Here is a 56,179-nt window from a genome sequence, read left to right as displayed (position 1 = left end):
CAGCGAGAAGATGATGGGCCAGCGCGGCACGCCGCATGCCGACATTTTCTTCGACAACGTGCGCGTGCCGGTGGACAACCGCATGGGCGAGGAAGGCCGCGGCTTCATCTCGTGCATGCACATCCTCGACCTGAACCGCCCCACGGTGGCGGCCAGCGCGGTGGGCGTGGCGCAGGGCGCGTTCGACATCGCGGTGGCCTACGCCAAGGAGCGCAAGGCCTTCGGCCGCGCCATCGGCGAGTTCCAGGGCCTGCAGTTCATGCTGGCCGACATGCACATCCAGATCGAGGCGGCGCGCGCCCTGCTCTACAAGTGCACCCGCGCCATCGACGCCGGCCAGCACGACCGCCTGACCGAAATGGCTTCCATGGTGAAGTGCTTCTGCACCGACATGGCCATGAAGGTGACCACCGACGCGGTGCAGATCCTGGGCGGGCACGGCTACATCCGCGGCAACCATGTGGAGCGCATGATGCGCGACGCCAAGGTGCTGCAGATCTACGAAGGCACCAACCAGATCCAGCGCATGGTCATCGCGCGCCGCGCGCTCGGCTTCCGTTGAGCACCCCCATGGCAACCGTTCCCGCCGGCACGCCCGGCGCGCTCACCGGCATTCGCGTGCTCGACTTCACCTTCGTGATGTCGGGCCCCTACTGCACGCGGCTCATGGCCGACCTCGGCGCCGAGGTCATCAAGATCGAATCGAAGAACGGCGACCTCACGCGCAGCCGGCCGCCGTTTCGCGACGGGCGCAGCAGCTACTACGCGTCTCTGAACTGCGGCAAGCGCAGCATCGTGCTCGACCTGAAGAGCCCCGAGGCGCGCGACATCGTGCACGACATGGTCAAGCAGGCCGACGTGGTGGTGGAAAACTTCCGACCCGGCGTGATGAAGCGCCTGGGCCTGGGCTACGAGGCGCTCAGCGAGATCAACCCGCGACTGGTGTACTGCTCGATCTCCGGCTTCGGCCAGGGCAAGTCGGGCGACGGCAAGGGTGCCTACGCGCCCACGCTGCACGCGCTCTCGGGCTTCGACGACGCCATGCGCGGCTACCAGGACGACGCCAGCCGCCCGCCCAACACCGGCATCTTCGTGGCCGACGTGCTCGGCGGCTCGCTGGCCTTCGGCGGCATCCAGGCCGCGCTGGTGCAGCGCCAGCGCACCGGCAAGGGCGACCTGGTCGACCTGTCGCTGCTCGACGCGATGGTGAGCCTGCTGGTGTGCGAGGTGGGCGAGGCGCAGTTCCCAGAGCAGCCGCTGCACTTCGTCTACAAGCCCACGCCCGCGCGCGACGGCCACCTGGTGGTGGCGCCCACCACGCAAGACAACTTCGTGGCGCTGTGCAAGGCCACCGGCCACCCCGAATGGCTGGAGGACGAACGCTTCGCCACCGGGCGCGGGCGGCAGGTGCACTGGGACGCCTTCCTGGCGGAACTGGCCAAGTGGGCCCTGCAGCACACCGCCGAGGAGTGCGAACGCATCCTCGACGCGCACCAGGTGCCCTGCTCGCGCTACCTGAACATCGGCGAGACGATGCAGCTGCCGGTGGTGAAGGAGCGCGGGACCATGTGCGAGATCGACGATGGCGCCGGCCCCTTCATGGTGGCGGGCACGCCGTTTCGCATGGCGCACGGCAACGCCGGGCCGCGCGCGCATGTGCCGGTGCTCGGCGCCGACGGCCCCGCGATCCTCGGCGAGCTGCTGGGCAAGGACACGGCCGGCATCGCGCGCTTGCGCGAGGCGGGCGTGCTGGGCGGATAGCTCCTCTCACGGCACGCGAGCGAACAGACAAGAAGACAAGAAAAGGTCACAAGGCCATGGAGACAAGACGCAATGAACACCACGACGATCGCGTGGCTGGCCGGCACCGGGGCGATGGCCCTGGCGCTGGTTCAGGCCACGCCGGCGGCAGCCCAGCCCGCATTTCCTGAAAAGCCCGTTCGCATCGTCGTGCCCTTCGCGGCCGGCGGCGTGACCGACGCCATGCTGCGCCTGCTGCAGGAGCCCGTGGGCCGCAGCCTGGGGCAGCCCGTCATCATCGACAACCGGCCCGGCGCGGCCGGCATGATCGCCGCGCGCCTGGTGGCCGACGCGCCGGCCGACGGCTACACGGTGCTGGTGGTGAACACCGGGCTGATCGCCATCACGCCCTTCGTTCAGAAAAGCGCGGGCATCGACCCGCAGCGGCGCTTCGCGCCCGTGGCGGGGCTGTCGAGCGCGCCGTCGGTGCTGCTGGTGCACCCGTCGGTGCCCGTGGCCGACCTGCGCCAGTTCCTGGACTACGCCAAGGCCAACCCCGGCAAGCTCGAATACGCCGTGGTCGGCAAGGGCGCCTATGGCGACGTGGCGACCTCGCTGTTCCAGCGGCAGGCCGGCGTGCGCATGCTGCCCGTGCCCTACCAGGGCAATGCGCAGACGACCACCGCGCTGCTCTCGGGCGAGGTGAAGGTGCAGCTCACCATCCTCTCCGGGCCGATGAACGACTACCTGAAGAACGGCCGCATCAAGGCGCTGGGCGTGGCCACCGCCGGGCCCAGCGCACTGGTGCCGGGCGTGCCGCCCATCGCGTCGGCGCTGCCGGGTTTCGATGCCGTGGTCTACACCGGCCTGGTCGCGCCGGCGCGCACGCCACCGGCGGTGGTCGAGAAGATCGGCCATGCCTTCACCACCGCGCTGTCGGACCCGGCCCTGCGGCAACAGCTGGCCACCATGGGCATGGAGGCCGCGCCGCTCGACGGCAAGGCCTACAGCGAACGCATCGCCCGCGAGATCGGCGCCTTTGCGCCGGTCATCAAGGAACTGGGCACCGAATGAACACGAACTTCCTTTTCAAACTGTGAGGCCATCACCATGAAGATTCTTGTGCCCGTGAAGCGGGTCGTCGACTACAACGTGAAGGTGCGCGTGAAGAGCGACGGCACCGGGGTGGACATTACCAACGTGAAGATGAGCATGAACCCCTTCGACGAGATCGCTGTCGAAGAAGCGGTTCGCCTGAAGGAAAAGGGCGTGGTCACGGAAGTGATCGCGGTTTCCTGCGGCGATGCGAAGTGCCAGGAAACGCTGCGCACCGCGATGGCCATCGGTGCCGATCGCGGCATCCTGGTCGAGACGACCGAAGAGCTGCAGCCCCTGGCCGTCGCCAAGCTGCTCAAGGCGCTGGTCGACAAGGAACAACCCTCGCTGGTCATCCTGGGCAAGCAAGCCATCGATGATGACGCCAACCAGACCGGCCAGATGCTGGCTGCGCTGGCCGACCTGCCCCAGGCCACCTTCGCCTCCAAGGTCGAATTCGCTGGCGACAAGGTCACCGTCTCTCGCGAAGTCGACGGCGGCATGGAAACGTTGTCGCTGACTCTTCCGGCCGTCATCACGACCGACCTGCGCCTGAACGAGCCGCGCTACGTGACGCTGCCCAACATCATGAAGGCCAAGAAGAAGCAGCTGGATGTCTTCAAGCCCGAAGACCTCGGTGTGGACGTCAAGCCCCGCCTGAAGACGCTGAAGGTGGCAGAACCTCCGAAGCGCGGTGCCGGCATCAAGGTGCCCGACGTTGCAGCGCTGGTGGACAAACTGAAGAACGAAGCGAAGGTGATCTGAACATGACCGCACTTGTATCCCTCGTCGTGGCCGAACACGACCACGCCAGCATCAAGCCGGCTACCTTGAACACCGTGACCGCTGCCCTGGCGTGCGGTGGCGAAGTGCATGTGCTGGTTGCAGGCGCCAACGCAGCAGAAGCTGCGAAGGCTGCAGCGCAGATCGCAGGCGTGACCAAGGTCATCGCTGCTGACAGCCCGAGCCTGGCTGAAAACCTCGCCGAGAACGTCGCGGCCCAAGTGCTGGCGATTGCGTCGAACTACAGCCACATCCTGTTCCCCTCGACCGCCAACGGCAAGAACGTGGCCCCCCGCGTGGCCGCCAAGCTGGACGTGGCCCAGATCAGCGACATCACCAAGGTCGACAGCCCCGACACCTTCGAGCGCCCGATCTACGCCGGCAACGCCATCGCCACCGTGCAGAGCAGCGACGCCACCAAGGTGATCACGGTCCGCACGACCGGCTTCGATGCCGCAGCCGCCACCGGTGGTAGCGCAACGGTCGAAACGGCTGAAGGCGTGGCGGACAGCGGCAAGAGCGCCTTCGTCGGCCGTGAAGTCACGAAGAGCGAACGCCCTGAACTGACGGCCGCCAAGATCATCGTCTCCGGTGGCCGTGCCCTGGGCAGCGCAGAGAAGTTCCAGGAGGTCATGGCCCCGCTGGCCGACAAGCTCAACGCCGGCCTGGGTGCCAGCCGCGCAGCCGTCGACGCAGGCTACGCCCCCAACGACTGGCAAGTGGGCCAGACGGGCAAGATCGTCGCCCCCCAGCTCTACATCGCAGCGGGCATCTCCGGCGCCATCCAGCACTTGGCCGGCATGAAGGACTCGAAGGTCATCGTGGCGATCAACAAGGACGAAGAAGCACCGATCTTCTCGGTGGCCGACTACGGCCTCGTGGCCGACCTGTTCACCGCCGTGCCGGAACTCGCGCAGCAGCTCGGCTGACCCGCGACAGACATTCAAAGACATCGGAGACAGACAACAATGACCCCCACCTTCCGCGCATGGAGCCTGCTCGCCGCGGCCGCCATGCCCCTCGCGGCCACGGCCGCGTTTCCCGACAAGCCGATACGCCTCGTGGTCCCGTACGCGGCCGGCGGCCCGACCGACGCGATGGCGCGCATCCTGCAAGCCCCGCTGCAGCAGGCGCTGGGCGGTGCCACCGTGATCGTCGACAACGTGCCCGGCGTGGGCGGCGCGCTGGGTGCGCAGCAGGTGCTGCGCGCACCGGCCGACGGCTACACGCTCTTCCTGGGCAACAACGGCCCCAGCGCCGTGACGCCGCTGCTGCAGAAGAACGCCGGCTTCGACCCCGTGAAAGACTTCGTGCCGATCTCGATGGTCGCCAAGTCGACCATGGTGCTGGCCGTGGGCGCCGGCGTGCCGGCCACCAACATGAGCACCTTCCTCGACTGGGCGAAGAAGACCAACGGCAAGGCCAACTACGCCAGTGCCGGCGTGGGCTCGCTCGGCCACCTGGGCACCGAGCTGCTCATCAAGCAGGCCGGCATCAAGATGACCCACGTGCCCTACAAGGGCCAGGCGCCCACGCTCAACGCGCTGCTCGGCGGCGAGGTGCAGGTGCTGCTCACCACGCCCACCGAAGCCATGCGCGGCCAGATTGCCGCCGGCAAGCTGAAGCTGGTGGGCGTCACGTCGGAGACCACCTCACCGCACGACCCGAAGGCCGACGTGATCGGCAAGTCCGTGCCCGGCTACTCGCTGTACTCGTGGTTCGCGCTGCTCGCCAAGGCCGGCACGCCGCCGGCCGTTGTCGAGCAACTGCATGCCGCCGTCGTCAAGGCCGTGGCGTCCGAAGATGTGAAGAAGCGCTTCGACTCCCTGGGCGTCGATGCCGAGAGCAGCGAGCCCGCGAAGGTGATGGACTACGTGAAGCAGGACGTGGCGCGCTGGAGCGTGATCATCCGCGAGCAGAACATCCAGCCCGAATAAGGAAAGGACGCACCGATGGACTTCACTCCCGAAGAAATCGCCTTTCGCGACGGCGTGCGCCGCATGGCCGAGCGCCACGTTGCGCCCATTGCCGCGGAGATCGACGAGAACGACCGCTTTCCCACCGAGCTGATTCCCGTGTACGGCGACATGGGCCTGCTGCAGCTGTGGGTGCCCGAGGCCTACGGCGGCCCCGGCGCCAACCTGACGATGGTGTGCCTGGCGCGCGAAGAAATCTCGCGCCACTCCGAGGCCTGCGGCCTGCTGGCCGGCGAGACCACCATGTTCGTGCTGCCGCTGATGCACTTCGGCACCGAGGAACAGAAGCAGCGCTTCCTGCCCATCGTGGCGCAGGGCCGCACGCTCACCGCCATTGCGCTGTCGGAGCCCGGCGCCGGCTCCGACGTGAGCGCCATCCGCACGCGCGCCGTGCGCGACGGCGACAGCTACGTCATCAACGGCCAGAAGCAGTGGTGCTCCTTCGGCAGCGTGGCCGACTACATCATGGTGTTCGCCAAGACCAGCGACGCGGGCGGCGTCGACAACATCAGCCCCTTCATCGTCGACGTGAAGAACATGCCCGGCGTCACCTTCGGCAAGAAGGAACGCAAGATGGGCATGCGCGGCGCCGTGAACGTGCCGGTGTACCTGGACAACGTGCGCGTGCCGGCGGAAAACATGCTCGGCGAAGAGGGCAAGGGGTTTCGCGCCGCCATGCGCGCGCTCGACCTGAACCGCCCCGCCATCGCGGCCGCGTCGGTCGGGCTGGCGCAGGGCGCGCTCGACGCCGCGGTGGCCTATGCGCAGCAGCGCAAGCAGTTCAAGCGCTTCATCTCCGAGTTCCAGGGCGTGCAGTTCATGCTGGCCGACATGGCCATGCAGATCGAGGCCGCGCGCTGCCTGCTGTACGAATGCACCCGCGCGGGCGACCGCGGCGAGTGGAGCCGACTGCCCATGCTCGCGAGCATGGCCAAGTGCTTTGCCAGCGACGTGGCCATGAAGGTGACGACCGACGCGGTGCAGATCCTGGGTGGCTACGGCTACGTGAAGGACTACCCCGTCGAACGGATGATGCGCGACGCCAAGCTCAACCAGATCTTCGAGGGCACCAACCAGATCCAGCGCGTGGTGATCGCGCGCGAGCTGCTGCGCAACGCCGCCGCAGCATGACCTTCCCCGGAAACCGAACCCCATGACCCTCCCCACCTACGAGAGCCTGCTCTACACGCGCGACGGCCAGGTCGCCGTGCTCACCTTCAACCGCCCGCACCGCATGAACGCCATCGGCGGCACGCTGAAGCAGGACATTGCCGCGGCCATGCGCGAGGCCGGCCGCGACGAGGCGGTGCGCGCCATCGTGCTGGCCGGCGCGGGCGCCGCCTTCTGCGCCGGCGGCGACGTGAAGGAAATGAGCGCCGGCCCCGGCGGCGCGCGCCCGCTACAGGAAAAGATCAACCCCGCGCGCGACGAGATGCTGCTGGCCATCCACGAAGCGGCCAAGCCGGTGATTGCGGCGGTGCACGGCGCGGCCGTGGGCGCGGGCATGAACATGGCGCTGGCCGCGGACATCCGCATTGCGGCGAGCAATGCGAAATTCGCACAGGCCTTCGTCAAGCGCGGCCTGCCGCCCGACACCGGCGCCACCTACCTGCTGCCGCGCGTGGTCGGCATGGCCAAGGCCTGCGAGCTGGCTTTCACGGGCGACGTGATCGATGCGCAAGAGGCACTGCAGCTGGGCATCGTCTCGCGCGTGGTGCCGCCCGAGGCATTGATGACCACGGCGATGGCACTGGCGGCACGCATCGCGGCCGGCCCGCCCATTGCCATCCAGCTGGCCAAGCGCTCGCTGTATCGCGGGCAGGAAGGCAGCCTGCGCGACGCGCTGGCGCGGGAGGCGGCGGCGTTCAATGTGTGCATGGAGACCGAAGACGCGGCCGAGGGGGTGGCTGCGTTTCTGGAGAAGCGGGCGGCGGTGTTCACGGGGCGCTGAGGGCGCGTTTGGGCGGCGCGTCGAAATACGACAGCAGCTTGATGCCGGCCGCCCACTCCCGCGCCATGCCTGCGCCGATGGGCTTGAACGCCGGATGCGCGCGCGAGTGCACCGCCATCTCGGCACTCGCCTCCTCCAGGCCGGCCGCCACGCGCTGCGCCATCTCCCGCAGGCGCGCCTGCGTCAAGCCGGCCCGCTCCTGCGCGAACCGCACAAAGGTCTTGTCCGGTGCCTGGAGCTTCTTGCCTGCCACCGAGATCGCGGGAATGTCGTTTTTGTACTGCGGGTACACCTTGGTAGTGACCATGTCGAACATGGGCGCGAGCCGCACATCCGACGCATCGGCATAGACCAGCCCGAAGTTCTTCAAGTGCGCGTCGGTGTTCCCCGCCGCCATGCAGAACAGGTGCGCCGCCACCAGCGTCTCCTTGGCCTCGAGACGCCGCGGCCCGTCCGCGTAGGCGTCGATCGCCTTGAAGATCCGCTCCATCGTGCCGCCGTACTTGCGCTCCGGCGGCATCGCGAGCAGTGCGCAGAAGTCCTCGAAGCCCAGGGCGTTGCCCAGCGCGTCGTGATCGAAGCGCTTGACCGCCAGGAGCGTGCCGTTTTCCGCGAGCTTGAACTGAGGCACCGGCAGGCCCGCGCATTGCGCCGCGCGCATCGTGAAGAACTCGTTGACGGCCAGCCCCGGAAGCTTGTCGTCGCCCGCCTTGAGGATCCAGTGCTCGTCGTGAATCGTTGCGCGGCCCTGCACAAGCACCTTGGGCAACGCGCCCGACACGCCGAAGCCGATGTACCGGTCCAGCAACTCGGCGAAGAGCGAGCCCGCCTTGCTGTCGCCCATCAGTGCATCGATGTCGACCTGCAGCGGCCCGGCCCAGTTCCGCGCGAACCCGGAAGGCACCACGCGCTGGCGGCCGATGGGGTTGGCGCCGGTCAAGGCCAGCAGCACGAAGTCGTCGGTGGCCAGCACCTTGCCGAAGCGCTCGGTGATCTTTCTGCGCAAGAACCCTTCAGGCAGGTTCTGCTGGAAGGTCGGGATCAGCGCCGAAGGCACCGCGTAGCTTTCGAGCCGCACGGGCATCAGCAGCGAGGCGAAGTCGTTCCGTCCCACATCCGGCAGGTAGGCGAACACGCTGCCTGCGGCGCCCTGCCGCTCTAGCGTACCGACCCGGTGGTCTCCCACATACACGTCCAGCCGGTGCGCATTCGCCTGCACCTTGGCGAGCAGGTCGGTCATGGCCGGTGCTCCGACTGATCGGCGAAATCGCTTGCGGCGTCCTCCATCGCCTCTTCGAGCGTCATGCCGTGGCCCGCGGGCCGCACGACCAGTTGCAGGCCCAGGTACTCCGCCACGCGCAGCAGGCGCCGCGAGCCGATATCGTCCAGGTCGCCGCGCTCCAGACGGGACAGTGTGGCGATGCCCATGCCCAGGGCACCCGCCACGGTCTGCAGCGTGTGGCCCTGCTTCTTGCGGGCGTCCCGAAGGGCTTGACCGATTTCGGTGAGCGTCATATTTATCCAGTTCGACAAATTTGAAGTGAATTTACTCCAAATTTGTTGCAACAGATAAAGTTGTGCCCGAATTATTTATCGTATTTGATAAATAAAGAAGATTTTCACCAATTTTTTGCTGTATCCAATAAATCCGGGTTGCCGCATGCTCAACGCGGCAGCCCCAGCCCCCGCTGCGCAATCAAGCTGCGCTGAATCTCGTTCGTGCCAATGCTGATCACCCACATCAGCGAATGCCGCAGCCCCTGCTCGAACTTGCCGTTGTCCAGCGCGCCCGGCGCGCCGTGCGACAGCGCCGCCGGCTCGCCCAGCATGTCGAGCACCGCCTCGCCGAAGCGCTCCATCAGCTCGCCCGAAAACACCTTGCTGATGGCGCCGTATTCCGGCGGGGTGACGCCGTCGACGATGCGCTCGGCGCACTCCATCATCAGTTGCCGGCCCACCTCGATCTCCGCCGCCAGCGCGGCCACGCGGTCGCGCACCAGCGGGTCGTCGGCCAGGCGGCGGCCCTGCGCATCAGGGCGGCGCAACTGCGCGCACAACAGCTCGAAGCCGTGCACCACCTTCATGACGATGCCCCCGCCGATGAGCCCGCGCTCGGTGGCCAGCGCGCTGGTCAGCACCTTCCAGCCGCCGTGCAGCGGGCCCACCAGCGCGTCGGCCGGCAGGCGCACGTTGTCGTAGAAGATGTTGGCAAAGCTGCCGTCGTACATGGTGGTGGCCGGCTTCACCTGGATGCCCGGCGCGTCCATGGGCACGATGAACATGCTGATGCCCGCGTGCGCGGGCTTGGCCTCGCGGTCGGTGCGGGCGGCCAGGAACATGTATTTGCCCCACCAGGTGGTGGTCCAGATCTTCTGGCCGTTGACGACCCATTCATCGCCCTCGCGCGTGGCGCTGGTGCGCAGCGACGCCAGGTCGGAGCCCGCATTCGGCTCGCTGTAGCCCATGCCGTGCATGGCCTCGCCGGCCAGCATCTCGGGCAGGTAGCGCGCCTGCTGCGCCGGCGTGCCGAAGACCATCAGCGCATTGGCCTGAATGGCGGCGCCGATGCGCGGCGCCTCCGCCCGCTCCATCTCTTCGATGAAGGCGACCTGCTCCATCGGCGAGCGCGCCTGCCCTCCGTGCTCGCGCGGCCAGGCCAGGCCGATCCAGCCGGTCTTGCCGATGTCCTTCGCAAAGCTGGCGTCGAACTCGCGGTCGTGAAACGGGAGCCGGTCGAACGCGGCCTTGCGCTCACCCGACCAGTGCTGCGCCAGCCAGGCGCGCACCTCTTCGCGAAAGGCGTTGCCCGCCTCGCCCAGGTCGTAGGCCGGCAGCGCGCGGCCCTCGCCGGCCAGCAGCCAGTCGGCCACCGCGCCGCGCGCGGCATGCAGGCCACCGGCGGCCACCATGTCCAGGTGCACGCGGCGGAAGTGGCGCGGTGCCTCGTGTTCCTCGGCATAGCCGATGGCGCCGAAGGCGTGGTGCGTTTCCAGCGCCACCTGCCGCAGCGCGCTGCTGGCAAAGGCGAAGGCCGTGTCCGCAAAGTAGGTCCAGTGCGGCAGGCCCAGGTCGTGGCTGGCCGCCGCGTTGAACAGCGTGCGCCGCACGCCCTCCAGCGCAATGAGGTTGTTGGCCAGCTTGTGCTGCACCGCCTGGAAGCGGCCGATGGGCTGGCCGAACTGGTGGCGCTCCTTGGCGTAGTCGCTGACCATGTCGAAGGCACGGCGCGCCGCGCCGTGGGCGCGCGCCACCAGCAGCACGCGCCAGGCATGGCGCAGCCGCGCCTCGGCGCCTTCGTCCGCCGGCACCGGTTGCATGGGCACGGCCTCCAGTTGCAAAGCGCCGTGACCGATCGCGCCGAGTGCCGTGGTTTCGAGGCGGTTCACGCCCGGCTGCGTGGCATCGATGAGCCATGCGCTGTCGCCCTGCACCAGCACCACGTGCGTGGCTGCAAGCGCGCCGTCCACCAGGCGGAGCGTGCCGCTGAAGGTGGGCGCCCCCGTGCTTTGCGCCGCCACGCGCGCGTCGGCCTCCCAGTGCTCGGGGAAGGCCACGGCCACGCTGGCGTCGCCCGCGTGCAGCGCGTCGAGAAAGGCATCGGCCGCCGTGCCGCCGCCCTTGGCGGGCGCGAGCAGCAGGTTGGCCAGCGCGGCGCCCAGCAGGGGCGCGGGGCACGCAGCGCGGCCCAGTTCTTCCATGGCGATGGCAATTTCTCGCAGCCCGCCTTCGCGCCAGTCGGTGCCCAGCGCGGCAAGCCCTTGCTGCGCCAACTGTTGCCACACGGCCGCCACGGCCTGCGGCGATGCAGACTGCTCCACGGCCGTGGCCACCGGCCAATGCCCGGCGAGAAAGCCGCGCACCGAGTCGCGCAGCATCTCGCGTTCTTCGCCGCTCGGAAGCTCGGCAGCGGTGAACCGGGGTGCGTGGAAAGAAGAAGGCGATGCCTCCGCGGGATCGGGATCGGGATCGGAATTGGAACCGGAATTGCGCATGCTCATGCTGTCAGGCCTTGTGTTGCGCGCGCGGAGCGCGTCGCGCTTGTCTCCACGCCATGATGGCCGGAATGCCAGCGCATGGGAGCCAGCCGGCCGTCAAAGCATCTGTGACGCGCCCGCACACACGGCGGACCGACACGGTTCAAACGCTCAGAGGCTGGCCCAGCCCGCCTCGAACTTCTCGTTCAGAAAGTCCAGAAACGCCCGCACCCGCGGGCTCAGGTTGCGCTTGCTCGGGTACACGACGTAGATCGGGTCTTCCGACGCCACCTGGAACTTCTCGAGCACGCGAATCAACCGCCCCGCCGCCAAGTCGGCCGCCACATGCACATCGGACAAACGCACGATGCCCACGCCCGCAATGGCATAGGCGCGCAGCAGCTCGGCCGAGTTGCTGCCGATGTTGCCGTTCACGCTGAGCGACACCGGCTCGTTGCCGTCCTGCAGCGCCCAGGTGCTGCGCACCGAGCCCGCCAGAAAGTTCATGCAGTTGTGCTGCTGCAGGTCTTGCAGCGTCATGGGAATGCCCGCCTTGGCCAGGTACTTGGGCGAGGCGCACAGCGTCCAGCGCGTGGTGGCAATGCGCCGCGCGACCAATGAAGAATCGGGAATGTCCCCGCTCTGGAAAGACACGTCGATGTGGTTTTCGAACAGGTCGATGGGGCTGGCCGTGAGCACGAATTCCACGCGCAGCTCCGGGTGCCGCTGCAGAAACTCCGGAATCACCGGCGACAGCTGGTGCTGCGCCAGCAGCAGCGACGAGTTGAAGCGCAGCACGCCGCTGGCCTGCGTCTTGGTGTTCTGCAGGCCGTTCTCCGCTTCTTCGAGCGCGTCGAGCACGCGGTGCGCGCCTTCAAGAAACTGCTCGCCTTCGCGCGTGAGCTTGAGCACGCGCGACGTGCGGTGAAACAGCCGCACGCGCAGCCGGTCTTCCAGCCGCTGAATGAGCTTGCTGACGGTGGAGGGGTTGCAGTCCAGGCTGCGCGCGGCCGCGGAAAAGCTGGTTTCCTCGGTCACGCGAAGGAACACGTCGAGCTCTCGGATGCGGTCGTTCATGGGCGGCGTTGCAATGGTGCGGGGGCGTGGGGAGCAAAGGCGGGCCTTCGGGAGAATAACCCGCCCCGCACCCCGTGCGCGTCAGTCGGTCTTCACCCACACGGCCTTCGTCTGCTGGTACTCCGCCATGTGTTCCGCGCCCGACTCGCGGCCGTACCCGCTCATCTTGTAGCCGCCGAAGGGCACGGCCGGGTCCATCACCTGGTAGCAGTTGACCCACACCGAGCCCGCGCGCAGGCCCTTGGCCACGCGGTGCACCTTGCCCACGTCGCGCGTCCACACGCCGCTGGCCAGGCCGTAGTCGGTGTCGTTGGCGCGGCGCAGCATGTCGTCGATGTCGTCGAAGGGCAGCGCCGAGATCACCGGGCCGAAGATTTCCTCGCGCGCGATCTTCATGTTGTCGCTCACGTTGACGAACACCGTGGGCGCGACGAAGTAGCCGTCCGACAGGCCATCGCGCTCCAGCCGCATGCCGCCGGCCAGCGTCTTGGCGCCCTCCTGCTTGCCCGCGGCCAGGTAGCCGCTCACGCGGTCGAGCTGCTGCTGCGACACCAGCGGGCCAATTTGCGTTTCAGTGTCCAGCGGGTTGCCCACGCGCAGCGAGCGCGCGAAGTCGGCCACCTTGTGCACGAACTCGTCGTACACCTTGCGCTCCACGAACAGCCGCGTGCCCGCGCTGCAGATCTGCCCCGAATTGCCGAACACCGCCATGGCCGCGCCGGGCACGGCCGCGTCGAGGTCCGCATCGGCAAACACGATGTTGGGCGACTTGCCGCCCAGCTCCAGCGACACCCGCTTGATGTTGCTTGCCGATGCGCGAATGATCTTCTGCCCCACCTCCGTGGAGCCCGTGAACGCCACCTTGTCCACGCCCGGGTGTTCGGCCAGCGCCGCGCCCGCGGCGCCCAGGCCCGTGACCACGTTGAACACGCCCGGCGGCAGCCCGGCCTCCGCGCACAGCTCGGCCAGGCGCAGCGGCGACAGCGGTGCCTGCTCGGCCGGCTTCAGCACCAGCGTGCAGCCCGATGCCAGCACGGGGCACAGCTTCCAGATGGCCAGGCCGATGGGGCCGTTCCACGGGTTGATGGCCGCCACCACGCCCACCGGCTCTTTCAGCGTGTAGCTGAACACCTCGCCGGCCGCGGAGTTCTCGATGGTCTCGCCGTGCGTGGACGTGGCCAGCCCCGCGTAGTAGCGCAGCAGCGCCACCGCGCGGCGCCGGCCGAGCGTGGTGCGCGCAATAGGGCCGCCCATGTCGAGCGTGTCGAGCATGGCCAGCTCGTCGTAGTTGGCCTCCACCAGGTCGGCGATGCGCAGCATGACCTGCTGGCGGTCGAAGGGCTTGAACTTGCTCCACGGCCCCACGAAGGCGCGACGCGCCGCCGCCACGGCCAGCGCCACGTCGCGCTCGTCGGCCTCGGCCACTTCGGCCAGCACCCGGCCCGTGCTCGGGTTGATGGTGTTGAAGGTGCGCCCGGAGAGCGCGTCGGCATGCTTGCCGTCGATGAACAGGCGCTTGACGCGGCCGTCGAGAAAGGCGGGCGTGGGCAAGGAAGTGAGCTGTGCCATGGGGGGTGTCCTTGAGGGGTCGTGGTGTTCGTGAATGGCGGTGTTCGTGAATGGCTGTCTCGTGAACGGCATGTGCGTCAGGCCGACAGCCGCGCCGCGCTGCGTGCCTCTTCCTGCATGAAGGCCGCCGCGCGCTCGCCGATCATGGTGGCCGGTGCGCTGGTGTTGCCGCCGACGATGTTGGGCATGACCGACGCGTCGGCCACGCGCAGGCCTGCGATGCCGTGCACGCGCAGCCGCGCATCGACCACCGCCAGCGGGTCAGTGGCCGGGCCCATCTTGCAGGTGCCCACCGGGTGGTAGGCCGTGTTGACCTGCGCGCGCAAGGCGGCTTCGAGCTGTGCGTCGGTCTGCACCTGCGGGCCGGGCGCGATCTCTGCGCCCGAGAACGGCGCCAGCGCCGCGCCCGCGAAGATGCGGCGCGCCTCGCGCACGCCGCGCACCAGCGTTGCCAGGTCGGCCGGGTCTTCCAGAAAGTTCGGGTGCATCACCGGCTTGGCCGCCGGGTCGGCCGAGGCCAGCTCCAGGTGGCCGCGCGCGGCGGGGCGCAGCAACTGCACCAGCACCATGAAACCGTGGTCGCGCGGAATGACCCGCGCGCTGCCCTTCAGGCCGACCAGAAAGGTCATCTGCACATCGGGCCGGTCCAGCCCCGGCAGGCTCCTGAAAAAGCCGCCCGCCTCCGCCGCGTTCGACGACAGCATGCCCTTGCGGTTGAACAGGTAGCGAAACGGGCTGGCCAGCATGCGCGGCCACGACCTGGCCGACAGCGCGTAAGACTCCCCGCTCGGGTTGCCGTGCGACACGAACACCGTCGGGTGGTCCTGCAGGTTCTGCCCCACGCCCGGCAGGTCGGCCAGCACCGGAATGCCCCAGCGCCGCAGGTGCGCGCCGGGCCCGATGCCCGAGAGCATCAGCAGCTGCGGCGAGTTGACCGCGCCGCCCGACAGCACCACCTCCTTCGACGCGCTCAGCAGGCGCCGCCGGCCGTGCTCACCCGGCTCGTCGTCCTTGCCCTTCTGAACGATGCGCACGCCCACCGCGCGCCGGCCCTTCAGCTCGATCTTTTCGACCAGCGTGTCCGCGAACACCGTGAGGTTCGGCCGGCCCAGCACCGGGTGCAGGAACGCGCGCGAGTTGCTCAGCCGCACGCCGTGGCGCTGGTTCAGGTCGTACAGGCCCATGCCGTCCTGCTCGGGCCCGTTGAAGTCGTCGCTGCGGCGGTGGCCGGCCTGCACGGCCGAGTCGACGAAGGCCTGCGACAGCACGTTGGGCGAGGTCGGCCGGCTCACGTCGAACGCGCCGCCCGCGCCGTGCAGCGGCGTGGCGCCGCCGTGGTGGTTCTCATGCTGGCGGAACACCGGCAGCACGTCGTCGTAAGCCCAGCCGGGGTTGCCCAGCGCGGCCCACTCGTCGTAGTCCAGCCGGTGGCCGCGGATGTACACCGAGCCGTTCACCGAACTGCAGCCGCCGAACAGCTTGCCGCGCGGGCACGGAATGGTGCGGTCGTTGACCGCCGCGCCGCCCTGAAAGCCGTGCTGCCAGTTGTAGCGCGCGTGCGGCAGCAAGAAGATGTTGCCGACCGGCAGCGAGGTTTTCACGTTGACCGGAAACTGCCGGTCCGACGGCCCGGCCTCGATGAGCGCCACGCGCACCGCCGGGTCGGCCGACAGGCGGTTGGCGATGACGCAGCCGGCCGAGCCGGCGCCGATGACCACGTAGTCGAATACATCCGGGGAGCGATGCATGCTGCTTGTCTCCTTTTGTCGGAGCGCCGGGTCAACCGCTCCTTTCTTGTCTGGAAGACGAGCATCCCTTGGCGGGCATGCAGGGACAAGGTGCGGGGGCGCACATCATCTGTGAAGAGGTGGCACAGATGGTACGCATGCGAACGATGACGGCCCGGCGCAGGTGCGCCCGTCGATGCCCGCCAGCGCAGGTCGATGCAGGCCGGCACTACTCAATGAAGCTCGGCGTGCACCGACGCGCACCGACGCGCACCGACGCGCACCAGTGCGCGCCGGTGCGTGTCAGCGCGCAGCAGGCGCATCGCGCCGCCGCCGGTCGGCCTTGGGCAGGTCGGCCGCCGCCACCATCGCCTCGCCGCGCGCATGCAGGCGCTGCAGCATGCCGTCGAGCAGCGCCACCTCGCCGGCGCTCAGCGCGCCCAGCAGTTCGGCATTGATGGCCGCGACCAGCGGGTACAGCTGCGCATAGAGCGCCGCGCCCTCCGCGGTGAGGCACAGGCGCACATGGCGCTTGTCACCCGCGGGCCTGTCGCGCGAGACCATGCCCTTCTTCACCAGCGAGCTCACCGCCTTGGACGTGCGCGCCCGGTCGAGCTGCGCGTGCTCCGCCAGCTGCGACGATCCCAGCGCACCCTGGCTGGCCAGCGTGGCAAGCAGCCGCCACTCGCGCCGCGTGATGCCGAAGCGCCCTTCGCACAGCCGGATGACCATGCCGCCCGCCACCGAGAGCAGCCGGCTGGTGCGGTACAGCAGCAGGTCGTCGAGCGGACGCAGCGGCGCTTTCATAGGGTTAGCCCGGGGAATGGTTGATTAGATGAATCAATTGTCAGCGCTCTACAGTGGCTGCGAGCCCTCACCAACGGAGACAAGACAAATGATGAAAGCAGACCCGCCGCACCTGCGGCGGCGCCATGTGCTGGCCGTGCTGGGCAGCGCGGCATGCGTACCCCTGGCGGCGTACGCGCCGCTCGCGCTGGCCCAAACTCAAGCCGCGGCTGCCCCCGCGCTTGCACCCGGCACGCCCATTCGCGTGCTGATTGGCGTGCCCGCCGGGGGCACCCAAGACGTGCTCACGCGCGCCATTGCGCAGGAGGTGCGCGAGTCGCTCGGCCCGCTCGTGGTCGACAACCGCTCCGGCGCCGCGGGCCGCATCGCGGTGGAGGCCGTGAAGACCGCCGCGCCTGACGGCCGCACCCTGCTGCTGGGCACGGCCGGCATGATGACCATGTTCCCCAGCGCCTACAAGAACCTGTCTTACGACCCCATCAAGGACTTTCAGCCGATCGTCAACGCCGCGCGCTTCGAGCTGGCGCTGGTCGTGCACAAGGACGTGCCCGCCAACAACCTGGCCGAGTTCATCGCGTGGGCCCGCAAGCAGCCGGGCGGCGTGAGCTTTGCGTCTTACGGTGCCGGCACGCCGTCGCACTTTCTGGGCGAAATGCTCAACCGGTCGGCCGGGCTGCAGATGGTGCACGTGCCCTACCGCGGCTCCACGCCCGCGCGCCAGGACGTGATGGGCGGCACCGTGCCGGCCTACTTCGACACCGTGGGCGGCGCGCTGCAGATGCTGCCCAGCGGCCGCGTCAAGGTGCTGGCCACCAGCGGCGACAAGCGCTCCCCGCTGATGCCCAACGTGCCCACCTTTGTCGAAGGCGGCCAGAACAACGTGGTGGCGACCGCCTGGTTCGCCTACTACGCGCCGCTGAAAACGCCCAAGGCGGTGGTCGACCAGCTGCGCGCCGAGTTCATGCGCGCGGTGAACACGCGCGAGGTGCGACAGCAGCTGGTGCAGAACGGCATGTACCCCGTGGGCGACGGCGCCGACGCGCTGGTGAAGACCATGCGCGAAGACTCCGCGCGGTGGGCGGGGATCATGAAGGCCGTGAACTTCCAGGCCAACGACTGAGGCCTGGCGGGGGCCGCGGCGCAACAAGTGTTGCGGCCCGTTGAACATGCGTGACGCAAGGCCATGCGGCCTTGCGCATCACGAATGCTGGCGCTGAAAGACGGCGCACCTGGCGCCAGCCAACGCCGCGCAGCCGAAGCTGTATTTGTTGGCGCGAATCGAGACTTCGTCATGCACGAAGCGGGCACTGCGCACGTGCTCTTCTCTAAAGTGAATGCCCCTGTCACTCAACTCCCCACCAAGGGGACAAGGAAGGCGTCACACACCACGGCGAAACATTCTTGAAGGCTGCTTGCCTCGCGGCAGGTTGTCGGTGCGAAAGCAACGATGCAGATGCGAGGTATCAAAAGGCGACGGCCAGGGTGCTACTAACACCCCGACCGTCTAACCAAAGACGTGCACCAACCTCTAAAGGAACGCACAAAAATGGCTAGCAAGACTATAGCCCGGCATCCCACGCCCGGAGCTTCCGAAGACAACGCCCAAGACCCGGCGGATCGTCTCGAAAACACCCTCTCCCAACTCGAAGCCCTCCTGTGGGTCTGCCACGGGGAAGACATCGACTGGTGCAGCGGGGACGGGCCTCGACAGCTGGACAACCTGCTTTGGCTTGCGGCGGAGTTGGCGCGCAAGGCTGGGGAGTTGTTTCAGGAGAGTGAGAAGGCGCGCAAGGGCGCGTCTGAGACTGGCGGGTAGGGGCCGGTCTGGCGGGCTGCGAGTTTCGTAGCCCGCTCTTCACGACGCCCACACTCAAGACCCCGATTAAATGCCCCGCCGACTCGAAACACTCTTTAGCTTTGGCCAATCTGCGCAAACTTGCATTCAGTCAAATGATCCTGCGCAGTTCTAGATACAGTTGCTACCGACTGTTTTCTATATTTAGGTAAAAAGCGAAAAATCTGCCGGCAATTGTTCGTTTTTTAAATCCGCAACAATCGCAATGCTATGTTTAGCTCGCGTTATCGCCACATAAAGCTTCGCTTTGGTCAACGGCTTTAAAGCCACATTGGAATCAAGAATCCAGCCAAGCATGTCCTTTGTTGGATGAATTAGCACACGATCAAAGCCAAGACCTTTTGATGCACCGAAATTCATCACCTTAAAACCGTCAACGACTCCCTTTGTTTTTATGCTATCTCGAAGTTGTACAGGCTGATAGAGTTCTGAATACCGTCGAATGTCTTTCGGACGCACAATAAAAAGACCTGTTGCAGGCAAACTTTTTTCTCTGCACGCTTCGCATATGCATGCAGCACTCGGCGTCATATCTGGAAATAGCTTGGAAGACAAATTACAAATTTCTTCGCTATTTCTATGCGATGCATTCAGACTATTTTCATCAACGCTATATTTTACCTTCTTAGGAACGTTTTCTTTCAAAAATTTAACAATTCCACCGTTCGAATATTTCTTAAACTTCGCCTCATGATGCGTTAAATAGGTAACTTGACGAGGATCACCAACGAGCAGAATTCGAGAAAAACTCTTAAACAAATCAATCAGTATTTTGAGGTCATATCCCGCGAGATCCTGAACTTCGTCGATAAAAATATACCCGAAAATCCGGCTCATCCTATCAATTACATTACCGTCAGATCTTTCATTGCAACGCACCACCAACTTTGAAAGCTTATCCGAATAAACACGGTCAGCACGATCAAAATAGTGCCTCCGAAAATCAGTCTCTCCCCAATAAACATTTTGCCCATTGCTATTAACAAATCGCAGCCCCGATTGACTCGACACAAGCTGCATACCTTTGACTTGAAAATCAAACAAGCCTCCTTGAAAGGGCTTGACCCCATGGCCAATCAAGAACGAAAACCAAGTCTGCACCACCACATTGGCCGGAATAAATCCATTGATATCAAATATTTTCTTTCGAATTTCCGCTTCGTTTGATTCGGTGTACGTGACGATCAATACATTTTTATCTTTGACTCTAAGCGCCTCATTGACCAAATAAGTAGTTTTCCCCGATCCAGCAACAGCAATGACAACATCATTTTCAGAATTCATACAGCAATTGCTTCTTTGATGTATTCGGGATAGCTTATTTTCTTGTTGGAGCTAAAAATAGCCAGCGCCACTTCCGTTTTGTTGGCGCGCATGTGTATATGCATTTCATCATCGGTTTTAGGAGTGGTTCCGATGACGGTCGCGAGTGCGTTCCGCCCGTTTTCCTTTAAGAGCTTTGGCTCGAGGGTGTTGTAGTTGAACGCCGTCTTTTTATCGCCGACAACTAGATTCCCACTATCCACTGTCTTGTCATAGCAAATTTTGATATTCGCACTAGCCGCAAATTCCGCATACTTTTTAGAGAGTGCAGCTGGATTTCCGTCGTTGTCAGTGACAACCGCAACAGGTATGTTTAGCGCCGAAGCAAGCTCAAGAAAGCGAAGGAAGGATGTCCCTACAGATATGACATCGATTTCGTCTTCAATCGGTAAGCGGCCCGCATTGCTGTCCATATATGCACGCTGAACCACAAGTTCGTCAGAGTCACCTTCCACCAGTATTGCCTTTTTCGCCAATACCAGCCGCAGCGTGTCATAGCCTGCAAGCTTCTTAAAAAATTCACTTGCCTTTAACTCATTTACGCGAGCCATTTTCGCATTACGGAGCAATAATAAGTTTTCCAACCCCAGCTTGTTGGCAACGAAGCTACTATGAGTTGATATAACTACTTGCTTCTGCCCGTTGTCCGTACTAAGGTCGCTAATAAGTTGATTTAGCCGGGTATGCGAAAGATGGTTTTCGGGCTCTTCGATTAATAACAGGGTTGCTTCTTTGTTTTTTTTGGTACTTAGAGCCAATTTGGTTTTTATGATGCACTGCTCGCCCTTTCCAATGTAGTGGAACGGAATATTGTCGATATAAGTCATAAGACTACTCTCCCAAGCATTTTGAGAAGATAGATCAACGGAAATGCTGACCGCCTTATTACTTATCTTGGCAGAAGTAGTAATTTTTTCATTGATTACTTTTAAATGAGCATCAGACATGAAAGCTTCTCTCAGCTTTCGATGAGCCTGTGAAATAGATGCTCGCTCATTTTCTTCCAGGCTATCTTTAATAATTCTTGAAATGTAAGCATCAGAGCCGTTCTGATAACGAGAACTAGATGAATCAATTAACGCTGATTTGATTGGAACGTTTCGCGCTGTTATTCCTTTTCTTGCGAACGAAGTCATTTTGCTCACGTAGTATTCGACAGGAATTGAACTTAGTCCTCCTGCGCCAATCATTTCAGCGTAGGCATCCCCATAATTCTCTTCATCGAAATGAATTCTGAATGAAATTCCCGACGCTGCCACTTTTTCTGAATTTCCATCGCCTTCCAACTCCGCCAACGCAGGGCCATCTCCGGAAAAGAATATTTCAATGCAGATTTCAGGGGGAGCTGCGGGAGTTGGGGTACCTAAACTGGCGAGGTATGCTTGTTCGACACCAGCATTGAACAAGTAACTAGATAACTCGTTTCTGATATTTCTACCGCCAATCAATCCAGTCATTGCAAGCTGAATTGCCTCCAATATTGTTGACTTTCCGGCCTCATTACCGCCCACAATAATATTTACACCGGGATTAAGAAACGCAACAAACGTTCCCGCGTAGCATTTGAAGTTGGTAATTTTGACTTTGCTGATCCGCATATATGCCCCTCGGTCCTTGTGTTGAAAGTTATTTCAACACTGTAACTCTTGAAATGGCGTCACGCGATATTTGAACGATGCGGGTGGCGTTTTGAATCGCGCACCAAACTCTTCTTTAGGGCCTCCCGACTGCAAGTAACAGGGGCAGCTATAGAGCAAACTCAGTCGATATAGACAGAGGCTTAGAGTGGAACGGCATAACGATCCTGACCTTGTTGCCGAGCGCAAGGAGATGCCGGGCGGAAATCCGTTGCACTTCTCCCCCCGCCCAAACGAGCCCTTGCGGCTGCCACGCAAATTTCTTGCTCGTGTCTAGATCGACTCACGGCTAGGCACTCCAGTCGTCCATAGACAACTAAACCGGATTGCCAGGTCGGTGACTATCAGATAGCGCCAGGCGTACTCAAACACTCCTGAGTCGCACTGGCCACCAGCCCCCCCTCCCCGTCATAAACCTTCGCCACCGACAGCCCCCTCCCCCGCGCCGCACAAGGGCTCTGCACATCGAAGCAAAGCCACCGGTCCGCGCGCAGCGGCCGGTGAAACCAGATCGCGTGGTTCAGGCTGGCCACGTGCAGCCGCTCTCCATCGCGGTCCAGTTGGGGCACGTGGATGCCCACCGCCGCAAAGTTGAGCCACCAGTCCGACAGGTACGCGAAGGCGGCGGCGTGCAGCATGGGGTCGTCGGGCAGCGGCTCGCGCGTGCGCAGCCAGAAGTTCAGCTCCGCGCTCTGCGACGCCAGCCCCAGGCTCTTTGCGGCATCGCCCACGCGCAGGTCGAGCAGCGTCGAATCCATCTGGTAACCCAGCGTGCGCCACACGGCACTGGCCACGTCCGCGGGCATGTCTTCCATGCGCGGCAAGGTAAAGGGGTCGACGCCCTTCGCCAGCGCGGGTGCCGGCATGGCGTGCTCGGGGCCGGGCAGCGGCGTGGCAAAGGTGGCTTGCGCGTCGAGCACCACGCGGCGCGATGCGTCGTGCGTGGCCGGCTGCGTGCCGCGCACGTGGCGCGACGCAAAGCGCTTGCCGTCTTGCAGCACGCTGACCTCCAGGTCGATGACGCGCGCGGGGTCCGCGCTTTGCAGAAACATGAACTGCAGCGCGGTGATGTCGCGCCCGGCGGGCACGGTGAGCGACGCGGCCATGACGGCATTGGCCAGCAACTGCCCGCCGTACACGGTGCCGCGTGAGTTGGGGCTGGCGTAACGGGTGCGAAAGGTGGAAGGGCCCACGGGCTCCAGGCGCAGCAGCGCCTCCAGGTCGCGCGAGTCCCACGGCAGCACGGTGTTGGTCGTCGCCATCGCTCAGCGCCCCTGGAAGGCGGGCTTGCGCTTCTCCACCATGGCGGCGATGCCCTCTTGCGCGTCTTGCGTGGCGGACACGCGCGCGAGCGTGAGCGCCTCGTCTTCGAGCTGGGCCTCCAGCTGCGCGGCGCCGGCTTTCATGAAGAGGCGCTTGGTTTCGCCGAAGGCCACGGTGGGGCCGGCGGCCAGGCGGCGAGCGAGCGTCAGGGCCTCGTCTTGCAGTTGGTCGTCGGGCACGATGAGGTCGACCAGGCCGGCGCGCTGCGCCTCTTCGCTGCCCAGCACTTCGGCCAGCAGCACGAAGCGGCGCGCACGCGCCATGCCCATGCGCGAGGTGAGCGTGACGGTGGAGCCGGAGTCGCAGCTGAAACCCAGTTGCGCAAAGGCGGAGCCGATGCGCGTGGACGCGCCCGCCACCACCACGTCGCAACCGGCCAGCAGCGCCACGCCGCCGCCCATGGCAAAGCCCTGCACGGCGGTGACCACGGGCACGGGCATGCGCCAGAAGCGCTGCAGGCCCATGTGCAGGTCGGCCGTCCATTCGCGCACCAGCGGCGCAAGGTGGTCGCGCGCGGGGTAGAACACTTTCAGGTCGCCGCCAAAGCTGAAGTTGGCGCCCTCCGCGCGCAGCAGCACGGCGCGCAGTTGCGGCGCGTTGAGCAGGCCGGAGGCCACCTGCAGAAAGTCGCGCGCGAAGGTGCCGTCGAAGGGGTTGCCGCGCGCGGGTTGCGCAAGGGAAAGAATGGCCAGTCCGTCTTGCCATTCGACGCGGAGAGAGTCGGTCGATGTCATGGGAAGTTGTCTCCTTTTCTTGGGGGGAATGAATGCAACATGCGCTGTGCCTACGACACGGTTTCAAGCGCTTCAGAGGGCACGGCGTGCGGGCAAACCCGGCTACTGTTCTGTAGCAGATGATACGCTACCGTATTAGAATCGACCACCCTTCCCAGGCCCTCGCGCACACCCATGCTGACCCCTCAAGACGACCTCATCGGCCACCAGCTTCCCACCACGTTCGACCAGATCGACAACAGCGATCCGGCCTGGATGGAGCGGCTCTGGTACACCGGCCACCCCACGCCAAACGGCGACGTGATCTTCGACATTGGCCTGGGCTACCACCCCAACCGCAACGTGATGGACGCCTTTGCGGGCGTGGCGGTGCCGGGCAGGCAATGGAACTTCAGGGCCTCGCGCCGGCTGCGGCCCGACCCGCTGACGACCACGGTGGGGCCGCTGTCGATTCAGGTGCTCGAAGGCCTGCGCCGCCACCGGCTGGTGCTGGGCGACAACGACTCGGGCATTCGCTTCGACATCGAGTTCATCGCGAGCATGAACGCGCACGAAGAAAAGGCGCACCTGCGCCGCCGCGACGGCCGCGTGACGGAGAACATGGCGCGCGGGCAGCAGCTGGGGCGCTACAGCGGCTGGCTCGAATTCGACGGGCGGCGCATCGACATCGACAGCGCGAGCTGGATGGGCCAGCGCGACCATTCGTGGGGCGTGCGCGCCGAAATGCGCACCGACGAAACCACGCCGCCGCTCACTTTCTACCCGCCCTTTTTCTACTGCTGGACCACGGCGCAGTTCGCGAACCGGGGGCTGCACATCTTCTTCAAGGAGCGTGCGCCGGGCGAGAAGATCTATCTGTCGGGCGAAGAGGTGTTCGCGGCTGGCACCAAGGCATCGGGGCGCAACCAGCTGGTGGACGTGACGCACAACGCGCAATGGCACGACGACCCGCACGGCCAGTCGATGGCGTCGATGGCGCTGCACCTGAAGTTTGCGGACGGCAGCGAGCGGCCGGTGCAGGTGCGCGTGCTGCCGACCAGGTACTTCCTGAAGGGCGGGTTGTATGGCGGGCTCGACGGCTGGTTCCATGGCGACGACCGCGGCAAGCTGTACTTCGAGCACGAGGTGTGGAACCTGCAAGACCCGGCCACGCGCCAGCGCGTGCGCACGCTGGCCGACCAGGTGATCGAGGTGCGCGACGGGGACGAGGTGGGCTACGGGATCATCGAGTACGGCGTGGGCAAGGGCTTTGCGGCGTACGAGGCGGTGCAGCAGCATCCGCCGATCTGAGAACTTGAGAACCTGAGAGCCTGAGAAATGGGCTGCTGGAGCCCTTTCAGCGCGGCGCTTCTTTCTTGCGCCGCGCCACCATCGCCGCCACATGCGCGTCGATGGTCTCGCCGCTGACGCGCGCGTTGTTCTCCAGCGAGGCCTGGCGCTCATAGGCCAGCGCTTCTGCAAAGGGCAAGGCGGCGCCTTCGTCGAGCACGCGCTTGTAGGCGACCAGCGTTTCAGGCACGGCAGCGGCCATCTGCCGTGCGATGGATTCGGCCTTGGCCATCAGTTGGTCCGGCGGCACGACGTGGTTGACGAAGCCCCAGGCCAGCGCCTCTTCCGCGCCCAGAAAGCGGCCGGTGAGCGCCAGCTCTTTGGCGCGCGCCAGGCCAATGCGCCGCGCCATGCGCACGGAGCCGCCCCAGCCGGGCAGCAGGCCCACGTGGGCGTGCGTGTCGGCAAACTTCGCCTCGGTGGAAGCCACCAGCAGGTCGCAGGCGAGCGCCATTTCCACGCCGCCGGTCACGGCCATGCCGTTGATGGCGCCGATGACCGGGCCCGAGAAGCTGCCCAGCGCCTGCACGGGATCGTTTTCGTACGCGCCGGCCGCGAGCTTGTCGGAGGTGCGCCATTCGTCCAGGTCCATGCCTGCGCTGAAGGCCCGGCCCGCACCGGTGAGGATGAGCACGCGCACGCCGTGGTCGGCCTCCAGCGCCGCAATGGCCGCGACCATTTCGCCGCGCAGTTCGTTGGAGAGGGTGTTGCGCTGCTCCGGGCGGTTGAGCACCAGGGTGGCAAAGCCGTCTGCGTGGCGGTGGACTTGGAGGGTGCGGTAGCGAGCGGTCATGGGTGTTGGCGTGAGTGTTCGCGCGGGCGTTGGCACGGGGCGGTCATTGCATCTTGCACTCCGGGCTCGGCGGCGGAAAGAGGGCCGTGCCGGGCTCGACCGATCGCATGGCAAAGGTGGTGGCCTTGCCGTCTGGCGTGCGCACGACCTCGGCCACGCCCAGTTGGCGAATCAGCGTGTGGTCGGCGGCGCGCATTTCCACGTCGCCGAAGATGGTGGGCGTCTTCAGGCCGGCCAGCGCGGTGCGCACCGCTGCCACGTCGGTCGACTTGGCCTTGACGATGGCGGCGCGCAGCACTTCCATGGCGACCATCATGTCGGCGTCGGTGTAGATGGGCTTGCGCTTGAAGTGCGCCTCGTAAGACTTGACGAAGGCGGCGTTGCGCTCGCCCGGCATGGTGTTGTGGTAGCTCAGGCCGTTGAGCACGCCCAGCACGGAGTCGCCCTGCGCGGCCAGCTGGAACTCGGTGGCAAAGCCGTTGCCCAGCACGGTCTTGTATTTGCTGAACAGGCCGAACTGCTTCTGCTGCTTGGCGAAGGAGTTGCCGTCGGACATGTAGAGCGTGACCATGAGCGCGTCGGCCGGCTTCGACAGTTGCGTGATGTAGCTGCCGAAGTCGTTGGTGCCCTGCGCGGCAAAGAGGCTCATCTGCACGGTGCCGCCCTGCTCTTTCACGATGTCGGTGAACTTGGCGGCAAAGGTGTGGCCCACGGCGTAGTCGGGCGAGATCATGTTCCAGGTCTTGGCGCCGGACTTCTTGACGAACTCGCGCAGCATGGCGGCGTACACGCTGTCGGGCGTGGTCACGCGGAAGAAGTTGGGCTGGCAGGCCTTGGTCATGAGGTCGTCGCCCTGCGAGTACACGTCGATCATCAGCGCGTTGAGCGCAGCCAGCTTGGGCGAGATGGCGAGCGAGTGCGAGGTGGGCGTCTGCCCCGTCACAAAGCTCACGCCGCCCTGCTGCACCAGCCGGTTGACGGCGGCAATGGCGCTCGAGGGCGTGCCGGCATGCGACTGCACCACCACCTCGAACTTGCGGCCCAGCGCGCCGCCCTCGGCGTTGAGTATTTCCACCGCGGCGCGCGAGGAGTCTTCGACCAGGCTGGCGTAGGTGGCGAAGGGGCCGGCGTCGATGGTGAGCACGCCGATCTTGATGGGGCCGGTGGCCTGGGCCTGGGCCTGGGCAGCGAGCGGCAATGCCAGCGCCAGCGCGGCGGCGGCGGCCACCTGCGAGACGAGTCTTCTTGAGCAGCGAATCATGGGGTTGTCTCCTGATGGGGCCACGCCGGCACTGGACGGCCGGCTCGGTGGTGAATAGGTGGTAGGTGCGCGGCGTGCGAAATCAGTCTTCGGAACCGCTGGACATTTCCGCGAACAGCGGGCGCGGCGAGTTCTTGAGTTCAATGGCCAGCTCGCTGCGCATGGCGGTGCGCAGCAGCTGTTCGATGTCGGCGGCAACCTGCGCCGGCAGTTGCGCGCGTTGCGCGTCGAGCCAGCCGAGCAGGTCGCCAATGGCGCGGTTGGCGCTGTCGCGCTGCGCGAGCAGTTCGGCAATGGGCACCGCGGCCGGCATGGCGCCCGTGGGCAGCGCGGGCAGCGAGGCCGCCTCGGGCCGGCCCTGCATGAGCGCGGCCACGCCGTCCAGCGCGGTGCGCTGCACGGCCAGTTGCTCCAGCAGGAAGCCGGCGGACCAGTCGGCGCGCACCTTGAAGGTGTTCAGCAGGTTGATGACGCCGAACACCTGGCCGCGCGCAAACTCGTCGTCGAGGCGGCTGAGCACCTCGCTGCGCAGGGTGGCGTTCATGCCGTCGATCAGGCGGGCAAAGGAGTTGTTCATGGTGCGGCCTCGATCGTTTTTTCCATCTGGCGCAGGCAGGTGGCAATCTGGCTGCCCATGGCCGGCATGCGCATGTCGTTGAAGCGCCCTTCCTCGAAGCAGCGCGCGGCCGCCATGTGGGTGGCCGCGAGCTTGAGCAGCGACAGCGCCTGGTAGTAGCGCACCGAGCGCATCGACACCTCGAAGCCGGCCTTCTCGGCATAGCGGGCGTAGAACCAGTCGGGCTCGGCCAGCCGGCAGATGAGCTTGCTGCCGCCCATGTACATGGGCAGGCTGGCCCAGCCCAGGTCTTCGTGCGGGTCGCCCAGGTGCACCAGCTCCCAGTCGAGGATGGCGGTGATGCGCCCGTTCTGCTCCAGGAAGTTGCCGGTGCGGTAGTCGCCATGCACGATGGCCACGCGCGGCGCCACCGGGCAATGGGCCTTGAGCCAGCGCAGGCCCCATTCGGCCTGCGGGTAAGGGCGCATGGCCCAGCGCGCGATCTGCGACTCCCAGTGCTCGACGTTGAGCAGCGCCGCGTTCCCGGCGGTGATGCCGTGCGCCATGGCGGCCACGGGCTTGGTTTGCCACGGCACGCAGTGCAGCGCGGCCAGCGCGTCGATGAACTGCTCGGCCAGCTGCTTGCGGTAACCCTCTTCCAGACCCGGCTCGTTGGCCGAGACCCAGGGCACCACCGCGTCGCCCGAGACCTTCTCGCAGAACATGAAGGGCGCGCCGAGTATCGAGGGGTCGTCGCTGCTCCAGAAGGCGCGCGGCACGGGCACGGCGCTGCCTTCGAGCGACTGCATGGAGAGCACCTGCGGGCCGGCGCTGTAGGGGGCGAACAGGCCGTAGTCGGGGCCCAGGCGCAGGATGAGTTCGCGCGTGGCGCCGTCACCGTCGATGCCGGTCACGGGCACCGCGTAGGTCAGCCACGAGAAGCCGACCGGAAAGCGCCGCACGGCGCCCACGGTCACGGCGTGGCCGAGCTGCGTGGCCAGGTAGTCGGCGATCTTGGGCGCCAGGGTCGTGTCGTCTATCAGCGTGGTCATGCAGGCTCAGTGAATGGGTGTGGGAGGCAGGTGGCCGCGCTCGTTCACGCTGGCCACGCCAATGGCATGCGGCTCGGCGGCGGTGTGCAGCATGCGCAGCCGCGTCATCGACGCATAGCCCGGCGCGAAATGAACGATGCGCTCCAGGCCCAGCGCGTGCGACAGCACCACGTTGATGGGCAGGCCGTGGGTGAACACGGCCACGTGGGCATTGCTGGAGTTGGCAGGGCCGGCTTCGACCGTGCTTGCCAGCGCGCCCAGCACCGCGCTGCGAAAGCTCGCGCTGTCGCCGCCGAAGTACGCGATGGGGTCGGCCATGAAGCGTCGCCATTCGCCTTCGCCGAGGGCGCGCAAGGTTTCGGTGGAGCGGTAGCGCGCCACGTGGCGGTCGGCCTCGGCCCAGCCGTCGATGGTTTCCACCGGCAGGCCCAGCAAGCGGGCCAGCGGCTGCGCGGTCTGCGCGGCGCGCGCCATCGGGCTGCTGACGATGCGCGTGATGCCTTCCTGCGCCAGCCGCGCCGCCACGGCCTCGGCCTGTGCGTGGCCGTCGGCGCGCAGCGGCGGGTCGTGCGGGCGTTCGCTGTCGTCTTCGTCGGGGCGTCCGTGGCGCACGAGCACGATCTTCATGGCGGGGTGTGCCTGTGGCGCCGTGTCAGAGGTACTGCACCGCCGCGCGGCCGATGCGTTGCCGCGCAATCACCAGCTTCATGATGCCGGCCGTGCCGTCGCCAATTTCCAGGCCCATCACGTCGCGCATGCGCTGCTGGTGCGGCAGGTCCTTGGACCAGCCGTAGTGCCCGAAGGTCAGCAGGCACTGGTGGATCACGTCGAACGCGGTCTTGGGGCCCATCCACTTCACCATGGCGGCCTCGCTGGTGTGCGGCTGGCCCGCGTCGCGCAGCGCCAGCGCGTGGAAAGACAGCTGGCGCACCGCGGCAATGTGCGACTCGCCTTCGGCCAGCGGAAAGGTCACGCCCTGGAACTGGCCGATGGGCCGGCCGAAGGCCTCGCGTTCCTTGGCGTAGGCCCATGCCTCGTCGAGCGAGGCCTGCGCCGCGCCGCAGCACTGCAGCGCGATGAGCGCGCGGCTGTAGTCGAAGCCCTGCATCACCTGCGTGAAGCCCTTGCCCTCGTCGCCCAGGCGGTGGCTGGCGGGCACCTTCACGTCGTCGAAGAACACGGAGCCGCGCCCGATGATGGCGCTGCCCACGTCGTCGAAGTGCGTGCGCTGGATGCCGGGCGTGCTCGCGGGAATGAAGAAGGCAGACACGCCCTTGGCGCCGTCTTCAGGCCGGCCGGTGCGCGCGAAGATGAGGTACGCATCGGCACGGTCGGCGAAGGTGATGGAGGTTTTCTCGCCGTTGATGATGTAGTGGTCGCCGTCGCGGCGTGCCTTCATCTGCAGGTTGCTGGCGTCGGAGCCGCCGCGCGGCTCGGTCAGGCAGATGGCGACCACGGCCTCGCCGCGGATCATGCGCGGCACCCATTCCTCGACCACGTCGGGCTGCGCATGGCGAATGAGAATGGCGGCGTTGAGCGACACGCCCACCGGCACTGCGCTGATGTTGAAGTCGCCGTAGGCCAGCTCTTCCGCAATGATGCCGGTGGTGACGGCGTCGGCACCCAGGCCGCCCAGGCGCTCGGGCAGGTCGACGCCGATGAGGCCGAGGCTGCCCATTTCGGCGAGCAGGCCGCGGTCGAGCACGCCGATCTTCTCGCGCTTCTGGTAGTCGGGCAGCAGGCGCTCGCGGGCGAAGCGGCGCGCGGATTCCTGCAGCGCTCTCTGGTCGTCGTTCAATACCATCGGGTTGTCTCGTTGAGGTTGAGGGCTGCGCGCGGCAAGCTGGGCCGGGCGCATCGATTGTTGTTCGCTGCCGTACGGTTTGCGGCGTGAACGGCTTTCACAGATGCTGTTCCGGGCGTTCTCAGATCTTGCGTTCGTGGCCGGCCCAATAAGGGTCGCGCAGCACGTTCTTGCGCACCTTGCCCACGGGCGTGACGGGCAGCGGATCGGCACGGAACTCGATGCTGCGCGGGCACTTGTAGCCGCCGATGAGCGTGCGGCAATGCGCAATGAGTTCTTCCGCCGTGGCGCTGGCGCCGTCCTTCAGCACCACCACGGCGTGCACGGCCTCGCCCCACTGCTCGCTGGGAATGCCGATGACGGCGGCCTCGCGCACGGCCTTGTGCAGGAAGAGCGCGCGCTCGGGCTCGATGGAGTACACGTTCTCCCCGCCGCTCACGATCATGTCTTTCACGCGGTCGGCCACGTACAGGAAGCCGTCGGCGTCGAGGTAGCCGGCGTCGCCGGTGTGCATCCAGCCGTCGCGCAGGCAGGCGGCGGTGGCCTCGGGGTTGTTGAGGTAGCCCGTCATGAGGAAGTCGCTGCGCACGATGATCTCGCCGATTTCGCCCACGTCGGCGTCGTCGCCTTCGATGCGCACCACGCGCACCTCGTTGCCGAAGCCGGCCTGCCCTGCCGAGCGCAGGCGCGAGGCCTTTTCACCCGACACGATGTGGTCGCGCCAGCGCAGCATGGTGGCAAAGCCGCCGGTCTCGGTCATGCCGTAGATCTGATAGAAGCCCCAGGTCGGCACCATCTCCATGGCGCGCAGCATGAGCCCTTCGGGCATGGGCGAGCCGCCGTAGATGCAGGTCTTCAGGCTGCTGAGGTCGTACTGCTTGAAGTCCGGGTGGCTCAGCAGCATGTTGACCATGGTGGGCACCAGCACGGCGTTGGTCACGCGGTGCTGGCCAATGGCCTTCATGACGGGCAGCGCCTCGAACTTCGGAAGAATGGCGTGCGTGCCCGCGGCCATGGTGATGTACCAGAGCGCGCTGGCACCGGCAAAGTGAAAGTAGCCGGCCACGTAGAGGAAGGTGAGGTCTTCCACGCTGGGCAGCAGCGCCAGGTAGCAGCAGGTGGCCAGGTACACGCCGCGGTGCGACATGGCCACGCCCTTGGGGTGGGCGGTGGTGCCGCCGGTGTAGAAGATGACGTAGAGGTCGTCTTCCTTGCGGTCGGCATCGGGCATGGGCGCGTGCTGGGCCACCAGGTCTTCGTACGACAGCATGCCGGCGGGCGTGGGGCCGTCGCCCAGGTAGATGAAGTGGCGGATGCCGGGGCGCTCGGCGCGCAGAAAGTCGACCTGCTCCAGGAAGCTGTCGTCCACGAACAGCACCTCGGCATTCGAATCTGTCAGCGCGTAGACGTTCTCCACGGCCGACCAGCGGACGTTGAGCGGCGCCAGTGCGCCGCCGGCCCAGGGCACGGCAAAGAAAAGTTCAAGGTAGCGGTCGCAGTTCATCGCCAGGATGGCGACGAAGGCACCGTCCTGCACGCCGAGCGAGCGCAGCGCGGCGGCCATGCGCGGCACGCGCTCGCCGACCTCCCGCCAGGTTCGCTGGCGGTCTCCGCTGATGGTGGCGATGCGCGATGCGCTGCATTGCACTGCCCGCTTGAGCAGTTGGGTACCCTGCATGGTCGTTCCTCGGTGGGTTGGATCGCATCAGATATGCCTGCATACGTTACGCTACCGTACGATCAGACGGAAGCCGGGGAATCCCCTAGCGCAAGGCGTGGCGCTCGCGCAGCCAGGTCGAAGGCCGAAAGCGTTCGCCGCACCGGTCTGCCAATGCATCGCACTCGGCCACGAAGCGCGCGAGGCCCTGGCGCTCCACCTGTGCGAGCACGCCGCCCTGCGCCTTGGGAAAGCCCAGGCCGAGCACCGAGGCCAGGTCGGCGTCTTGCGCGCTGGCGACGATGCCTTCTTCGAGGCAGGCCGCCGCCGCGAGCGCCTGCGCGTGCATCAGGCGGTGCTGCACGTGTTCGGGCTCGGGCTGGTCGGCGCGCAACGCAAAGGCCTGCGCCAGCCCGGGCCAGAGGTTCTTGAACTGCGCGCCGGGGTAGTCGTAGAAGCCGCCGCCGTCGCGCCGGCCGCGACGGCCCAGCTCGCTCACCATGCGGTCGAGCACCGGCCAGGCCAGCGGGCGGCAGAAGCGCTCAGACAGGCCGTCGGCGCGCGCCTGCCTGGCCTGCTGCCAGTTCAGCGCCAGGCCGGTTTCGTCGAGCATCGCGAGCGGGCCGAGGGGCATGCCGGCCGCGGCGGCGGCCGCCTCGATGCGCTCGGGCGCCACGCCCTCGCCCACCATGGCGGCGGCCTCGTCCAGGTAGGCGGCGAACACGCGCGAGGTGAAAAAGCCCGGGCTGTCGCGCACAACCACGGGCTGCTTGCCCAGTCGGCGCACCCAGGCCAAGGCGGCCTCGGTGGTGGCGGCGCTGGTCTCCCGCCCTACGACCACTTCGACCAGCGGCATGCGGTCGACCGGCGAGAAGAAGTGCAGGCCGATGAAGCGATCCGGGTGCGCCAGCGACGCGGCCAGCCCGCTGACCGGCAGGCCGGAGGTGTTGGTCGCGATGACCGCGCCGCGCGCAACAGCGGCCTCGATGCGGCGCAGCACGGCCTGCTTGACCTCGCGGTCTTCGGACACGGCCTCCACCACCAGCGCGCAGCCTGCGAGCGCGCTGTCATCGTCGGCCGCCGTGGCTAAGGCATGCAGTTGCGTGGCCGCGACTGCGTCGAGGCGACCACGTGCAACGCGTTGTGTCAGTTCGCTGCGCCACCTTTCAAGCCCGCCCCGAGCGGCCTCCTCACTGCGCCCGACCAGCACCGCGCGCAGGCCCGCCAGTGCCGCCGCATGGCAGATGCCCAGGCCCATCAGCCCCGGCCCGACAACGCCGATGGTGGGGAGAGCGGGCGCGGCATCGGTCTGTGTCGTGGTCATGGAGCGGGTGAAAGGATTGGGAAAGGATCGGGAGAGTCGGCCGCCGCAACCGAGGGAAATCACGTACGGCAAAGGCATCGAGTTTTTTAGTTCACGTGCGTACGATATGCACAGGTACCAGATGCGTCAATCAAAAACGAACCCGGCTGCACCGGGCACGGAGACATCCACGCAATGAACTCGATCGATCTGCACGGCCATGCCGCCGTGGTGACCGGCGGTGGCAGCGGCATCGGCCTTGCCAGCGCCAAGCGCTTTCTGCAGTCGGGCGCGCGGGTGGAGCTGTGGGGCCGCGACCCCGCCAAGCTCGCGGCCGCGGCCGAGGAGCTCAAGCCCATCGCACCGGTGACGTGGCGCGCCGTCGACGTGGGCGACCACGCCGCGGTGCAGCGCGCCGCGCAGGAGGCGCAGGCCGCCATGGGGCACGTCGACATCCTCATGAACAACGCCGGCGTGGCGCTGGAGGTGTGCCCCATGACCGAGATGTCGCTGGACGCATGGCACCAGAACATCGCCATCAACCTGAACGGCGTGTTCTACGGCTGCCGCGCGTTGGTGCCGGAGATGGTGCGGCGCGGCTGGGGCCGCATCATCAATGTGTCTTCCATGGCGGGCAAGGACGGCAACGCGATGCAAAGCGCCTACTCCGCGGCCAAGGGCGGCGTCATCGCCTTCACCAAGAGCCTGGGCAAGGAGCTGGCCACCACCGGCGTGACGGTGAACGCGCTCGCGCCCACCCTGTTCGAAACGCCCCTGGCGCTGGCCACCATGGCCGAAGCGCCCGCGGCCATGCAGGCGGTGATCGACAAGATTCCCATGCGCCGCATGGGCCGCGCGGACGAAGCCGCCGCCATGGCCGCGTGGCTGGCCTCGGACGACTGCTCGTTCACCACCGGCTTCACCTTCGACCTGTCCGGTGGCCGCGCCACCTACTGACCCCACCTCGCAAGGACGCAGACCATGAGCTCGCAACGTACCCACCTCTCTCGCCTCTCCAGCCTCTCCGGCCACTCTCACCTGTCCCGCCGCGACGTGCTCGGCATCGGCTCCGCGCTGGCCGGCGCCTCGCTGATGGGCGGCGCGCAGAACGTGTTCGCGCAGCGCGGCGACACCATCAAGATCGGCTCCGCGCGCGCCATGACCGGGCTGGTCGCGTCGTCGTTCGCGCCGCTGTACGTGTCGGTGAAGATCGCGGTGGAAGAGATCAACGCCAAGGGCGGCATCCTGGGCCGGCAGGTCGAGATCGTGGAGGCCGACGACGAAAGCTCGCCCGCCAAGGAGCCGGCCGTCATGCGCAAGCTGATCGATGCCGGCGCGCAGGCGCTGCTCGGGCCCGTGGGCAGCTCGCACACCATCGCGGCGGCCACCACCACCACGGCCGCCAAGGTGATCCATGCGGGCGGCGGCTGGGCCGAGGAACTGGCCGACGGCCGCAAGTACCCCTACCACTACCAGTTCACCTACAACACCGGCCACCAGGGCGAGGCCATTGCGCGGCTGATCGTGGAGAAGCTCAAGCTCAAGAAGGTGGGCATCCTGCAGGAGAACAGCGGCCTGGGCGAATCGGGCGGCGCGGCCACGGTGCGCTCGCTGAAGAAGCGCGGCCTGGAGCCCGTGGGCATCGAGGTGTATCCGCCCAACGCGACCGACCTGAAGGTCTACCTGAACAAGCTGCGCGCGGCGGGGGCCGATGCCATCGTGCTGTGGAACTCGCCGGTGCAGGGCATGCTGCTGACGGCCGCGGGCCTGCAGGCGATGAAGTGGTACCCGGCGCTGCTCGGCGGCAACTCGCTGTTCTCCAACACCGTGCTGGAGAACACCGACCCCGAGGTGCTGAAGAACGCCTACGGCACGCTCATCAAGACCATGACCTACAGCGCCACCGAGGCGCCGGGCGCGCGCCAGGTGGCGTACGCGAAGCGCGTGGTGACCTTTCCAGAAGCCAAGTTCTGGGAAATCAACGCAGCCATCAGCCCCTTCTACGACTACCTGCACCTGCTGAAGGCGGTGGTGGAAAGCGAGAAGCGCTTCGACACCGAGCGCATCAAGAAGGCATTCGACGCCACCAAGGACTACGACGGCATGATCGGCAGCATCAGCTTCACGCCGGACAACCACTGCGCGCTCACGGGCGACCAGATGGTGATGGCCACGCTGCTGTCGGGCAAGGACGCGCGCTCGATGGGTGTGTTCCGCGAGCGCGCCTGACGCCCGCGCGGCCCCGCCATGTGGACCGACGTCGTCGTCTCCGGCCTGACCGCCGGCAGCCTCTACTGCCTGGTGGCGGTGGGCTTCAACATTCTTTACCGGCCGACCAAGGTCTTCAACTTTGCGCAGGGCGACCTGGTGATGGTGGGCGCCATGGCCAGCGCGCTGCTCATGACGCAATGGCACTGGCCCTGGGTGCCGGCCTTTGCGGCGGCCGCGGCGGCGGTCGCGCTGCTGGCCCTGCTGGAAGAGCGCGTGGCCGTTGCGCCGGTGCTGCGGCGCAGCGCCAGCGGCACGGGCTGGATCATCACCACGCTGGCGGTGGCGATGATCATGACCAACGTGGTCGGCAAGGTGTGGGGCGCCGACCCGATCGTGGTGCCCGCGCCAGCGCCGTTGTCGAACGACATGCTGGCGTTTTCGGCGGTGAGCATTTCCAGCTACCAGGTGGCGCTGATCGTGCTGACCGTGGCGCTGGTGGCGGTGGTCGAGCTGCTGTACGCCAGCCTGTGGGGCAAGGGCGCGCTGGCGGTGGCCGAAGACCGCGACGCGGCGCTGCTGCGCGGCATCGACCCGGTGGCGATCAGCCGCTGGTCTTTCGCGCTGGGCGGTGCCTTCGCCGCGCTCACGGGCGCGCTGGCCGCGCCGGTGCTGAGCGCATCGACCGGCCTGGGCGCGATGCTGCTGCTCAAGGGCTTTGCCGCCGCGGCCATCGGCGGCCTGGGCAGCAACCGCGGGGCGCTGCTGGCGGGCTACCTGATCGGCATGGCCGAGGCGGCGAGTGCGCTGCTGCTCTCGCCCGGGTATCACAACGCGGTGATGCTGGTGCTGGTGCTCGCGGTGCTGCTGGCGCGGCCGGGCGGGCTGTTCAGCTCGCTCGAAGCGCGCACGGTGTAGCGGCATGAACACGACGACTTCTTCCCTGCTCGCCGCGCCTTCGCCCGCGCGCCCCTGGCCGGCCCGCGCCGGCAAGGCTGTCGGGGTGGTGGCAGCCGTGGCGGCCGCGCTGTCGGTGCCGCTGTGGTTCCGAGGCGACTTCGTGCTCTTCATGGCCACGCAGGCCGGCGTGATGATGCTGGTGGCCATCGGCCTGAACCTGCTGACCGGCTATGCCGGCCAGGTGTCGCTGGGCCACGGCGCATTGGTGGCCGTGGGCAGCTACACCACGGCCTTGCTGATGATCGACGCGCACTGGTCGTTCTGGCTCGCGGCGCTGGCGGGCATGGCGGTGTCGACCTTGGCCGGGCTGGTGATGGCGCTGCCCGCGCTGCGCCTGTCGACCTGGTACTTCGCGCTGGTGACGCTCACCTTCGCGCAGGTGGTGACCGACCTGCTGGTGGAATGGCGCAGCCTCACGCGCGGCTTCTCGGGCCTGGTGGGCATACCGCCGCCGGCCGTGGGTGCGCATGTGCTGGGCCCGGTCGAGGTGTACCTGGCGGTCGCGGTGTGCGTGGTGCTGGCGTTTCTGGGCGTGCGCAACCTGAGCCGCTCGCGCTACGGCCGCGGCATGGTGGCGGCGCGCGACAACCCGCTGGCGGCCACGGCCTCGGGTGTGTCGCTGCTGCGCATCAAGCTGTTCGCGTTTGCCGTGAGCGCGGCGCTCGCGGGCCTGGCCGGCGCGTTCTATGCGGTGCAGAAGACGGTGATCACGCCGGAAGACTTCACGGCCGACTTCTCGATCTTCTTCCTGCTGATCATCGTGGTGGGCGGGCTGGGTCGCCTGTGGGGGCCGGTGGTGGGCACGCTGGTGTTCTTCCTTCTGCCGGAGCTGCTGGGGCCGCTACAGAGCTGGCGGCTGCTGATCTACGGCGTGGTGCTGCTGGTGCTGATGGTGTTCGCGCCGCACGGCATCATGGGCATGCCGGTGTGGCAGCGCCGGCGCCGGCATGCGCTCCCCGATGCGCCGCCGGTGGATGCGCCGGTGCAGGCGCAGCCGGTGCAACGCCTGTCGCTGACGGTGCGCGACGTGCACAAGCAGTTCGGCGGCGTGGCCGCGCTGCGGGGCTGCGCGCTCACGGCCGAGGCGGGCAGCACGCACGCGCTGGTCGGGCCCAACGGCTCGGGCAAGACGACCACGTTGAACGTGATCAGCGGTTTCATCCGCAGCGACAAGGGCGCGGTACTGATCGGCGACACCGACGTGTCGGGCCGCGCGCCGCACCGCATCGCGCAACTGGGTGTCGGGCGCACCTTCCAGACACCCAAGCTGCTGCACGACCTGAGCGTGCTCGACAACGTGCGCCTGGGCGGCTTCGCGAGCGAGCGGGCCAGCGCCTTCGAGATCCTGCTGGGCCTGCCGCGCGCGCAGCAGGACCGACGCGACGGCTCGGCCGCCGCGATGACGCTGCTGCGCTTCGTTGGCCTGGCCGAGCGCGCCGGTGACCTGGCGGGCGACCTGCCGCACGGCCAGCAGCGGCTGGTGGAGATTGCGCGGGCCATGGCCGGGCAGCCTTCCCTGCTGCTGCTCGACGAGCCGGCAGCCGGTTTGTCGATGGACGAGCTCGACCGGTTGGGCGCGCTGATCGAGGCCATTGCCGCGCTCGGCACCACGGTGCTGGTCGTCGAACACCACCTGGAGTTGATCGCGCGCATCAGCCGCTCGGTGACGGTGCTGGACCGTGGCCAGGTGCTGGCCGCGGGCACGCCGGCGCAGGTCTTCAGCCACCCCGAGGTCGAGCGCGCGTACATGGGCCGCGAAGGCACCGGAGGCTCGCGATGAGCACCGCACCGCTTTCGCCCTTGGCACCCGCGCTGCTGCAGGTGCGCAACCTGCATGCGGGCTATGGCCGCGTGAGCGTGCTGGAGGGCGTGTCGCTCGACGTGCCCGCGGGCGGGCTGGTGGCGCTGGTCGGCAGCAACGGGGCGGGCAAATCGACGCTGCTGCGTGCGCTGTCGGGCCTTCTGCGCGCGGGCAAGGGCGAGGTTCTGTTCGACGGGCACAGCCTGCTGGGTGCGTCGCCGGCCGCCATCGTCGGGCGCGGGCTGCTGCACGTGGCCGAAGGCCGGCGGCTGTTTCGCACGCAGTCCGTACACGACAACCTGCAGTTGGGCTTGTGGGGCGCGAAGCTGTCGAAGGCCGAGGAGGCGCTGCGCTTCGAGCGCGTGTTCACGCTGTTCCCGGTGCTGCACGAGCGCCAGGGTGCGCGCGCCGGCATCCTGTCGGGCGGGCAGCAGCAGATGCTGGCGGTGGCGCAGGCGCTCATGCACGCGCCGCGCCTGTTGATGCTCGACGAACCCTCGCTGGGCCTTGCGCCCGCGGTGATCGACCAGCTGCTCGACGCGGTGGTGCAACTGCGCCGCGACGGCACCGCCATCCTGCTGGTCGAGCAGATGGTGGAGCGCGCGCTGCAGATTGCCGACACCGCCTACGTGCTGCAGAACGGCCGCGTGATCGGCCACGGCCCCGCCGGCGAGCTGCAGCACAGCGCGCTGCTGCGGCAGGCTTACCTGGGTGCGGCGGCGTCTTCGGACGCCGCGGCTTCTTCCATCCTTTCCTGAGGACAACCACATGAAACTCCAAGGCAAGACCGCCCTTGTGACCGGCGGCGCGCGCGGCCTGGGTCGCGCCTATGCGCTGCGCCTGGCGTCGCTGGGCGCCGACGTCGCCATCGTCGACCTGAACCTCGACGGCGCCGCCGAATTTGGCGAACACCTCGGCGCGCCCAGCGTGGCCGCCGAAATCGAGCAGCTGGGGCGGCGCAGCCTGGGCATCCAGGCCGACCTGACGCGGCGCGACGACGCCTTTCGGGCGGTGGAGGCCGCGCGGGCGGCGCTGGGACGCATCGACATCCTGGTGAACAACGCGGGCGGCGCCATCACGCCGGCCGAACGCAGCCATGCCTCGGCCACGCCGGAGGAAGACACGCGGCTGCTGATGGACGTGAACTTCATGAGCACGGTGCACTGCTGCCAGGCGGTGGCGCCGCTGATGAAGGCGCAGGGCGGCGGCGTGATCGTCAACATCTCGTCGCAGTCGGGCATCACCACCTACAACCAGGGCCTGCTCGCGGTGTATGCGGCCGCCAAGGCGGCGGTGACGCACTACACCCGCTACCTGGCGGCCGAGCTGGGCCCGCACGGCATTCGCGCCAACTGCCTCGCGCCCGGCGTGATGCTGACGGCGCGCGTGGCGGCGCAGGCGGCGGCGCGCGGCATTGGCACCGATGCCGAGGCGGCCAAGGTGCCGTTGCGCCGGCTTGGGCAGGTGGAAGACTGCGCGGGCGTGCTCGAGTTTTTGGCGACCGACCTGTCGCAGTACGTCACCGGGCAGGTCGTTTCAGTGTGCGGCGGCGCGGTGCTCACGCCCAGCTGAGGCCGCGCCATGAAGATCTGCATCTACGGCGCGGGCGCCATCGGCGGCTACCTGGCCGCGCACCTTGCGCAGGCTAGCGGCGTGCACGTGAGCGTGGTGGCACGCGGCGAACACCTGGCGGCCATCCGCCGCAACGGGCTGGCCGTGGAGTCGCCGCAAGGCACGCTGCGCGCCCGCGTGGAAGCCACCGACGACCCGCGCGCACTGGGCCCGCAGGACTACGTGGTGCTGGCGCTGAAATCGCACCAGGTGGTCGCGGCGCTCGAGGGGGTGCAGGCGCTGCTGGGCCCGCACACGGCCGTGCTGCCTCCGACCACCGGCATTCCCTACTGGTACTTTCACGGCCTGCCCGGCGCGTTGCGCGGCCGGCAGATCGAGCGGCTCGATCCGCAAGGCCTGCAGTGGCGCGCGATGGCGCCCGAGCGCGTGCTGGGCTGCGTGTACTGGGTGGCCTCCGAGGTGACGGCGCCGGGCGTGATCCACCACGACGGCAGTCTCTCGCGCTTTCCGGTCGGCGAGCCCGACGGATCGAACAGCGAGCGTGTGCTGCGCCTTGCCGCCGCCATGAAGGCGGGCGGGCTCGACGCGCCCGTGGTGCCCGACATTCGCGGCTGGATCTGGGCCAAGATGATCAGCAGCCTGTGCTGGAACCCGGTGGCCACGCTGACGCTGGGCACCCTCTCCGAGATGAACGCGCGGCCCGAGGTGGTGGCCGTGGTGCGCGCGATGATGGCCGAGGCCGACGCGCTCGCGCAGCGCCTGGGCGTCGAACGCACGCCCATCACCATCGAGCAGCGCATTGCCGCGGCGCGCAACGCGGGCGACCACAAGATGTCGATGCTGCAGGACCTGGAACGTGGCCGGCCGCTGGAGCTGGGCGTGCTGGTCGATTCCATCGAAGCGATGCGCGAGCTCGCGCAAACGCCCACACCGACCATCGACATGGTGTATGCGTTGCTGCGGCTGCGCGCCGAGAAACAAGCGCAGCAGCCCGAGCCCGCCCTCGGCACCACGGCAGGCTGAGGGAACGCTTCACTCGCGGTTGCGCAGCAGCTCCGGCAGTTCGGCCCGGTGGAAGCCCGTGAACGCGCGGTTGCGGCTGGCCGGCTCCAGCTTCCAGTTGTTGCGCAGGTTGGGCGTGCCGCCGTCGATGCGGATGCAGCTGCCCGTGATGTACGCCGCCGCGGGCGACAGCAGGTAGACGATGGCCCCGGACACCTCGGCCTCGGTGCCGAAGCGCTTGAGCGGCACCACGTCGGTGAACTCCAGGATCTTGGCCTTGGCCTCCGGCGTGTAGGTGTCGAAGCCGCTGGAGGCGATGCCGCCGGGCGCGACGGTGTTCACGCGCACGCCCGAGCCGGCCCACTCGCAGGCGGCCGTTTCGCTCAGCGTGAGCATGCCGCCGCGCGAGGCGCCGGAGTGCGCCATGTCGGGCCAGCCGCCCCAGATGTCGGCGATCATGTTCACGATGGCGCCGCCGTGCGCTTCCATGTAGCGGGTGTAGGCCTCGCGCATGAAGATGAAGCCGCCGGTGAGGTTGTTGCGCACCACGGCCTCGAAGCCCTTGGTGGAAATCGACTTCATCGGCGAGCGGTATTGCCCGCCCGCGTTGTTGACCAGCCCGTCGAGCCGGCCGCGCTGCTGAAGCACGGTGTCGATGGTGGCGCCCACCGCCGCCTCGTCGCGGATGTCGCAGGCCAATGCGCTGGCGCTGCCGCCGTCCTGCACGATCTCGGCGCGCACGGCCTCGACCTTCTCGATGGAGCGGCCCACCAGCACGACGTGCGCGCCCAGCGAGGCAAGCTCGTGCGCGGTGCAGCGGCCAATGCCGCTGCCGCCGCCGGTCACGATGATGGTCTGGCCCGCGAAGAGGTCGGGGCGGTAGATGGACTGATACGGCACGGTGGTTCCTTCTGGAAGATCAATGGGTTCGGCGGTGGGCTCGGCGATGGGCCCAGCGATGGGTTCAGCTACAGGTTCAGGTATTGCCCTGGGCGGCGCGCTTGCGCCGCGCCAGGAGCTGTTCTGCGGCATGCGCCAGCTCGCCGGTGGTGCGCGCGAGGATCTGCGTGCGGTTCTCCAGCTCGATGGCGGCCTGCAGGCTGCCCGTCTCGGCATTGGCCCAGGTGCCGCGCTTGGTCATCCAGACGCCGAAGGCGCTGTTGGCCGCAATGGCGCGGGCGATGTCCAGGGCGCGCGGCAGCAGCGCCGCGTCGTCCACCGTCTCCGACACCAGCCCGATGCGCTCGGCCTCGGCCGCGTCGACCATGCGGCCGGTCAGCATGATGTCGAAGGCGCGCGACAAGCCCACGCAGCGCGGCAGCAGCCAGCTCACGCCAATGTCGCAGCTGGACATGCCCACGCGCACGAAGGCGGCGTTGAACTTGGCGGCGCGGCCCGCAATGCGGATTTCCGCCGCCAGCGCCAGGCCCAGCCCCGCGCCGTTGGCCGGCCCGTTGACCGCCGCGATCACCGGTTGCGGCAAGGCACGCAGGCGCGTGACCAGCGCGGCAAAGGCCTCCTGCCGGCGCATCCACGCCGCCGTTTCGCCCCGCTCGGCGCTGCCCGGTGCATCGGCCGCCAGGCCCAGGTCGAAGCCCGCGCAGAAGCCCTTTCCCTCGCCGGTGAGGATGAGCGCGCGCACGGCGGGGTCGGCACCGATGCCGTCGAGCAGGCGCGCAATGGCGGCCACGGTGTCGTCGCCCAGCGCATTGAGGTTCTGCGGCCGGGCCAGGCGCAGCAGCGCGATGCCGGGCTCGGGGTGTTCGAGCCGCACGCCTGCGGCTGCAGTGCCGGCTGCGTTGTCGGCGGCGGTGTCTGCCTCAGACATAGATCTCCTCGATGACCTGCGCGTACTTCTCGAACACCGCCTTGCGCCGCACCTTCATGGTGGCGGTGACTTCGCCGTCGTCGTGGTCGAGCTCCTTGGTCAGCAGGTGGAACTTTCGCACCTGCTGCACCTGCGGCATGCGGGCGTTGGCGGTGTCCACCTCGCGCTGCACCAGCTCGCGCACCTGGGGCAGCTCCACCAGGCTGCGGAAGGTGGTGTAGACCAGCCCCTTTTCTTCGGACCACTTGCTCACGGTCTCGAAGTCGATCTGGATCAGCGCGGAGACGAAGTGCCGGCGGTCCGCAATGGCCACCGCCTCCTTGATGAAGGGCGAGAAGCGCATGGCGTTCTCGATTTCCGAGGGCGTGATGTTCTTCCCGCCCGCGGTGATCATGATGTCCTTCTTGCGGTCGACGATGCGCAGCTCGCGCCCCGCGGGCGCGTCGTCCCAGCGGCCGATGTCGCCGGTGTGCAGCCAGCCCTCGGCATCGATGGCCTCGCGCGTGGCGTCTTCGTTTTTCAGGTAGCCGCGGAACACCACCTCGCCGCGCACCAGGATCTCGCCATCGTCGGCCAGTTGCACTTCCACGCCGGGGTAAGGCACGCCCACGGTGCCCACGGGCGAGTCGTCGCCGGGTTGCATGGTGGTGGCACCCGAGGCCTCGGTCATGCCGTAGGCCTCCCGAATGGGCACGCCCAGCACGCGGAAGAAGCGCAGCACCTCGGGCGCGATGGGCGCGGCGGCCGACACGGCGACGCGGCAGCGCCGCAGGCCCAGGTAGTTGAGCAGCGACCGCAGGATGAGCACGTACCACACGGCCCAGCGGGCGCGCTGCAGCCAGTTCCAGCGCGCGCGCGGCACGGCCGCGTCGTGCGCCAGCGAATGCATCGCGCGCTCGTACAGCCACAGCCGCAGCCCGCCGGCCTCGCGCAGCTTGTTCTGGATGGACGCGTGAAACTTCTCCCAGATGCGCGGCACGCCGAAGAAGATGCGCGGCGACAGCTCGCGCAGGTCGTCCTGCACGGTGCGCAGGCTCTCGGCAAAGTTGACGACCGCGCCGAAGGCCACGGGAATGTGCAGCGAGAACATCTGCTCGCCCATGTGGCACAGCGGCAGGTAAGACACCAGCGAGTCGCCCTCGCGGCAGCCCAGCACCGAGTTGAGGCCGCGCGCGGCGGTGCCCAGGCCGCGCCAGCTCATCATGGCGGCCTTGGGGCGGCCGGTGGAACCCGAGGTGAAGACGATGAGGCCGATGTCGTCCAGCTCGGGGCCGACGGTGGCCGCTGCGGCTGCCGCAGGCTGGTCGGCTTCGAACTTGCGCCCGAGCGCGATCACCTCGTCGAAGTCGACCATGCCGGTGCGGTCGTAGCGGCGCAGGCCGCGCGAGTCGATCAGCACGATGGTGCGCAGGTGCGGCAGCCGCTCGCGAATGGAGAGCACCTTGTCGAGCTGCTCCTGGTCTTCGCAGACGATGACAGGCGCATCGGACAGCGTGAGCAGGTGCTCGATCTCGGGGGCCGGCGAGGTCGGGTACACGCCGGCGGTGACGCCGCGCACCAGCGCCGCGCCCAGTTGGGCGAACACCCACTCCTTGCGGTTTTCGCTCAGCACCGCCACCGCCTGCCCCGGCAGCAGGCCGAGCTGCAGCAGCCCCAGGCCGAACCAGCGCGCCTGCTGCGCGTAGGCCGACCAGGTGATGGGCTGCCACACGCCGTATTCCTTCTGGCGCAGCGCCACCGCGTCGGGCCGCTGCGCGGCCCAGTGCAGCAGTTGCTGCGGCAAGGGCAGCGCCTTCAGTGCATCGGAAGAAGGACCGGACGGGGTGGAGGACGTGGAAGACGTTGAAGGGCCTGTGCTCATGACAGCCAGCGCTTGCGCCGCTTGTAGTGTTTGACGTCGCGGAAGCTGACGTGGCCTTCGCCCGCGTCGCCGCTGCCGAGGTAGAAGCGCTGCACGTCGGGGTCGCCCAGCAGCTTGGAGGTTTCACCGCTGATGACGATGCGCCCGCTTTCCATGATGTAGCCCGCATGCGCCACGCGCAGCGCGACGTGGGCGTTCTGCTCCACCAGCAGCATGGCCACGCCCTGCTCCCGGTTGATGCGCGCGATGATGCCGAAGATGTCCTGCACCACCAGCGGCGCCAGCCCCAGCGAGGGCTCGTCGAGCAGGATGAGCCGGGGCCGCCCGACGATGGCGCGGCCGATGGCCAGCATCTGCTGCTCGCCGCCCGACAGGTAGCCCGCCACCTGCTTGCGACGCTCGCGCAGGCGCGGAAAGTAGCCGAACACCAGCTCGGGGTCGACGTCGCCGCGCTGGCGGCCGGTGAGCGCGTTGGCCGCGGCCACCAGGTTTTCTTCCACCGTGAGGTCGCCGAAGATGTGGCGCCCCTCGCGCACGTGGGCCATGCCCTGGCGCGCCAGCTGGTAGGCGGGCCGCCCGACGATGTCTTCGCCGAAGAAGGTCACGCGCCCCGCGGCAATGCGCCCCTTCTCGTAGGGCAGCACGCCCGAGGCGGCCTTCAGCGTGGAGGTCTTGCCCGCGCCGTTGGAGCCGAGCAGCGCGACGATCTTGCCGTCGGGCACGTCGATCGACAGGCCGCGCAGCGCCTGCACGCTGTGGTTGTAGATGACCTCGATGTTCTCGATGCTCAGCGCAGCGGTCATCTCACACCTTGATCCACGAGCCGGCGGGCTCCATCACCTTCTTGTCGGGGTCGTAGCTGTACATGCGTCCGATCGGGATCTGGTGGCTGCTCATGTCGGCCAGCAGGCCGGTGATGCCGCCGGTGTCCCACTCCTTCATCGACTCCAGCGCGGCCTTCATGTTGGGCAGCAGCAGTGGCTTGTTGGCCTTCAGGCAGCGCTCGGCGATCTCGGCGAACACCATGCCGCTGAGCCAGCTGGAGATGTAGAAGGGCGAGATGTACTTCATGTCGGGCCGCGCCTTGGCGGCGTGGTCGCGCATCGACTTGATCATGGGCGCGTCGGTCTCGTGGCCGTAGCGGTAGGCGCTCACGCCGGTCAGTCGCACGCCGAGCGCGGCCAGCGCGTCGTAGGCCGGCTTGTCCAGGCCCCAGGCGGTGCCCATGATCTGCGGGTTCAGGCCGGCCTCGCGCATCTGGCGCACGAACTCGGGCATGGGCGCGAGGATGTAGCCCTGGAAGATCACGATGTCGGGCTTGGCGCGGCGCAGTTGCGCCACCTCGGTGGTCACGTCCACGCCCGATTGCTTGGTGACGATCTCCGCCACGATCGGCAGCCCCAGCTTCTGCGCGCGCGCCTTGCCGCCCGGGATGCCGTCGCGGCCGAACTCGGTGTCGGCGTACACGTAGGCGATCTTGGGCTTGGTGGCGGCGCCCTGCGAGGTGCGCGCAATGTGCTCCATCAAGATTTCGTGCAGCCGCGGGTAGGTGGGGCTGGGCACGAAATGGTGCGGCATCTTCACCGGGTCGGCCACCGACACGGCGAGCGAGGTCGACGAGGTCATCACGTGGTTGGAGGCAATGGCGTCCTGCGCCACCGCCTTCACCGACGGCGTGCCGTCGCAGTAGAAGAACGAGGGCTTCTCGCTGGCCATGATCTTCTTGAAGATGGCGGCCGACTGGTCGACCTTGAAACCGCTGTCTTCGGCCACGTAGCGCAGCTTCTGGCCGGCCACGCCGCCGTTGGCGTTCTTCCAGTCGACGAAGTCGGCCAGGCCGTTGTTCATGGCCGCGCCCGCGAACGCGAAGACGCCGGTGATGGGCTGGGCCGCGCCGATCACGATGTCGCCCTTGTGCGCCTGCGCGAAGGCGGCGCCGCCCGCGAACGGGCCGATGGTGGCGGCGGCGCCGATGCCTTGCACCAGCTTGCGTCGGATGAAGTCGGTCATGGTTGTCTCCTGTTTTGGCTGCGGGAAGAAACTGACGGCGTACCGCCTCAGGTGCGGAAAGGCCAGAGGTGGAAGGTGCGGCGCACGCGCGCCCAGATGGCGGCGAGCCCGTGCGGCTCGAAGATGAGGAACACGATGATCAGCAGGCCGAACACCACCTGCCCCATCGGCAGCAGCAGCCCGGCCACGCCCGGGAAGGCTTGCGAACTGACCGAGGCCAGCAGGCGCAGCGCCTCGGGCACGAAGGTCATGAACACCGCGCCCAGCACGCTGCCCAGCACCGTGCCCAGCCCGCCGACGATGACCGCGGCCAGGTAGAACACCGAGAGCGTCAGCACGAAGTAGTCGGGCGTGATGGAGCCGTAGAAGTAGCCGAGCAGCCCGCCCGCCACGCCCGCGTAGAACGCGCCGATGGCAAACGCCGTGAGCTTGGTGCGCAGCAGGTGCACGCCCAGGATCTCGGCCGAGATGTCGCGGTCGCGCACCGCGACGAAGGCGCGCCCGATGTGCGTGCGCGCCAGGTTGCGCGCGGCCACCGCCATGGCGAAGGCGCAGATGAAGATCAGGTAGAAATTGCGCCGGTCGCCCACCAGCTCGAAGCCGAACAGGTTGGCCCGCGGAATCGACGTGCCGGAGACACCACCGGTCACCGCGTCCCACTCGCGGAACACGAAGCTCAGGATGAAGTGCGCCGCCAGCGTGGCGATGGCCAGGTACAGGCCCTTCACGCGCAGGCTGGGCAGGCCCACGATCACGCCCAGGAAGGCCGCGGCAAAGCCCGCCACCGGCAGCGCGATGAAGAACGGCACGCCCTGCTTGCCCAGCCACGCCACCGTGTAGCAGCCCACGCCGATGAACGCGCCGTGGCTCAGCGAGATCAGCCCCGCGTTGCCGGTGGTGAGGTTCAGGCCCAGCGCCGCGATGACGTGGATGCCGACGATGCAGGCCATGGCCAGCACGTAGTCGCTGCCCCACAGCGGCAGCGTGAACAGCGACAGCACGAAGGCGGCCATCCACACGCGCGAGGTGGGCGAGTCCCAGAGGCGTTCCTCTGAGGCGAAGTTCTGATGGAAGACACCGGTTCTCACGTCAGAGCCTTTCGATGGTGCGGGTGCCGAAGATCCCGTACGGTTTGACCACCAGGATCGCCAGCACGACCACGTAGGGCACCACGTCGCGCGACTTGCCGCCCAGGTAGCCGGCGGACACCGACTCGACCCAGCCGATCAGCAGGCTCGCCACGATGGCGCCCAGGATGCTGTCGAGCCCGCCGAGGATGATGGCGGCGAACACGCTCAGCGCGGCCGAAGCGAGCAAGGGAGAGAGCCCGGCCGAACTGGCGATGAGCACCCCCGCGAAAGTGCCGACCAGGCCGGACAGCAGCCACGTGAGCCGCTGCGCGTAGTTGATGTTGATGCCCAGCGTGGCGGCCGTGACCGGGTCGCTGGCGGTGGCGCGCAGCGCGATGCCGGTCTTCGAATAGCGGAAGAAGGCCAGGAAGCCGCCGATGAGCACCGCGGCCACCGCGAAGTTGCCCAGCACCGTGCCCGGAATGAGGACCTCGCCCAGCATCAGCGGCGTGCGCGGCAGCAGCGTGGGCGGCGAGAGCGTGTCGCCGCCCCACACCGCCTCCACGCCGCCGTGCACGATGCTGGCCATGCCGATGGTCGCCATCAGCACCGCCACCGCGGGCTGGCCCGACAGCGGCCGCAGCACCGCCCGCTCGATGGCGATGGCCAGCACGCCGATCACCACCAGCGACAGCGCGAACGCCACCCAGGCGGGCAGGCCGAAGGTGACGGCGCCCGCGTAGTAGATGTAGGCGCCGAGCATCATCACCTCGCCGACGGCGAAGTTGACGACACCCGTGCCCTTGTAGATCAGCACGAAGCTCAGCGCGATGAGCGCCATCACCCCGCCCGAGAGCAGGCCGAGCAGGCTGTATTCCAGGAACTCGCTCATGCCGCGACCTCGCTTTCCGCACCGAGGTAGGCCTCGATCACCTGGGGATGGCGCCGCACCTCGGAGGGCGTTCCGCTGGCGATGACCTGGCCGAAGTTGAGCACCACCACGTGGCTGGAAATGTCCATCACCATGCCCATGTCGTGCTCCACCAGCAGCACGGTGACGCCCCACTCCTCCTGCACGTCGAGGATGAAGCGCGCCATGTCTTCCGTCTCCTCGCGGTTCATGCCGGCCACGGGCTCGTCGAGCAGCAGCACGCGCGGGCGCATGGCCAGCGCGCGGGCGAGTTCCACGCGCTTCTGCAGGCCGTAGGGCAGCACGTCGACCGAGAGATGGCGCACGTGGTCGATCTCCAGGAAGTCGATGACCTTGCGCTCCACCTCGGCGCGCAGGCGCAGCTCTTCCTCGCGCGCGGCGCGGCCGTAGGCGAGCGCGGAGAACACGCCGGCATGCATCGTGTGGTGGCCGCCGAGCTTCACGTTCTCCAGCACGGTGAGGCCGCGGAACAGCGCGATGTTCTGGAAGGTGCGCGCCAGGCCACGGCCGGCGCGGGTGTGCACGGGCGTGGCGGTGATGTCTTCGGCGCCGAGCAGGATGCGGCCCGCGGCGGGACGGTAGAAGCCCGAGATGGTGTTGAACACGCTGGTCTTGCCGGCGCCGTTGGGGCCGATGACGGCGGTGATCTGCCCCGGCGCCGCGGCAAAGGACACGCCGCGCAGCGCATGGATGCCGCCGAAGCGCAGGTCGACGCCTTCGACCGACAGCGCGAGGCCACCGGCGGTGCCGCTCTGGAGGTTGGGGGTTCCGGCAGTGCTCAAGGTCGTTCCACGGGTCAGAGGTTGAGATCGAGGTCGGGCAGCCGCCAGGACGGCGCCTGTCGACTGACCGGCAGCGCATCGGCGCGGGCACCCTCGCCTTTCGGCTCAAATGCATACCGTACGCTACCGCATAATGTTGTACAGAACCTTGGTACTTTCCCGCGCCGCGGGGCAAGGTTCGGACCGGCTCAGGCGCCGGCCGCAGCGGAGAGGCGGAAGTCCTTCACGCGCTCCTTGAGCAGGTACTTCTGGATCTTGCCGCTGGGCGTGCGCGGCACCATGTCGAGCACCTCGACCCGCTCGGGCCAGTACTGCTTGGCCACCTTGCATTCGGCCATGTAGGCCTGCACGGCCGCCAGGTCGAGCGTGGCGCCAGGGCGCAGCTCGACGAAGGCGCAGGCGCGCTCGCCCAGGCGATCGTCGGGGAAACCCACGATGGCGGCCATGGCCACCGCCGGGTGCTTGTAGAGCAGCGCCTCGATCTCCACCACGGGCACGTTCTCGCCTCCGCGGATCAGCACGTCTTTCGTGCGGCCGTTGATGCGGATGTAGCCCTCGGCGTCCATGTAGGCGAGGTCGCCGGTGTCGAACCAGCCTTCCGCGTCGTAGGTGGCGATGTCGGGGCGCTTGTAGTAGCCCAGCGACATCTGCGCGCCGCGCACCATCAGGCGGCCGGTTTCGCCGGGCAGCATCGGCTTGCCGTCGAAGTCCATGATGCGGATGCCCACGCCGTCGAGCGCGCGCCCGTCGGTGCTGGCGGACTTGTCGGCGGCGCGCGCCGGCTCGGTCAGCGTGCTGGAGAGCGACTCGGTCATGCCCCAGAGCGAGCACACCTTCAGGTCGAGCTCGCGCGCGGCGCGCTCGATGAGCACCGGCGGAATGGGCGCGCCGCCACACAGGAAGGAGCGCAGCCGGTCGGGCCGCGGCGCGCCTTCGGTCACGGCGTTGCAGATGTCGGACAGGAAGGGTGACGATGCCGCGGTGTAGGTCACGCCTTCGGCCGCCATCAGCGCGACGCCGCGCTTGCCGTCCCAGATGTCCTGCAGCACCACGGTCGAGCCCAGGTAGATGCCCAGCATCATCACGGCGGCGTAGCCGGTCATGTGGCCGACCGGCGAGCAGGCCAGCAGCACGTCGTCGGTCGTGAGGCCGAAGCGGCCGGACAGCGCGCGGTTGCAGGCCAGCAGCGTGTTCGCGCTGTGCATCACGCCCTTGGGCGAGCCGGTGGTGCCGGAGGTGAACATCATCACCGACAGGTCACCCGGCTGCAGCGCCGACGCCGCGGGCGTGGCCGCCGGCTCCACCCGTGCCGTACCGCCGAGCAGCACGCGGTCGAAGGCGTCGTCGCCCTGTCCGTCGACCACGATCACGTGCAGGAGCTTGGGCAGGCGGCTCTGCAGGCTGGCCGCCATGGCGGCATGGTCGAAGCCGCGGAACATCGCGGGCACCACCAGCACCTTGGCTTCGGCAAAGCCGAGCATGAATTCCAGTTCGCGCTCGCGGAAGATCGGCATGAGCGGGTTGACCACCGCGCCGATGCGGCCGCAGGCCAGCGAGACGACCACGAACTCCCACCAGTTGGGCACCTGCACCGCGACAACGTCGCCGGCCTGCACGCCCAGGCCGCGCAGCGCGCCGGCGGCCAGCGCCACCTTGTCGCCGAGTTCGCGGTAGCTGATGCGCACCGGCGCGTCGTGGTCGAGGCGGTCGGCGCGGTAGCCGACCAGGGCGGCCTTGTCCGGTGTGCGCTCGATGGACGCGGCGAGGAAGTCGTCGGGCGTCTTGTCGAGCCAGAAACCCGCGGCGCGCATCGCGCGGGCATGGGCGGCGGGGTCGAATGCGTTGTTCGTCATGTCCAAGTGTCTCCGAGGCGGTGAATATAGTTCACTACCGTACGATACGTTGGATGACAAACTATCGCAAGCCCGCAGGCCCCTGGAAAACCCCGGGAAAGCGATGACACGCGCAACTCCCGATTGTGAGAAGCGCGCCTTCCGCAGGCTAGATGTCGGAGGACTGCAGGTAGGTGAGCAGGTTGCGCTTCATCGCGTCCAGCGTGGTGGCGGCGGCTTCGAGCTTGGGGTCGGTCAGGCCGTCGAGGATCTGCTCGTTCAGGCGGTGGCTCACCTTGCGCATCTTGGCAATGAGCTGCTTGCTCTTGGGCTCGAGGAACACGCGGTTCACGCGGCGGTCGCTGGCGTCGGCGTCGCGGCGCACCAGGCCGGTCTTTTCGAGCCGGTCGATCAGGCCGCCCACGGCCACCTTGCCCAGGTCGAGCTCTTCGGCGAGTTGCGACTGCGTCATGCCGTCCTCGCGCGAGAGGTAGGCCAGCACCCACCATTGCGAGCGGGTCACGTTGAGCGGCTTCAGGCAGCGGTCGAAGGCGCTGCGGCGCAACCGGGACACATCGTGAATCAGAAAGCCGAGCCGCAGCTCCCAGTCGATCGAGTGTGCTTCAGTTGCCATGGTTCGTGGGGCCGCCGTTTGCCGACGACCTTTTACTGTAATGATGCTTACATTCTAGCGGCGCACGAACTGTCTTTCGCAAGCGCGGCGGCCCTCGGGATGCAACCGCGAGGGCAAACCGTGGCGCGCTCGGCGCAACGGGCACTAGAACGCTACCGCGTCCTTGCCCTTGAGCGCGAGGATCTCTCGCGCCTCGGCCGGCGTGGCCACGGCGAGGCCCAGGCCTTCGATGATCTCGCGCACCTTGCGCACCTGCTGCGCGTTCGACTCGGCCAGCTTGCCCGCACCGATCCAGAGGCTGTCTTCCAGGCCCACGCGCACGTTGCCGCCCATCGAGGCCGACATGGCGGCAATCGGCATCTGGCTGCGGCCCGCGCCGAGCACCGACCAGCGGTAGTCCGCGCCGAAGAGCCGGTCGGCCGTGCGCTTCATGTGCATCACGTCGTCGGGGTGGCTGCCGATGCCGCCCAGGATGCCGAACACCGTCTGCACGAAGAACGGCGCCTTCACCAGCCCGCGGTCGACGAAGTGCGCCAGGTTGTACAGGTGCGAGGTGTCGTAGCACTCGAACTCGTAGCGCGTCTGGTTGGCCGACAGTTCGGTCAGCACCGTCTCGAGGTCGCCGTAGGTGTTGCGGAAGATCAGGTCCTTGCTGCCTTCGAGGTAGGGGCGCTCCCAGTCGTGCTTGAACTCCTTGAAGCGCTCCAGCATGGGGAACAGGCCGAAGTTCATGGTGCCCATGTTCATCGACGCCACCTCGGGCTTGAGCACCTTGGCCGGCATCATGCGTTCCTGCACCGTCATGTAGGGCGAGCCGCCCGTCGTGAGGTTGATGACGGCATCGCTGCGCGCCTTGATGTCCTTCAGGAACGGCACGAAGGCCTCGGGCCGCTGGTCGGGCTTGCCGGTGACCGGGTCGCGCGCATGCAGGTGGATGATGGCCGCGCCGGCCTCGACCGCGCCCACCGCGGCATCGGCGATTTCCTGCGCGGTGATGGGCAGGTGCGGCGACATCGAGGGCGTATGGATCGCGCCCGTGACGGCGCAGGTGATGATCACTTTCTTCTGTGCGGACATGCGTGGTTCCTCTGGATGGGGGGACGTTGATGAAGGTGCGGCTCGCGCCGGTCAGACCGGGTCCCAGGTGAACACGTCACCCGAGCGGTCCAGCGGGAAGAAGGCGGCGCGCAGCATGGGCAGTGCGGTGTCGAGCACGCCTTCGGGCGTCCAGCCTTCGCCGCAGTGCGCGCTGCGGATGGGCCGGGGCTGGCTGAAAAGGTAGATCTCGTTGTTGCGCACGCCGAAGACCTGGCCGCTGACGTCGCTCGCCGCGTCGGCGCACAGGCCGACAACGAACGGCGCCACGCGCTCGGGCACCAGCTTCTTCAGCCCTTCGACGCGCTTCTTCTGCTCGGGCGTCTCGCTGGGAATCGAGTCGATCATGCGGGTCCAGGCGAAGGGCGCGACGGCATTGGAGCGCACGCCGAACTTCTGCATGTCGAGCGCGATGGATTTCGACAACCCCACGATGCCGAGCTTGGCTGCGCTGTAGTTGGCCTGGCCGAAGTTGCCGATCAGCCCTGACGTCGACGTCATGTGCACGTAGGAGCCGCTGCCCTGTGCCTTGAAGTGCGGCGCCGCCGCGCGGCTGACGTTGAAGCTGCCCTTCAGGTGGACCGCGAGCACCGCGTCGAACTCGGGCTCGCTCATGCGGTGGAACATCACGTCGCGCAGGATGCCCGCGTTGTTGACGACGATGTCGATGCGCCCGAAGGTGTCGACCGCCGCCTCGACCATCTTCGCCGCGGCGTTCCAGTCGGACACCGAGCCACCGTCGCTGATGGCCTCGCCGCCCATCGCCTTGATGGCGGCGACCACCTCGCTGGCGGGCTGCTCGTGGTCGAGTTGCCCGTCGAGCGATGCGCCCAGGTCGTTCACCACCACCTTGGCGCCGGCCTGCGCCATGGCCAGCGCAATGCCGCGCCCAAGGCCGCGTCCGCCGCCTGTGACAAGGGCTACCTTGCCTTCGAGAAGCTTGCTCACATCTGTCTCCTTCTTTTCGCCGCCGTCGAGGGTAAACCCCTGCCCGCCATCTCGAATCCGGCTTGCGGAAATATCGTGCGCTAGCGTACCATGTGCCACATGATGATGTACAGCAGGCTGACGTGCCGACGCGAATATCCATGAACGAAGAAAGCAACGAATTCGGCCTGCTCGCCACCACGCGCTACGTGCCGCGATTGCGACTGGAACGCGGCGACGTGCTGGCGCAGCACCGCTGGATGGCCCCGGGCCTGAAGTCGCTCGCCAAAGGCCGCCGCGCCATGGCCAACTGGGACGAGGACAGCGTGACCATGGCCATCGAAGCCGCGCGCCAGCTGCGCACGGCATCGCCCGGCACCGCTGTCGCGGAGTTGACACTGGCCTCTACCACCCTGCCCTTCGCCGAGCGGCTGAACGCGGGCATCGTGGCGTCGGCCCTTGGCATCGCGCCCGACGCCGTGCTGCGCGACACGGCATCGAGCCAGCGCGCCGCGCTCACCGAACTTGCCGCGGCGCTGCGCCGCCCCGCCGACACCGCGCCGCAGATGCTGCTGGCATCGGAGCGGCGCATCGCACGCCCGGCCAGCACGCAGGAAATGATCTTCGGCGACGGCGCCGCCGGTGCGCTGATCGGCCGCGGCGCGGCCATCGCGACGCTGGTGGCCAGCGCCAGCACGCACGCCGACCTGGTCGACCACTTCCGCCAGACCGGCGAAGACCATGAGTACGGCTGGGAAGAGCGCTGGGTGCGCGACGAGGGCTATATGAAGATCGCCGTGGCCACGCTGCGCCAGTGCCTGAAGGACGGCGGCGTGTCGGCCGGCGACGTCACGCAGTTCGCCATGCCCGCGCCGCTCGCGCGCATCAACGATGCGGTGGCGAAGAAGCTGGGCATTGCGCCCGCGGCGCTGGTGTCGGCCGAGCACGACAGCGTGGGCGACCTGGGCTGCGCGCAGCCGCTGGCCATGCTCGACATCGCCCTGCGCGCCGCGGCGCCCGGCGCGCTGGTGCTGGTCGCGGCCTTCGGCAGCGGCTGCGACGCGCTGCTGCTGCGCCGCACCGCCGTGCCCTGCCCCGGCCCCGTGCCCGACGAAGGCCGCGCCGAAACCAGCTACATGAAGTACCTGTCGTTCACCCGCCAGATCGACCTGGCCTGGGGCATGCGCGCCGAGATGGACAACAAGACCGCGCTCACCGCCGCCTGGCGCGACCATGCGCGCGCCTCGCGCTTCGAGGCCGGGCGCTGCAGCGCCTGCGGCACCGTGCAGTTTCCGCGTGCGCGCCTGTGCGTAAACCCGGAGTGCCGCGCGCAGGACACCCAGGCCCCCACCTACCTGGCCGACACACCGGCCCGCGTCATGTCGCACACCACCGATTTCCTGGGCTACACGCCCGACCCGCCCTTCCAGTTCGGCCACATCGACTTCGAGGGCGGCGGCCGCGTGCTGATGGAGTTCACCGACACCGACGTCGGCGAGCTCGAAGTGGGCCTGCCGCTGCGCATGGTCTACCGCGTGAAGGAGTTCGACCACCAGCGCGGCTTCCGGCGCTACTTCTGGAAGGCCACGCCCGTGCGCCCAGCGGCTTCCCAGGCCTCCCCGGCCTCCACGACGGGAGCACGCTGATGGCCACCGGTATCCGCGACAAGGTCGCCATCCTCGGCATGGGCTGCTCGCGCTTCGGCGAGCGCTGGGACTGCGGGCCCGAAGACCTGATGCTCGAAGCCTTCAACGAAGCCGTGGCCGACGCCGGCATCGACTTCAAGCAGATCGAGGCCGCCTGGTTCGGCGTGTGCCTGGAGGAGAACAACGTCGGCAAGACGGCCGGCCCGCTGGCCCAGGCGCTGCGGCTGCCGCGCATTGCCGCCACCCGCGTCGAAAACGCCTGCGCCACCGGCACCGAAGCACTGCGCGGCGCGGCCTACGCGGTGGCTTCGGGCGCCTATGACATCGTGCTGGCGCTGGGCGTGGAGAAGCTAAAAGACACCGGCTACGGCGGCCTGCCCGTTCGCACGCGCGGCGTGGCCAACGACCTGTGGCTGCCCAACTCGACCGCGCCGGGTGCCTTCGCACAGCTGGCCTCTGCCTATGCGGCCAAGCACGGCGTGCCGATGGCCGACCTGAAGCGCGCGATGGCGCACATTTCGGTGAAGAGCCACGCCAACGCGGCGCTCAACCCCAAGGCGCACCTGCGCAACAAGATCACCGAGGAAGACGTGCTGAAGGCGATGACCATCGCCGCGCCGCTGGGCCTGTACGACTGCAGCGGCGTGAGCGACGGCTCGGCCTGCGCGATCCTCACCACGCCGGAGATCGCGCG

Annotated in this window: 51 protein-coding genes (2 of these 51 cut by a window edge); 20 read left to right on the top strand and 31 right to left on the bottom strand. The window is 67.5% G+C overall.

What is annotated here, in order from left to right; all coding sequences use genetic code 11:
- From BM013_RS19270 to BM013_RS19235, 8 genes are all read left to right on the top strand, one after another.
- Positions 1–562, top strand: partial view of an acyl-CoA dehydrogenase family protein gene (locus BM013_RS19270; protein WP_093129255.1) — the end only. Its footprint begins 593 nt before the window's first position; 562 of the gene's 1,155 nt are visible here — the last part of the coding sequence; its start codon lies beyond the left edge, outside the window; it ends in the stop codon at positions 560–562.
- Between the two features lie 8 nt (positions 563–570).
- On the top strand, positions 571–1,761 hold the full coding sequence (locus BM013_RS19265; RefSeq protein ID WP_093129254.1) for a CaiB/BaiF CoA transferase family protein: 1,191 nt from the start codon (positions 571–573) through the stop codon (positions 1,759–1,761).
- 72 nt (positions 1,762–1,833) lie between these two features.
- On the top strand, positions 1,834–2,814 hold the full coding sequence (locus BM013_RS19260) for a Bug family tripartite tricarboxylate transporter substrate binding protein (protein WP_093129253.1): 981 nt from the start codon (positions 1,834–1,836) through the stop codon (positions 2,812–2,814).
- 36 nt (positions 2,815–2,850) lie between these two features.
- Positions 2,851–3,600, top strand: coding sequence for an electron transfer flavoprotein subunit beta/FixA family protein (locus tag BM013_RS19255; RefSeq protein ID WP_093129252.1), 750 nt, complete (start codon positions 2,851–2,853; stop codon positions 3,598–3,600).
- A gap of 2 nt (positions 3,601–3,602) precedes the next feature.
- Complete coding sequence (locus BM013_RS19250; RefSeq protein ID WP_093129251.1) at positions 3,603–4,547, top strand: electron transfer flavoprotein subunit alpha/FixB family protein; 945 nt, start codon at positions 3,603–3,605, stop codon at positions 4,545–4,547.
- A 39-nt stretch (positions 4,548–4,586) separates the two neighbouring features.
- Entirely contained in the window at positions 4,587–5,555 is a 969-nt protein-coding gene (locus BM013_RS19245; protein ID WP_093129250.1) for a Bug family tripartite tricarboxylate transporter substrate binding protein, read from the top strand.
- 15 nt (positions 5,556–5,570) lie between these two features.
- On the top strand, positions 5,571–6,725 hold the full coding sequence (locus BM013_RS19240) for an acyl-CoA dehydrogenase family protein (protein WP_093129249.1): 1,155 nt from the start codon (positions 5,571–5,573) through the stop codon (positions 6,723–6,725).
- 22 nt (positions 6,726–6,747) lie between these two features.
- Entirely contained in the window at positions 6,748–7,545 is a 798-nt protein-coding gene (locus BM013_RS19235; RefSeq protein ID WP_093129248.1) for an enoyl-CoA hydratase/isomerase family protein, read from the top strand.
- Here BM013_RS19235 and BM013_RS19230 read toward each other — a convergent pair.
- The 7 genes from BM013_RS19230 to BM013_RS19200 all read right to left on the bottom strand — a co-directional run bounded on the left by BM013_RS19230 (position 7,532) and on the right by BM013_RS19200 (position 16,699).
- Positions 7,532–8,785, bottom strand: a complete 1,254-nt coding sequence (locus BM013_RS19230) for a type II toxin-antitoxin system HipA family toxin (RefSeq protein ID WP_093129247.1) — start codon at positions 8,783–8,785, stop codon at positions 7,532–7,534. The genes BM013_RS19235 and BM013_RS19230 overlap by 14 nt on opposite strands.
- Positions 8,782–9,060: a helix-turn-helix domain-containing protein gene (locus BM013_RS19225; protein ID WP_093129246.1), complete on the bottom strand. Its 279-nt coding sequence runs from the start codon at positions 9,058–9,060 to the stop codon at positions 8,782–8,784. The genes BM013_RS19230 and BM013_RS19225 overlap by 4 nt, the downstream gene beginning before the upstream one ends.
- Positions 9,061–9,209: 149 nt before the next feature.
- Positions 9,210–11,543, bottom strand: coding sequence for an acyl-CoA dehydrogenase family protein (locus BM013_RS19220; RefSeq protein ID WP_256221560.1), 2,334 nt, complete (start codon positions 11,541–11,543; stop codon positions 9,210–9,212).
- 147 nt (positions 11,544–11,690) lie between these two features.
- The gene (locus BM013_RS19215; RefSeq protein WP_093129245.1) at positions 11,691–12,596 is read right to left on the bottom strand and encodes a LysR family transcriptional regulator; all 906 of its coding nucleotides are present in this window, start codon (positions 12,594–12,596) and stop codon (positions 11,691–11,693) included.
- A gap of 81 nt (positions 12,597–12,677) precedes the next feature.
- The gene (locus tag BM013_RS19210; RefSeq protein WP_093129244.1) at positions 12,678–14,165 is read right to left on the bottom strand and encodes an aldehyde dehydrogenase family protein; all 1,488 of its coding nucleotides are present in this window, start codon (positions 14,163–14,165) and stop codon (positions 12,678–12,680) included.
- 77 nt (positions 14,166–14,242) lie between these two features.
- On the bottom strand, positions 14,243–15,913 hold the full coding sequence (locus tag BM013_RS19205; RefSeq protein WP_093129243.1) for a GMC family oxidoreductase: 1,671 nt from the start codon (positions 15,911–15,913) through the stop codon (positions 14,243–14,245).
- A gap of 282 nt (positions 15,914–16,195) precedes the next feature.
- Positions 16,196–16,699 carry a MarR family winged helix-turn-helix transcriptional regulator gene (locus BM013_RS19200; protein WP_093129242.1) on the bottom strand — a complete coding sequence of 168 codons (504 nt, stop codon included), beginning with the start codon at positions 16,697–16,699 and terminating at the stop codon, positions 16,196–16,198.
- A gap of 88 nt (positions 16,700–16,787) precedes the next feature.
- On the opposite strand from BM013_RS19200, the gene BM013_RS19195 reads away from it, so the two are divergent.
- Positions 16,788–17,819, top strand: a complete 1,032-nt coding sequence (locus tag BM013_RS19195) for a Bug family tripartite tricarboxylate transporter substrate binding protein (RefSeq protein WP_093129241.1) — start codon at positions 16,788–16,790, stop codon at positions 17,817–17,819.
- A 426-nt stretch (positions 17,820–18,245) separates the two neighbouring features.
- The gene (locus tag BM013_RS19190; RefSeq protein ID WP_093129240.1) at positions 18,246–18,515 is read left to right on the top strand and encodes a hypothetical protein; all 270 of its coding nucleotides are present in this window, start codon (positions 18,246–18,248) and stop codon (positions 18,513–18,515) included.
- A 183-nt stretch (positions 18,516–18,698) separates the two neighbouring features.
- Here the strand turns inward: BM013_RS19190 and BM013_RS19185 are convergent, their stop codons facing one another.
- From BM013_RS19185 to BM013_RS19170, 4 genes are all read right to left on the bottom strand, one after another.
- Positions 18,699–19,838 (bottom strand): UvrD-helicase domain-containing protein, encoded by a 1,140-nt coding sequence (locus tag BM013_RS19185; RefSeq protein ID WP_093129239.1) that lies wholly within the window; start codon positions 19,836–19,838, stop codon positions 18,699–18,701.
- Positions 19,835–21,475, bottom strand: coding sequence for an ATP-dependent nuclease (locus tag BM013_RS19180; protein ID WP_093129238.1), 1,641 nt, complete (start codon positions 21,473–21,475; stop codon positions 19,835–19,837). Before BM013_RS19180 ends, BM013_RS19185 begins: the two co-directional genes overlap by 4 nt.
- A gap of 383 nt (positions 21,476–21,858) precedes the next feature.
- Positions 21,859–22,776, bottom strand: a complete 918-nt coding sequence (locus tag BM013_RS19175) for an acyl-CoA thioesterase (protein WP_093129237.1) — start codon at positions 22,774–22,776, stop codon at positions 21,859–21,861.
- 3 nt (positions 22,777–22,779) lie between these two features.
- Positions 22,780–23,571 (bottom strand): enoyl-CoA hydratase/isomerase family protein, encoded by a 792-nt coding sequence (locus BM013_RS19170; protein ID WP_093129236.1) that lies wholly within the window; start codon positions 23,569–23,571, stop codon positions 22,780–22,782.
- A 174-nt stretch (positions 23,572–23,745) separates the two neighbouring features.
- On the opposite strand from BM013_RS19170, the gene BM013_RS19165 reads away from it, so the two are divergent.
- Positions 23,746–24,861: an Rv3169 family protein gene (locus BM013_RS19165; RefSeq protein WP_093129235.1), complete on the top strand. Its 1,116-nt coding sequence runs from the start codon at positions 23,746–23,748 to the stop codon at positions 24,859–24,861.
- Between the two features lie 46 nt (positions 24,862–24,907).
- On the opposite strand, the gene BM013_RS19160 is transcribed toward BM013_RS19165, so the two are convergent.
- The 8 genes from BM013_RS19160 to BM013_RS19125 form a co-directional block, all read right to left on the bottom strand.
- The gene (locus BM013_RS19160) at positions 24,908–25,693 is read right to left on the bottom strand and encodes an enoyl-CoA hydratase (protein WP_093129234.1); all 786 of its coding nucleotides are present in this window, start codon (positions 25,691–25,693) and stop codon (positions 24,908–24,910) included.
- A gap of 43 nt (positions 25,694–25,736) precedes the next feature.
- Positions 25,737–26,954 carry an ABC transporter substrate-binding protein gene (locus BM013_RS19155; protein WP_093129233.1) on the bottom strand — a complete coding sequence of 406 codons (1,218 nt, stop codon included), beginning with the start codon at positions 26,952–26,954 and terminating at the stop codon, positions 25,737–25,739.
- A gap of 82 nt (positions 26,955–27,036) precedes the next feature.
- A complete protein-coding gene (locus BM013_RS19150; RefSeq protein ID WP_093129232.1) occupies positions 27,037–27,531 on the bottom strand; it encodes a hypothetical protein in 495 nt (164 codons plus the stop codon).
- Entirely contained in the window at positions 27,528–28,562 is a 1,035-nt protein-coding gene (locus BM013_RS19145; protein WP_093129231.1) for a phosphotransferase family protein, read from the bottom strand. The genes BM013_RS19150 and BM013_RS19145 overlap by 4 nt, the downstream gene beginning before the upstream one ends.
- Before the next feature lie 6 nt (positions 28,563–28,568).
- Positions 28,569–29,189 carry a histidine phosphatase family protein gene (locus tag BM013_RS19140; protein ID WP_093129230.1) on the bottom strand — a complete coding sequence of 207 codons (621 nt, stop codon included), beginning with the start codon at positions 29,187–29,189 and terminating at the stop codon, positions 28,569–28,571.
- Between the two features lie 25 nt (positions 29,190–29,214).
- Positions 29,215–30,366: an acyl-CoA dehydrogenase family protein gene (locus BM013_RS19135; RefSeq protein ID WP_093129229.1), complete on the bottom strand. Its 1,152-nt coding sequence runs from the start codon at positions 30,364–30,366 to the stop codon at positions 29,215–29,217.
- Positions 30,367–30,487: 121 nt separating this feature from the next.
- Positions 30,488–32,044, bottom strand: coding sequence for a long-chain-fatty-acid--CoA ligase (locus BM013_RS19130; protein WP_093129228.1), 1,557 nt, complete (start codon positions 32,042–32,044; stop codon positions 30,488–30,490).
- Positions 32,045–32,129: 85 nt separating this feature from the next.
- Positions 32,130–33,347: a 3-hydroxyacyl-CoA dehydrogenase family protein gene (locus BM013_RS19125; protein WP_177225508.1), complete on the bottom strand. Its 1,218-nt coding sequence runs from the start codon at positions 33,345–33,347 to the stop codon at positions 32,130–32,132.
- A gap of 174 nt (positions 33,348–33,521) precedes the next feature.
- Here BM013_RS19125 and BM013_RS19120 point away from each other — a divergent pair, with 174 nt between their 5' ends.
- Genes BM013_RS19120 through BM013_RS19090 form a run of 7 tightly spaced genes read left to right on the top strand, consistent with a single transcriptional unit; the run spans position 33,522 to position 40,890 of the window.
- Complete coding sequence (locus BM013_RS19120) at positions 33,522–34,283, top strand: SDR family NAD(P)-dependent oxidoreductase (protein WP_093129226.1); 762 nt, start codon at positions 33,522–33,524, stop codon at positions 34,281–34,283.
- Between the two features lie 24 nt (positions 34,284–34,307).
- Complete coding sequence (locus BM013_RS19115) at positions 34,308–35,555, top strand: ABC transporter substrate-binding protein (RefSeq protein WP_093129225.1); 1,248 nt, start codon at positions 34,308–34,310, stop codon at positions 35,553–35,555.
- Positions 35,556–35,573: 18 nt separating this feature from the next.
- Entirely contained in the window at positions 35,574–36,452 is an 879-nt protein-coding gene (locus BM013_RS19110; protein ID WP_093129224.1) for a branched-chain amino acid ABC transporter permease, read from the top strand.
- Between the two features lie 4 nt (positions 36,453–36,456).
- Entirely contained in the window at positions 36,457–38,274 is a 1,818-nt protein-coding gene (locus tag BM013_RS19105) for a branched-chain amino acid ABC transporter ATP-binding protein/permease (RefSeq protein ID WP_093129223.1), read from the top strand.
- Positions 38,271–39,053: an ABC transporter ATP-binding protein gene (locus BM013_RS19100; protein ID WP_256221558.1), complete on the top strand. Its 783-nt coding sequence runs from the start codon at positions 38,271–38,273 to the stop codon at positions 39,051–39,053. Before BM013_RS19105 ends, BM013_RS19100 begins: the two co-directional genes overlap by 4 nt.
- Before the next feature lie 10 nt (positions 39,054–39,063).
- Complete coding sequence (locus BM013_RS19095) at positions 39,064–39,867, top strand: SDR family NAD(P)-dependent oxidoreductase (protein ID WP_093129222.1); 804 nt, start codon at positions 39,064–39,066, stop codon at positions 39,865–39,867.
- A gap of 9 nt (positions 39,868–39,876) precedes the next feature.
- Positions 39,877–40,890, top strand: a complete 1,014-nt coding sequence (locus BM013_RS19090) for a ketopantoate reductase family protein (protein WP_093129221.1) — start codon at positions 39,877–39,879, stop codon at positions 40,888–40,890.
- Between the two features lie 9 nt (positions 40,891–40,899).
- On the opposite strand, the gene BM013_RS19085 is transcribed toward BM013_RS19090, so the two are convergent.
- From BM013_RS19085 to BM013_RS19030, 12 genes are all read right to left on the bottom strand, one after another.
- A complete protein-coding gene (locus tag BM013_RS19085) occupies positions 40,900–41,769 on the bottom strand; it encodes an SDR family oxidoreductase (protein WP_093129220.1) in 870 nt (289 codons plus the stop codon).
- Positions 41,770–41,845: 76 nt separating this feature from the next.
- On the bottom strand, positions 41,846–42,697 hold the full coding sequence (locus BM013_RS19080) for an enoyl-CoA hydratase/isomerase family protein (protein ID WP_093129219.1): 852 nt from the start codon (positions 42,695–42,697) through the stop codon (positions 41,846–41,848).
- Positions 42,690–44,558, bottom strand: a complete 1,869-nt coding sequence (locus BM013_RS19075; RefSeq protein WP_093129218.1) for an AMP-dependent synthetase/ligase — start codon at positions 44,556–44,558, stop codon at positions 42,690–42,692. The genes BM013_RS19080 and BM013_RS19075 overlap by 8 nt, the downstream gene beginning before the upstream one ends.
- Positions 44,555–45,361 carry an ABC transporter ATP-binding protein gene (locus tag BM013_RS19070; protein WP_093129217.1) on the bottom strand — a complete coding sequence of 269 codons (807 nt, stop codon included), beginning with the start codon at positions 45,359–45,361 and terminating at the stop codon, positions 44,555–44,557. Before BM013_RS19070 ends, BM013_RS19075 begins: the two co-directional genes overlap by 4 nt.
- 1 nt (position 45,362) lies before the next feature.
- The gene (locus tag BM013_RS19065; RefSeq protein WP_093129216.1) at positions 45,363–46,568 is read right to left on the bottom strand and encodes an ABC transporter substrate-binding protein; all 1,206 of its coding nucleotides are present in this window, start codon (positions 46,566–46,568) and stop codon (positions 45,363–45,365) included.
- Between the two features lie 47 nt (positions 46,569–46,615).
- Positions 46,616–47,656: a branched-chain amino acid ABC transporter permease gene (locus BM013_RS19060; RefSeq protein WP_256221557.1), complete on the bottom strand. Its 1,041-nt coding sequence runs from the start codon at positions 47,654–47,656 to the stop codon at positions 46,616–46,618.
- A gap of 1 nt (position 47,657) precedes the next feature.
- A complete protein-coding gene (locus tag BM013_RS19055) occupies positions 47,658–48,530 on the bottom strand; it encodes a branched-chain amino acid ABC transporter permease (RefSeq protein ID WP_093129215.1) in 873 nt (290 codons plus the stop codon).
- Positions 48,527–49,351, bottom strand: coding sequence for an ABC transporter ATP-binding protein (locus BM013_RS19050; protein ID WP_093129214.1), 825 nt, complete (start codon positions 49,349–49,351; stop codon positions 48,527–48,529). Before BM013_RS19050 ends, BM013_RS19055 begins: the two co-directional genes overlap by 4 nt.
- Positions 49,352–49,539: 188 nt before the next feature.
- Positions 49,540–51,204: an AMP-binding protein gene (locus tag BM013_RS19045; protein ID WP_093129213.1), complete on the bottom strand. Its 1,665-nt coding sequence runs from the start codon at positions 51,202–51,204 to the stop codon at positions 49,540–49,542.
- A 148-nt stretch (positions 51,205–51,352) separates the two neighbouring features.
- Positions 51,353–51,817, bottom strand: a complete 465-nt coding sequence (locus BM013_RS19040; protein ID WP_093129212.1) for a MarR family winged helix-turn-helix transcriptional regulator — start codon at positions 51,815–51,817, stop codon at positions 51,353–51,355.
- Positions 51,818–51,961: 144 nt separating this feature from the next.
- Positions 51,962–52,894: a 3,5-dioxohexanoate:acetyl-CoA acetone transferase gene (locus tag BM013_RS19035; protein WP_093129211.1), complete on the bottom strand. Its 933-nt coding sequence runs from the start codon at positions 52,892–52,894 to the stop codon at positions 51,962–51,964.
- A gap of 51 nt (positions 52,895–52,945) precedes the next feature.
- The gene (locus BM013_RS19030) at positions 52,946–53,860 is read right to left on the bottom strand and encodes an SDR family NAD(P)-dependent oxidoreductase (protein WP_093129210.1); all 915 of its coding nucleotides are present in this window, start codon (positions 53,858–53,860) and stop codon (positions 52,946–52,948) included.
- A gap of 140 nt (positions 53,861–54,000) precedes the next feature.
- Here BM013_RS19030 and BM013_RS19025 point away from each other — a divergent pair, with 140 nt between their 5' ends.
- Together BM013_RS19025 and BM013_RS19020 are read left to right on the top strand one after the other, a co-directional pair.
- The gene (locus tag BM013_RS19025; protein ID WP_256221556.1) at positions 54,001–55,485 is read left to right on the top strand and encodes a 3-oxoacyl-[acyl-carrier-protein] synthase III C-terminal domain-containing protein; all 1,485 of its coding nucleotides are present in this window, start codon (positions 54,001–54,003) and stop codon (positions 55,483–55,485) included.
- A protein-coding gene (locus tag BM013_RS19020) for an acetyl-CoA acetyltransferase (protein WP_093129209.1) crosses the window boundary here: on the top strand, positions 55,485–56,179 show its 5' portion. It continues 511 nt past the right edge of the window; 695 of the gene's 1,206 nt are visible here — the first part of the coding sequence; the start codon lies at positions 55,485–55,487; its stop codon lies beyond the right edge, outside the window. Before BM013_RS19025 ends, BM013_RS19020 begins: the two co-directional genes overlap by 1 nt.

It is taken from the genome of Variovorax sp. OK605 (assembly GCF_900115445.1).
Classification (GTDB): Bacteria; Pseudomonadota; Gammaproteobacteria; order Burkholderiales; family Burkholderiaceae_C; genus Variovorax.
The sequence above is the reverse complement of the archived record's forward strand: the minus strand, read 5'-3'. Positions and strand labels throughout refer to the sequence as shown.

What these genes read in the sequence shown, in the direction of transcription:
- BM013_RS19265 (WP_093129254.1), top strand. Translation starts at nt 571, where the DNA reads ATGGCAACCGTTCCCGCCGGCACGCCCGGCGCGCTCACCGGCATTCGC.
- BM013_RS19260 (WP_093129253.1), top strand. Translation starts at nt 1,834, where the DNA reads ATGAACACCACGACGATCGCGTGGCTGGCCGGCACCGGGGCGATGGCC.
- BM013_RS19255 (WP_093129252.1), top strand. Translation starts at nt 2,851, where the DNA reads ATGAAGATTCTTGTGCCCGTGAAGCGGGTCGTCGACTACAACGTGAAG.
- BM013_RS19250 (WP_093129251.1), top strand. Translation starts at nt 3,603, where the DNA reads ATGACCGCACTTGTATCCCTCGTCGTGGCCGAACACGACCACGCCAGC.
- BM013_RS19245 (WP_093129250.1), top strand. Translation starts at nt 4,587, where the DNA reads ATGACCCCCACCTTCCGCGCATGGAGCCTGCTCGCCGCGGCCGCCATG.
- BM013_RS19240 (WP_093129249.1), top strand. Translation starts at nt 5,571, where the DNA reads ATGGACTTCACTCCCGAAGAAATCGCCTTTCGCGACGGCGTGCGCCGC.
- BM013_RS19235 (WP_093129248.1), top strand. Translation starts at nt 6,748, where the DNA reads ATGACCCTCCCCACCTACGAGAGCCTGCTCTACACGCGCGACGGCCAG.
- BM013_RS19230 (WP_093129247.1), bottom strand. Translation starts at nt 8,785, where the DNA reads ATGACCGACCTGCTCGCCAAGGTGCAGGCGAATGCGCACCGGCTGGAC.
- BM013_RS19225 (WP_093129246.1), bottom strand. Translation starts at nt 9,060, where the DNA reads ATGACGCTCACCGAAATCGGTCAAGCCCTTCGGGACGCCCGCAAGAAG.
- BM013_RS19220 (WP_256221560.1), bottom strand. Translation starts at nt 11,543, where the DNA reads ATGAGCATGCGCAATTCCGGTTCCAATTCCGATCCCGATCCCGATCCC.
- BM013_RS19215 (WP_093129245.1), bottom strand. Translation starts at nt 12,596, where the DNA reads ATGAACGACCGCATCCGAGAGCTCGACGTGTTCCTTCGCGTGACCGAG.
- BM013_RS19210 (WP_093129244.1), bottom strand. Translation starts at nt 14,165, where the DNA reads ATGGCACAGCTCACTTCCTTGCCCACGCCCGCCTTTCTCGACGGCCGC.
- BM013_RS19205 (WP_093129243.1), bottom strand. Translation starts at nt 15,913, where the DNA reads ATGCATCGCTCCCCGGATGTATTCGACTACGTGGTCATCGGCGCCGGC.
- BM013_RS19200 (WP_093129242.1), bottom strand. Translation starts at nt 16,699, where the DNA reads ATGAAAGCGCCGCTGCGTCCGCTCGACGACCTGCTGCTGTACCGCACC.
- BM013_RS19195 (WP_093129241.1), top strand. Translation starts at nt 16,788, where the DNA reads ATGATGAAAGCAGACCCGCCGCACCTGCGGCGGCGCCATGTGCTGGCC.
- BM013_RS19190 (WP_093129240.1), top strand. Translation starts at nt 18,246, where the DNA reads ATGGCTAGCAAGACTATAGCCCGGCATCCCACGCCCGGAGCTTCCGAA.
- BM013_RS19185 (WP_093129239.1), bottom strand. Translation starts at nt 19,838, where the DNA reads ATGAATTCTGAAAATGATGTTGTCATTGCTGTTGCTGGATCGGGGAAA.
- BM013_RS19180 (WP_093129238.1), bottom strand. Translation starts at nt 21,475, where the DNA reads ATGCGGATCAGCAAAGTCAAAATTACCAACTTCAAATGCTACGCGGGA.
- BM013_RS19175 (WP_093129237.1), bottom strand. Translation starts at nt 22,776, where the DNA reads ATGGCGACGACCAACACCGTGCTGCCGTGGGACTCGCGCGACCTGGAG.
- BM013_RS19170 (WP_093129236.1), bottom strand. Translation starts at nt 23,571, where the DNA reads ATGACATCGACCGACTCTCTCCGCGTCGAATGGCAAGACGGACTGGCC.
- BM013_RS19165 (WP_093129235.1), top strand. Translation starts at nt 23,746, where the DNA reads ATGCTGACCCCTCAAGACGACCTCATCGGCCACCAGCTTCCCACCACG.
- BM013_RS19160 (WP_093129234.1), bottom strand. Translation starts at nt 25,693, where the DNA reads ATGACCGCTCGCTACCGCACCCTCCAAGTCCACCGCCACGCAGACGGC.
- BM013_RS19155 (WP_093129233.1), bottom strand. Translation starts at nt 26,954, where the DNA reads ATGATTCGCTGCTCAAGAAGACTCGTCTCGCAGGTGGCCGCCGCCGCC.
- BM013_RS19150 (WP_093129232.1), bottom strand. Translation starts at nt 27,531, where the DNA reads ATGAACAACTCCTTTGCCCGCCTGATCGACGGCATGAACGCCACCCTG.
- BM013_RS19145 (WP_093129231.1), bottom strand. Translation starts at nt 28,562, where the DNA reads ATGACCACGCTGATAGACGACACGACCCTGGCGCCCAAGATCGCCGAC.
- BM013_RS19140 (WP_093129230.1), bottom strand. Translation starts at nt 29,189, where the DNA reads ATGAAGATCGTGCTCGTGCGCCACGGACGCCCCGACGAAGACGACAGC.
- BM013_RS19135 (WP_093129229.1), bottom strand. Translation starts at nt 30,366, where the DNA reads ATGGTATTGAACGACGACCAGAGAGCGCTGCAGGAATCCGCGCGCCGC.
- BM013_RS19130 (WP_093129228.1), bottom strand. Translation starts at nt 32,044, where the DNA reads ATGCAGGGTACCCAACTGCTCAAGCGGGCAGTGCAATGCAGCGCATCG.
- BM013_RS19125 (WP_177225508.1), bottom strand. Translation starts at nt 33,347, where the DNA reads ATGACCACGACACAGACCGATGCCGCGCCCGCTCTCCCCACCATCGGC.
- BM013_RS19120 (WP_093129226.1), top strand. Translation starts at nt 33,522, where the DNA reads ATGAACTCGATCGATCTGCACGGCCATGCCGCCGTGGTGACCGGCGGT.
- BM013_RS19115 (WP_093129225.1), top strand. Translation starts at nt 34,308, where the DNA reads ATGAGCTCGCAACGTACCCACCTCTCTCGCCTCTCCAGCCTCTCCGGC.
- BM013_RS19110 (WP_093129224.1), top strand. Translation starts at nt 35,574, where the DNA reads ATGTGGACCGACGTCGTCGTCTCCGGCCTGACCGCCGGCAGCCTCTAC.
- BM013_RS19105 (WP_093129223.1), top strand. Translation starts at nt 36,457, where the DNA reads ATGAACACGACGACTTCTTCCCTGCTCGCCGCGCCTTCGCCCGCGCGC.
- BM013_RS19100 (WP_256221558.1), top strand. Translation starts at nt 38,271, where the DNA reads ATGAGCACCGCACCGCTTTCGCCCTTGGCACCCGCGCTGCTGCAGGTG.
- BM013_RS19095 (WP_093129222.1), top strand. Translation starts at nt 39,064, where the DNA reads ATGAAACTCCAAGGCAAGACCGCCCTTGTGACCGGCGGCGCGCGCGGC.
- BM013_RS19090 (WP_093129221.1), top strand. Translation starts at nt 39,877, where the DNA reads ATGAAGATCTGCATCTACGGCGCGGGCGCCATCGGCGGCTACCTGGCC.
- BM013_RS19080 (WP_093129219.1), bottom strand. Translation starts at nt 42,697, where the DNA reads ATGTCTGAGGCAGACACCGCCGCCGACAACGCAGCCGGCACTGCAGCC.
- BM013_RS19075 (WP_093129218.1), bottom strand. Translation starts at nt 44,558, where the DNA reads ATGAGCACAGGCCCTTCAACGTCTTCCACGTCCTCCACCCCGTCCGGT.
- BM013_RS19070 (WP_093129217.1), bottom strand. Translation starts at nt 45,361, where the DNA reads ATGACCGCTGCGCTGAGCATCGAGAACATCGAGGTCATCTACAACCAC.
- BM013_RS19065 (WP_093129216.1), bottom strand. Translation starts at nt 46,568, where the DNA reads ATGACCGACTTCATCCGACGCAAGCTGGTGCAAGGCATCGGCGCCGCC.
- BM013_RS19055 (WP_093129215.1), bottom strand. Translation starts at nt 48,530, where the DNA reads ATGAGCGAGTTCCTGGAATACAGCCTGCTCGGCCTGCTCTCGGGCGGG.
- BM013_RS19045 (WP_093129213.1), bottom strand. Translation starts at nt 51,204, where the DNA reads ATGACGAACAACGCATTCGACCCCGCCGCCCATGCCCGCGCGATGCGC.
- BM013_RS19040 (WP_093129212.1), bottom strand. Translation starts at nt 51,817, where the DNA reads ATGGCAACTGAAGCACACTCGATCGACTGGGAGCTGCGGCTCGGCTTT.
- BM013_RS19035 (WP_093129211.1), bottom strand. Translation starts at nt 52,894, where the DNA reads ATGTCCGCACAGAAGAAAGTGATCATCACCTGCGCCGTCACGGGCGCG.
- BM013_RS19025 (WP_256221556.1), top strand. Translation starts at nt 54,001, where the DNA reads ATGAACGAAGAAAGCAACGAATTCGGCCTGCTCGCCACCACGCGCTAC.